We start from the raw sequence: 55,659 nt of genomic DNA, 5'->3' as shown, positions 1-55,659 counted from the left end.
GCTCGGCCCTCGCCGGGCTGGCCGGCGCCCTGCCCGTCTTCGCGTTCCCGGCGCCGTCGTTGTGGTGGTTCGCGTACGTCGCCCTCGTCCCGTGGCGCGTTCCGGCCGGCCGCATGAGGTCGACCTCCTCACGGAGGATCGCCTCATGGGTACGGCGGAGCGAGGGCCCGGGCTCGGCGCCGATGGCGTCGACGATCCGCCGACGGGCCGCCGCGTACAGTTCGAGTGCCTCCATCGGGCGTCCCGCCGAGGACAGGGCCAGCAACAGCTGCTCGATGATGGGCTCAGCGAACGGCTGCTCGGTCACGACCCTGCCGAACTCCTCGATCACGGTCAGCGGCCGGCCCAGCCGGAGCTCCGTCCCGGCCCATTCCGACAGCGCCTCGAGCCGACGGCGCTCGATCCATTCACGGACCCGGCCGAACCAGCCGCCGCGCAGGTCGGCCAGCGGAGTGCCCCGCCACAGTGAGAGCGCCTGCCGCTGCAGCCGGGCCCGCTCCTCGTCGTCGCCGACGCGCCGCGAGCGCGCCATCAGGATCTCGAAGCGGTGCAGGTCCACCAGGTCGGGTTCGACGTCGAGCAGGTAGCCGCCGCTCTGCCGGCGCAGCTCGATCTTCTCCCCGGAGCGCCGCTCCACCCCTTCGAGGATCCGGCGCAGCCGGGTCACGTAGGTGTACAGGACGTTCCGCACCTCGCTGGGCGGGGAGTCGTCCCAGACCCGGGCGACCAGAGCGTCGAGCATGACCGGGCGGCGCACATCGATAATGAGCGGAACGAGAACACTCCTTTGTTTCAGCGGGCCGATTCCGATCACTTCTCCCGAGACTTCCAGTTCGACCGGCCCGAGAATCCGAAATTCCACTTGATCCCCCCGTGGATCATTCGATCGATTGCAGAATCGAGTCCATTATTGGCCGAAACAGAACCGGAAGGATTAAGTCACCTACGGAAGTGACAGACGTCACAGAAAGGTTTCTTTCCTGTTATGGGAAGTTTATTATTGACATGAATTCGGCGATTTCTCGAAACATATAAAGAAAAGCCCAAGCAAAGGTAAAGAACGGGATCGGGAAAACGGGGTGCGCCCGGCCTCGGCCGTGCACACCCCGCGGTTTCGGACGACCGGCCTCACCCCCTGGCGTCGACCGGTACCAGCTCGACCGGCAGCGTCCAGGCATGGCCGGCCGCCGCCGTGCCGCCGTCGGCCAGCAGCGCCCATGGATCGGTGCCGTAGATCTCGTGGGCGGCCGCGCGCAACCATGAGTCGAAGGGCGTCTGCGAACCCAGCAGCCGCCGGCCGGCGGTGGCCGGATTCCGTGCCTCCAGGTAGTGGACCACGCACTCGGCACCGTCGTGCTGGAGCCAGAAGGACTCGCGTACGATCCCCGCGCGCCGCCGGGAGGCCTCGTATTCGGCCAGCCGGGGACCGGCGAGTTCGGCCTGCAGCTCGCGCCAGCGGTCGGCCTTGCCGGGCGCGATGGTCAGGATGTTCACCACGGGCGCCGCGACGGACCCCGCCGCCTCCAGGCGCCCGGTGCGGCCACCGCGGTGCAGCCGCCGCATACCGAGCTGGGCGAGCATGTTGGACTCGACCCCGATGCCCCAGCGCTCGGCGATCAGCCCGTCCGCCAGTCGCCACACGACGACACCGCGCGACTCCATCGGCCGTCCGGTCGGCGCCATGCCGAGGAAGTCGCCGAGATGGGTGCCGCGCCAGGTGTTGTGGATCACGACATAGTCGGCATGCGCGCTCATGTCCTCGATGGTGACGTGCAGATCGGGAAAACCCGCACGCAGCCCCGCGATGGTGTATTTGACGCCCGACCGGCCCTCGGGGGCGCCGGGCAGCGGCTGGTGGTCGATCATGTCCTCGCGGTAGATCTCGTCGACGACCGAGAAGACGCCCTTGTTGACGAACTCGTCGAACACCCTCCGGATGATCTTCTTGTTCCGCTCTGCCGCAGAATCGTCGGTCGGCATGCTGGTCCCTTCGTCAGATGAACGGCGACAAGTCTTGGCGGGGCGTGTGGGCCGTCTTCTTGAACGATCCTTGACGGCGCCGGAGCCGGGAGCCGGTTCGGTCACACACCGACCGACAGCACGAGCTTGCCCCTGGTGTGCCCCTCCCGGAGCAGTTGCTGTGCCTCGGCGGCCTGCTCCAGCGGGTACGTCCGCGCGACCTCCACCGCCAGCCGCTTCTCCTCGGCGAGGCGAGCGAGCGCGGCGAGATCCGCGGCGTCGGGACGGGCGAAGACGTAGGAACCGCCCAGCTCGGTCACCTTCGGCTCCACCAGCGAGACCAACCGGCCCGCGGGACGCAGCAGTTCCCGGGAGGCGCGCAGCGCCCGGCGGCCCACCGCGTCCAGTACGGCGTCCACCCCGTCGGGAGCGAGCTGCCGTACCCGCTCGGCCAGGGCGCTCCCGTAGGCCACGGGCTGCACCCCGAGCCCGCGCAGGAAGTCGTGGTTGTGCTCGCTCGCCGTGCCGATCACCCGGGCGCCGCGCCACCGGGCGAGCTGCACCGCGAAGAGTCCGACCCCGCCGGCGGCGGCATGCACGAGGACGGTCTCCCCCGCCCGCACCCGCAGCCGGTGCACCACGCTCTGGTACGCGGCCAGCCCGGCCAGCGGCAGGGCGGCAGCCTCCTCCCAGCTCAGGTCGGCCGGCTTGCGGGCCAGCGTGCGGACGGGCGCGACGACCAGCTCCGCGAAGGTGCCGGACCGTAGGACGTCCTGCCACACGTAGCCCATCACCTCGTCCCCGGGCGCGAACTCCGTCACCGAGACACCGACCCGCTCCACCGTCCCGGCGACGTCGAAGCCGCCGACGACGGGGAAGACCGCGTCCGCCAGCGAAGCGAGCAGTCCTTCCCTGGCCTTCCAGTCCAGCGGGTTCACCCCTGCCGCACGGGTGCGGACCAGCACACCGTGCGGCCCCAGTGTCGGGTCCGGCAATTCGTCGAACTCCAGGACCTCGGGACCGCCGAAACGGCGGTAATGGACGGCCTTCACCCTGTGCCTCCCCTGCGAACGTGCTCGCGTGCGACCCATACGAGTTCGCACTGTGGCCGAGGGAGGTTGGCCATCCCCTTGAAAGCTTCTTGACGGCACCCGGGGCCAGGCCCGTCAAGACCTATTCAAGCAGTCCGCCCAGAACCCGGGCGCAGCGTGTGAACGCGCAGAAAACCACTGCGGACCGGGAATTCGAGAAGGACGGACACATGAGTTTGCTCGCCATGTTCCCCGGCCAGGGCTCACAGCGCCCCGGTATGGCCCGGGACCTGGTGCGGCGCCATGGCGCCATCGCCGTGCCGCTGCTGGAGCGGGCCGGGCACACCCTCGGTCTCCCGCTGGCCGAGATCTGCACCACCGGCACCGCCGAGGAACTCGCCGCCACGGACATCACCCAGCCCGCCCTGGTCGCCACCTCCCTCGTGGTGTACGAGGTGCTCCGCCGGGAAGGCCGCTTCGCACCCGGCGCGGTGACGGGGCACAGCCTCGGCGAGTACACCGCGCTGGTCGCCGCCGGGGTGCTCGACCCGCTCGACGCGTTGCGGCTCGTGCGGGTCCGGGGCCGGCTCATGGCCGGCGTCTCGGAGCGGACCGCCGGCGGTATGGCGGCGGTCATCGGCCTGGCGGCGGCTCAGGTCGAGGCCGCGTGCCGGGACGCCTCCCGGCACGGCCTGGTCGAGGTCGCCAACTACAACGAGCGGGGCCAGACCGTCGTCTCCGGCGAGGCCCCGGCCGTCGCCGCGGTCTGTGAGCTGGCCCGTGCCCGTGGCGCGGAGCGCACCGTCCCGCTGCCGGTCGGCGCGCCGTTCCACTGCTCGCTCATGGCCGGCCTGGAGACCGAGTTCGGCGCCGAGCTGAGCCGGTACCGCTTCACCGATCCGCACACCCCGGTGCTGAGCTCCGTGACCGGGAAATGGATCCGCTCCGGCGAGCACGCCCGCGAGCTGCTGCGGCGCCAACTGGCCTCCCCGGTGCGCTGGGTGGACGTCCTGGCCACCGCGCGGGACGCCGGATTCGCCGACTTCGTGGAGGTCGGGCCGGGCCGCGTGCTGAGCGCGTTCGCCCGGCACACGGTCCCCGAGGCCACGGTCCGCAGCACCAACGACGTACGGCGCATCGCAGCCCTGATCGACGAGTCATCCCATCGAGAGAAGGACATCTCATGACCCTTGCCACCACCGAGCTGCTTCCCGTCGTCCAGGACGCGGTCGCCGACGCCCTGGGCATCGACGCCGCCGAGGTCCAGCCGGACGCCACCCTGCTGGGCGACCTGGGGGCCGAGTCGATCGACCTGCTCGACATCCTGTTCCGCATCGAGCGGGTCTCCAAGATCAAGATCACGGTCAACGACATCGGGGACCTGCTCCAGGGCGGCATCCCGGACGAGGAGTTCGGGGACGAGAACGAGGTCGTCAACGACACCGGCCTGACGCACCTGGAGAAGGTCCTGCCGCAGTTCGACCGCAGCCTGCTGACCGAACCGCTCACCGCCGACGGCGTGCTCGGACTGTTCACCGTCCAGAACCTCCTCGACCTGCTCACCGATCGGGCGGCCGCCGCAGATGCCGCCTGAGATCCTCGTCGGCACCGACCTCGTCGCCGTCGAACGTGTGCACCGGCTGGTCACCGAGCAACCGGAGGTGGCCGGCCGGGTGTTCACCGACCGCGAGCTGTCCTACTGCGCCTCGCGCCGCAGCCGCAGCTCCGAGCACCTCGCGGGCCGGTTCGCCGCCAAGGAGGCGGTGTTCAAGGCCCTGGGCGGGGCGCCCGCGATGGCCGACTGGACGGACGTCGAGGTGGTCAACCAGGCCAGCGGCAGGCCCGCGCTGCGGCTGCACGGCCGGGCGGCCTCGGTCGCCCGGCGCAGGCACCTGCGGCACGCCGAGGTCACCCTGTCGCACGCGGCCGGCCTGGCCATCGCGCATGTGCTGCTCGTCTGCGACCCCAGCCCCGGCACGGAGAAGAGCGAGAACGGTGGAACACATGTCCTTGGATGATCGCGCGGCGCTGGTCACCGGCGCCTCCCGAGGTATCGGCCGCGCGGTCGCGCTGGCCCTGGCGGCGCGGGGTGCCGCGGTGGCCGTCAACTACCGCTCGCGCAAGGAGGAGGCCGAGTCCGTCGTACGGGACATCGAGCGGGCCGGGGGGCGGGCGATCGCGCTGCACGCCGACGTCGGGGACCCGGTGGCCGCCCGCGGGCTCGTCGAGGACGCCACCGACGCCCTCGGTGGTCTGCACGTCCTGGTCAACAACGCCGGCATCACCCACAACGGCCTGATCTGGGACGTGCCGGGCGACGCCTGGCTGGACGTCATGCGCGTGAACTTCGGCGGCGCCTACCACTGCACGGCGGCCGTGGCCGGGCACTTCATGGCCCAGCGGGACGGGGCGATCGTCAACATCTCCTCCGTCATGGGCCTCAGTGGCTGGGTGGGCCAGTCCAACTACGCCGCGTCCAAGGGGGCGTTGAACGCGTTCACCCGGAGCACGGCGGTCGAGCTCGCCCGCTTCGGTGTGCGGGTGAACGCCGTGGCCGCCGGCATCGTGCCCACCGAACTCGTCGGCGACGTCCTCGCCAAGGACGGCGGCAGGGGCATCCGTCAGCAGGTGCCGATGCGCGCCTTCGCCACGACGGAGGACGTCGCCTCGGTCGTCGCCTTCCTGGCCGGTCCCGAGTCGTCGTACGTCACCGGCGAGGTGGTCCGCGTCGACGGCGGCCTCGCCGCGCAGCTGGGCATGGGCCGGCCGTAGCCGGGAGGAGGAAGAGGAGAAGACCATGCGATTCCATCTCATCGACCGCATCGAGTCCTGGGAACCGGACCGGCACATCACGGCCCGCAAGGTGACCTCGGTGACGGAGACGACCTGGCGGCCGGGCCCGGACGGCCCCGAACTGCCCTTCGGTCTCGCCCTGGAGGCGCTGTGCCAGGCCGGGAGCTGGCTGTTCCTGCTCAGCACCGGCCATCGGCGGCGCGCCGCGCTGCTGGGCGTCGACCAGGTCACCGAGTACGGCAGGGTGCGTCCCGGCGACACCCTGCGGATGTCCGCCGACGTGGTGGGCCGGCACGACGAAGCGGCCGTCCTCGACGGCACCGTGTCGGTCGACGGCGAGCCCGTCCTGCGGGCCGAGGGCATCATGTGCGCCCTGATCGACGCCGAACGGCTCGACGACCCCGCGGACACCGCGCGAATGGCCGAGGCCCTGCTTGGCGGGGGGCCGGTGTAGATGAAACGCGTGGTCATCACCGGCGCGGGAGCCGTCACCCCGCTCGGCAACGACGCCCCGTCGACCTGGCGGGCCCTGTGCGCGGGCCGTTCGGGGGTCGGCCCGTTCACCCTGTTCGACGCCTCCTCCTTCCCGGTGCGCATCGCCGCGCAGGTCCGCGACTTCGACGCCCGCAAGGCCATCCCGGCCGCCCTCGGGCCCGGCCGCCTCGGCCGCGCCGGCGGGTTCGGGGTGGCCGCGGCACTGGAGGCGCTGCGGGACGCCGGCGCCGGACCCGGCACCTACCCCGCCGACGCGTGCGGGGTGGCGATGGGCGCCAGTGTGGGCCGGCCGGACCTGCAGTTCCTGGTCGACATCGGAGTGCTGCGGCAGCGGACGGGCCGTCCGGACGCCTTCGTCCGGCAGCCACCGCGTCAGGTGCTGACGGACAACCAGAACCTGCCGCTGAGCGCCGTCGCCCAGGCGCTCGACGCGCGGGGCCCCGCCATCGGCACCAGCACCGCCTGCTCCGGCTCGGGGCACGCCGTCGGGGAGGCGTACCGCTGCATCCAGGAAGGGGACGCCGAGCTCATGGTGGCCGGCGGTCACGACTCGCTGACCTCCTGGTGCGACCTGCTCGGCTTCAGCCTGCTGGGCGCCATGACCAGTGAGTGGAACGACGATCCGCAGCGTGCCTCCCGTCCCTTCGACGCCGACCGCTCCGGATTCGTCGTGGGAGAGGGCGCAGTGGCCTTCGTCCTCGAGGAACGGGACCGCGCCCTGGCCCGCGGCGCCCGGGTGCTGGCGGAGCTCGTGGGCTACGGCTCCACGCTCAACGCCTGGCGCATCACCGACTCGCCGCCCGACGGATCGGGCGCCGTACAGGCCATGGAAGCGGCGATCGCCGAGTCCCGGCTGGATCCCACCGCCATCGACTACGTCGTGGCGCACGGCACCGGCACCCCGGGCAACGACCTCTCGGAGACCGTCGCGATCAAGAAGGTGTTCGGCGATCACGCGCACCGTCTGGTGATCAGTTCGCCGAAGTCCATGGCGGGCCATCTGACCGCGGCCGGCGCGGGGCTCAACCTGCTGGCCGCGATCGGCGCCATCCGGGAGTCCGTGGTCCCGCCCACCGTCAACCTCGACACGCCCGACCGGCGGCTCGACCTGGACTACGTCCCGCAACGGGCCCGGAACAGGCGGGTGTCGGCCGCGCTCGTCAACGCCTTCGCCTTCGGCGGCACCAACACCGGCCTGATCGTCGCAGAGCATCCGGAGGACACATGACCGACCTCACGACCGCCCCGCGGGCCGCGGTGTCCGACCGCGGCTTCGACCGGGTGCTGGAGTTCGAGCCCGGCAGTCACGCCGTGGCCGTACGCAACGTCCCCGGCACCCACGCGTGGTTCGCCACGCACTTCCCGCGCCGGCCGGTGCTCCCCGGCGTACTGCTGCTGGAGGACCTCGCGCAGCTCGCCGCCCTGGTCTGTGACGAGGGTTCGCGGAACTGGCGCCTGAGCGGCGTACGCACCATGCGGTTCCGGCACTTCGTCGGCCCCGGCGACCAGGTGGAGCTCACGGTCCGGGTGACCGGCGGCAGTGCCGACTCCCGCGAGGTACGGGCCGAGGCCCGCGTCGACGGGCGCACCGTCGCCACCGCGCGCCGACTGACCCTGACCCGTCGGGAGGCGCCGTGAACCGCCGGGTCGTCATCACCGGCATCGGCCTGCTGACCGCGCTGGGCGAGGGCGCCGCAGCGACCTGGGACGGGCTGCTCGCGGGGCGCAGCGGGATCGGCCCGTTGCGGGGCTACGACCCCGCTCCGCTGCGCACCCGGATCGGCGCGCAGATCGCGGACTTCAGGCCCGAGCGCTTCATCCACCGCCGGTCGCTGCGCATGCTCTGCCGGGGCGACCAGCTCGGCGTGGCCGGCGCGTCCCTGGCCCTCGACGACGCCGGACTCGGCGGCGAGAAGGAACTCGGCTACCGGACCGGCCTGTTCCTCGGCAGCGGCAAGGACATGCCCCGCATGGACGCCCTGGCCGACGGCCTCGTCTCCGTCGCCGGCCCCGACGGCGCCGTCGATCTGGACCGGCTGGGCCGGACGGCGTCCTCGGTGCTGGCGCCGCTGTTCTACGTCGAGGGGCTGCAGCCGGCCGCGCTGTTCCACGTCTCCAGCAGGCACGGCATCCGCGGGGCCAACGACTTCTTCGCCGGCACCGCGGACGCGGGCTCCTTCGCCATCGGCCGCGCCATGCGGGCGATCCGCAGGGGCGAGGCGGACGTGGCGGTGGCGGGCGGCTACGACGAGCCCACCTCCTGGTGGACGATGTCGAAGATGGACGGACTCGGTGTGCTCACCGGCCGCAACGAACGGGGCGAGCGCGCGTTCCGCCCCTTCGACCGGGAGCACGACGGCTCGGTCTTCGGTGAGGGCGCGGCACTGCTCGTCCTGGAGGAACGCGACCACGCACTCGCCCGTGGTGCCCGCGTCTACGCGGAGATCGACGGATTCGGCGCCGGCACCGACTGCGTACGGCCGCCCGGTTCGCACCCGCGCGGCCGTGGTCTCGCCCGGGCCGTCGGCCACGCCCTCAAGGACGCGGACCGGGAGCCGGTCACGGACTTCGTCGCCGCGCACGGCTGCGCGACCGTCCAGGGCGACACCAGTGAGATCGCCGCCCTGAAGGACGCCCTGGGCGACACCGCCAAGGCGGCCGCGATCACCAGTGTCAAACCGCAGACCGGCCACCTGGTGGGTGCCGCCGGGGCGTTGAACACCGCGGTGGCGGCGCTGGCGCTCCATCACGGCACCATCCCCGCGACCCTCAACCTCGAAGAACCGGCCCCGGGTTGCGACCTCGACTGCGTCCGCGGTACCCCGCGCGACGCCGCTCCCCGTACGGCACTCGCTCTCGCCCGCGGGCTGGAAGGCCAGGCCGTGGCCCTGTCCCTGCGCAGGTTCCCGGAAGGACGGACCGAATGAAGAAGACGAAGCGCGTGGTGGTCACCGCCATGGGCGCGGTGACCTCCCAGGGCGCCGGCGTCGAGGCCCTGTGGCACGGGGTCCGGGCCGGCAAGGTGGCGATCGACCGGGTCCGCGGCCTGTCGACGGAGGGGTGCGCCACCGACATCGGCGGCGAGGTCACCGCGCCGCTGCCGCCGACCGGCTACGACTATCTCGCCGACCTCGGCGCCCGCGAGCACGAGCGCGCGGTCGACCTGGCGCTGGCCGCCGCCCGCGAGGCGATGTCCGCGCACGGTCTGCCGGACCTGCCCGCCGAGCAGTGGGGCGTGGCGATCGGCAGCTGCAACGGTGGGACGCAGAGCGCGGAGCGGGTCCTGCGGCGGGCCGCCGCGCATGCGCTCACCCCGGACGACGCGCGGGAGTTGCTGCTGCTCTCGCCGCACACCATCGCCGAGATCCTGGCCTCCGCGTTCGGTCTGAAGGGCCCCGTGCTCTCGGTGAACACCGCCTGCGCCTCGGGTGCGCACGCCCTGGCGCACGCGGTGGAGGCGATCCGGGCGGGGCGGGCCCAGGCCTTCCTCGTAGGCGGCACCGACGCCTTCACCGAGACCGCCTACGCGGGCTTCTCCAGCCTGCAGTCGCTCTCCCGCCGCCCCGCCGCGCCGTACTCCCGGCACCGCGACGGCCTCTCGCTGGGCGAGGGCAGCGGCATGCTGGTGCTCGCCGAGGAGTCCGTGGCCCGTGCCGCGGGCGCGCCGGTGCTGGCCGAACTGCTCGGCTACGGCCTGTCCGCGGACGGTCACCACGCCACCGCGCCGCACCCGCGGGGCGAGGGCGCCGCCCGCGCCATCCGCAGCGCCCTGCGCACCTCGGGGCTGACGGTGGAGGACGTGCCGTACGTCAATGGGCACGGCACCGGCACCCCGAAGAACGACTCCGCCGAGAGCAACGCCGTGCGTGCCGCGCTCGGAGAGGCGGCCGAGAAGGTCGCGCTCAGCAGCGTGAAGTCGATGATCGGCCATCTGCTCGGCGCCGCCGGCGCGGTGGAGGCGATCGTGACGGTGTCCGCCCTGGAGGAGCAACTCGCCCCGCCCACGGCCGGGTTCACGGAGCCGGATCCGCGCTGCGGCCTCGACGCCGTACCGGGAAGCGCCCGGCCGATGGCCATGGACGTGGCGCTGTCGAACAACTTCGCCTTCGCCGGTGCCAACGCGACCGTCGCGTTCTCCCGTCCCGGTGCGCGTGCCGCGCTGCCCGCCACCCCGTGGGAGGAGCGGGTGGTGATCACCGGCATCGGCGTGCTCACCCCCTCGGGCGCCTCGCCGGAGGAGCTGTGGCGTGCCTTCCGCTCGGGTGCCCCCGCGGGCGTCCGGGAGAACGGGCTGCGGCTGGCCCGCCTGGACGCCGATCCGGGCGCCGCGATGGCACCGGGTGAGCGGCGCCGGGTCGACCGGCTCGGCCGGCTGGCCATCGTCTCCTGCCGCCGGGCGCTCGAGGACGCGCGCCTGACGCCGGACGAACGCGTCGGCGTCGTACTCGGCAGCGGCCTGGGCCCCATGCGCAGCACCGAGGACTTCCTGCGGCCCGTGCTGGAGGAGGGGGCGGCCGCGGGCAATCCCGCCATCTTCCCCAACACGGTCTACAACGCCGCCGCCGGCCAGATCGCCATGGTCCTCGGCGCCAAGGGCCCGACGTCCACCGCGGCCGCCGCACACGCGGCCGGCGCCTCCGCCCTGTCCATCGCGCACGACATGCTGCGTACCGGCACCGCGGACGCGGTGCTGTGCCCGGCCGTCGACGATCTGACGGACACCGCGGCCGAGGCGTACCGCAGGCTGCCACTGACCGGGGGACCCGCCGGACGGCACTACGGCCTCGCCGAGGGCGGTATCGCGCTCGTGCTGGAGCGGGAGTCCTCCGCGCGGGCCCGGGGGGCCGTCGTCCTCGGCGAGCTGCTGGGGCACGGCACGGCGTACGACGCCGCGGGCGCGGGCCGCTGGGACCCGCGGGGCGACGGGCTGTACCGGGCCATGCGCAAGGCGCTCGCGGATGCCGGCACCCGGCCGGAGGAGCTCACCGCCGTCTGGGCCAACGCCGCCGGGATCCCCGCCGTCGACCGCCCGGAGGAGCGGGCGCTGCGCCGGCTGGACGTGCGGGCCGAGGTGCTGGCGCCCAAGCGCGTGCTCGGCGAACCCGTCGGAGCGGGCGCCCATCTCAGCGTCGCCCTGGCCGTCGAGGGCCGGCGGCGCGGTGGCGCGGCCGGTCCCGTCCTGATCAACAGCTCGTCACTCGGCGGCACGCACATCGCCCTCGTCCTGCGTCCCGGAACGGAGTTCTGAGCCATGCCCAAGCATGTGTCCGTCGTCAGCACCGGAGCCGAGCTGCCGGGCGACCCCATCGACAACGCCACACTGGAACGGCTGTGCGGCCCGCTGCCCGAGGACGTCCTGGCCGGCATCGAGGTGCAGCGCCGGCACTGGATCGTGGATCCGGAGACCGGCACACACCGCACCGGCACCGCCGAGATGGCCACCGCCGCCGCGCGGCAGGCGCTGCGGCGGGCCGGGATGGCGGCCTCGGAGGTGGAGCTGCTGGTGACGTCGACCGCGAGCCCGGACCATCCGCTGCCCGTCGTCGGCACGTATGTGCAGGAGCGGCTGGGTCTCGAGCGCTGTGCCGTGGTCGAGGTGCGGGCGGGCTGTGTGGGTGCGGTCCAGGCCATGGACTACGCGCGCCGACTGCTGGCGGACGGAACCTACCGCACCGCCCTGGTGATCGGCGCGGAGTCCATCTCCCCGCTGCTGGCCGACGTGTACCTCGGCGGCGACCCGATGGCCGTCCGCATGCGGGACCGGCTGACCGTCTACACCTTCGGCGACGGCGCGGGGGCGGCGGTGCTCAGGGCCGGCGACGAGGCGCCGGAACCCGCCGCGCCGGCCTCCGTCTTCGCCACCCAGTGCCTGGGCGGGACACGCAGGCCGGGGATGCTGGTCGTGGGCGGTGGCACGGACGCGCCGCCGTCGGTCCAGCGGCAGCGCCGGCGGCTGATGGACATCCGCCTGGACATCACCGGTACCGCCGCCTTCGGGCCCCGGGTGTTCGTCGAGGGGCTGCGGGACATGCTGGACCGCTCCGGTCTGGCCCTCGACGAGATCGACGCCTGTGTGCTGCCGGAGGGCAATGCCGAGTACTTCAGCCGGGAGTTCGAGGAGGCGGGGCTGTCGGCGCAGGATCACGCGGCGCTGCAGAAATGTGTCGTGGAGAACCTCGCCGACGTCGGGGCCACCGGCTCCGCCGCCGTCCCGCTGGCCCTGGACGCGGGATGGACCGAGGGCCGTATCACTCCCGGGGACACCGTGCTGCTGCTCGCCATCGAGGCGAGCCGCTATCTCTACGCGGGTCTCACCCTGACGTGGGAGGCACCGACGCCCGCCCGGCCAGCGGATTAGGCAACGGCAGGTAGCGGGCGTCCGCGCCGTCGGCGCCGGTCCATCGCAGGAGGAGGTTGGTCTTGCCGGGGAGGGTGGGCGAGGTGAGGAGGCCGGCGGTCTCGGGGAGGTCGTGGCGGGCGAACGCGCGGCGTGCGGCGGGCCAGGGGTCGAGGCCGGGGTGGCGCTCGGCGAGGGCGCCGGCGACCTCGGTGAGGTGGTTGACGACCAGGCAGTACACCAGCCGCTCCCACCCGGCCGCCCGCTCCACGTCCGGCAGCAGCTTCACGCCCTCCGCGTCCCGGAACAGCGCCTGCACGGGCAGACCGTCGGCATCGACGGCGACGAGTGTGTTCTGCAGATGTGCTTCGAGTACGACACCGTGGTCGGCGAAGGCGGAAAGGGCCGGGGGTACGACCGCCCTCAGATACGCCTCCCACCACTCCGCCGGATCGTCGGCGCCGTCGAGCGGACTGCCGTCGAAGCCCTCCACCAGGCCCGCGGCCAACAGCGGGGTCGCGCCGGGCAGGAGATGGCCGTGCAGTCCGTCGCGGACGAGGACGGCGAGTTCCTCGAAGGCGAAGTCGGCGGTGCGGTAGCCGCGGTCGCTCAGCCAGGCCGCCGGACCCGCCGCGAAGGCATGGGCGACGGCCTCGTCCGTCCGGCGGAGTTTCAGCAGGTCGTGGCGCCACAGCCGCCGGATGTCGTTCGTGATGCGCACGTCCAGGCTGAACTTCAGGAACAGGTCGCGCTCAGGCGTGTACAGCGTGCGGATCGCGGCCGTCGGCCAGGCGTCGAAGTCGGTCGTGCCCAGGTGGACCAGACGGCCGTCCGCGAACGGCTCGGCGAGGTCGACGAGGTCGAGCTGCCAGGGGTGCGCGGGCAGCAGCCGGTAGCCGGGCGGTGCCTCCCCGAGCGCGTCCAGCGCCGAGGTGTCGCCCTCCTCCACGAGCGTGTCCTCGCGCACACCGAGCAGCGCCAGCGGGAAGCGGGCGTGCGCCTCGGGGGCGTACGGCAGCCAGGCGGCGACCGGACCGCCGCCGCGGGCCTTGGGAGCGGGGTGGTAGGGGTGGCCGGTGATGAGGGACTGCTCGGAGCGCAGGTACGGGTCCTCGGGCGCCGTCGACCGGGCGCGGGCGGCGAGGAGCGCGGCCACGGCGTCGCGGCTGTCGATCATCTCGGCGGGGAGTTCGTGGTTGGAGAGGCCCGTGTGGCGGCGGAGCTCCTCCGTGACGAGCTTGACGAGTTCGGTGTGGCCGATGTGCTGCCAGTGGCCGTCCGCCCGCACCTCGGGCTCGGCGGGCCGGCGTCCGCCGCGCACCCTGAGCAGCCGGTCGATGCCGGGCAGCCGGTACATGCCCTGCGCGACGGGCTCCGCGACCTCGCGCAACAGGCAGTTGAGCAGCGGCACGGCCGCGTACGCGTCGGCGCCGGCGGCGTCGTCACCGGCCGGCGGGGGGATGAGTTCCACGCGATCCATTCGTTCCCTGGGGTCCGTTCGGGCGGAGACGATCAGTATGTATGCCGTCGCCCCCTGTCCGTGACGCCCTACTCGTACCCGAGGAGCCCGCCCGTGCACCGTCCCCACCCCGCGGAGGCCGAGGTCGCCGACGAGCTGGCCGCCGTACGCCCCGGCCTCCTGTCACGGTACGCGGCCGAACTGCCGGGCGCGCGGGCGGCCGTACTGACCCGGCTGTGGCGGGCGCTCGCCCATGAGCCACTGCCGTGGATCACGGGCCGGGAGCCCGGCCGGGAGGGACTCGCCCTGCGGCTGCGGGACGGGCGCCGGCTGCACGGCCCGGCCGCGGACCCGTACGCGACCGCCGCGTACGTCACCGAGGTACGGCTCGGCGAGGTGGCGTACGACCATCCGGCGCGGCTGATGACGGACCTCGCCGTACCGCACGGCATCGACTTCGCGGCCGAACTGGGGCACAGCGTGGCCTCTCTGGCGCTCTCGCGGGCCGGGCGGACGGATCGCTCAGACGGTTCGGATCGCTCGGATCGCTCGGATCGCTCGAAACAGTGGCCCACGGTGGACTGGGAGTGGGAGCAGCGGGTGGTGGACGGGCATCCGTACCACCCCAACTGCCGTTCCCGGCCGGGGTTCTCGGTCGCCGAGCAGCTCGCGTACGGGCCCGAGCACCGGCAGGTGGTGAAGGTGGGGACCGTGCCGGTGCGGGCGGCGGAGTGTCTGGTGACGGGGGTGTGGCCGGATGAACTGCGGGACGGGGAGCGGCTGTTGCTGCCGGTGCATCCGTGGCAGGCGGCGCATGTACTCAAGCGGAGCTGCGAGGAAGGGTTCGCGGCGCACCCCTTGATGTCCCTGCGCACGCTGGCCGTGCCGGGCGGACCGCACGTCAAGACCGCGCTCAGCGCCCGGCTGACGTCGTCGGTGCGGGACATCTCGGTCTACTCGGTCGGCGTCTCGGCCACCTTGTCCTCCTTCGCGGAGTCGCTGGCGGCGCGCTCGGACGGCCTGTTGCACGTCACCCGCACACTGGGCGCGGCCACGGCCGGCTCCCCCGACCTGGCGGCCGTACTGCGGGAGTCGCCGCAGACGTACGCGGCGACGGACCGGGGCGAGCGGGTCGTGCCGGTGGCGGCGCTGGCCACCACCGCGCTGCCCGAATCCCCGTCCTGGCTGGCCGAGTTCACCCGTCTCACCCTCACCGTCGGCCTGCGCCTGTTGGAGCTGGGTGTGGCCCTGGAGGCGCACGGTCAGAACCTGCTGGTCGTCCTGGAGCAGACGGGTGCCCCGCTGCGGCTCGTCTACCGCGACCTCGCCGACATCCGCGTCAGCCCGGCACGGCTCGCCGGGCACGGCATCCCGGCCCCGGAGCTGACCGGACGGATCGTCACGGACGACGAAACCACCCTGCGCCGCAAACTGTTCGGCTCGCTGGTGGCGGGCGCCCTGGCCGGTACGGCGGGTTCGGCGACGGCGTTGGGGACGGCGCTGGAGACGGCCGTACGGGATCTGCCGCGCACTCCCGACCTCGTGGCGCTGCTCGAACAGCCGCTGCCCACGAAGGCGTTGACGTTGATGCGGATGTCGCCCGGGAGGCCCGGGGACCAGTGGGCCGAGCTGCCCAACCCCCTGTGCTGACCAGTGGTATGTGACATACCAGTGAAATTTTCAGTGGTATGTCACATACCACACCGCTCGTTTTGGATCACGGCGCACCTGATCAATAGGATCCGCCGATGATCAGAACACAACGGCTGGCGGCAGGAGTGTGCGCCCTGCTCGCCACCCTGGCGGCCGGGCTCGCCTTCCCGGCCGCGGCGGCCGCCGGCGAACCCACGAGTGGGGCGACCCCCAGGGTCGACCTCGTGCTCGACGTCAGCGGCTCCATGCGGACCCGGGACATCGACGGCGGCACCCGGATGGCGGCGGCGAAGCAGGCCTTCAACGAGGTGCTCGACGCGACGCCCGAGGACGTCCAGCTCGGCATCCGCACGCTCGGCGCCGACTACGCGGGCAATGACCGGCAGACGGGCTGCAAGGACACCGCGCAGCTCTACCCGGTCAGCACGCTGGACCGCACCGAGGCCAAGACGGCGGTGGCGACCCTCTCGCCGACCGGCTGGACGCCGATCGGCCCCGCGCTGCTGAAGGCGGCCGACGACCTGGCCGACGGGGACGGCTCCAAGCGGATCGTGCTGATCACCGACGGCGAGGACACCTGCGCCCCGCTCGACCCGTGCGAGGTGGCCCGCGAGATCGCCGCCAAGGGCATCGGAATGACCATCGACACCCTCGGCCTGGTCCCGAACACCAAGCTGAACAAGCAGCTCAGCTGTATCGCCGAGGCGACCGGCGGCACGTACACCTCGGTCGAGCACACCGACGAACTCACCGACAAGGTCAACCAGTTGGTGGACCGCGCGGCCGACCCGGTGGTGACGCCGGTGGCGACGGAGGGCGCGGCGCAGTGCAGCAGCGCACCGACCCTGAAGTCCGGCCTGTACACCGACCGCGAGGAGTTCGGGCAGCAGCGCTGGTACAAGGTGGACGTCAACCCCGGCCAGGAGCTGCGGACTTCGGTGAGCGTGTCGGCGGACCGGGCCGTGAACCCGTCGTACGGCGTGCTGCTGCGCGCGATCACCCTGCACGGCCGGGAGATCGTGCGCGGCGAGGCGGCGGGCAACGGCCGTACGGACGCGATCTCCACAGGCCTGCGGTACCCGAGGCCGGAGAGCGACGAGGACGACGCGACGGCCGAGACCGTGTGCCTCCAGGTCACCAACTCCTTCTCGGCGGCCTCGGGGGTGAAGACCACGCCCGGTATGCCGGTCGAGCTGACCGTGGACGTCGTCGACGCCCCGTCGAAGGCGAGCGACGTGGCCTCCTTCGGCCTCGGCCGCGGCTGGTGGCTGCTCGGTGTGCTGGTGCTGGTCGGCTTCCTGGCCGGTCTGATCTGGGGCTGGCTGTCACGCTGGCGGGTCGCGGTCTGGAGGACCAACTGATGCGGATCACACGAGTGTTGGGCGCGGCGGCGCTCATGCTGGGCCTGGCGGTCTCCCCGGCGGTCGCCGACTCCTCGCCGTCGCCCTCGGCGTCCTCGGACGACAGCTCGGCACCGACCACGGCGGGTACGTCCTTCCGTACGGCGGCCGAGATCGAGCAGGGCCGGCAGGCCACGGCGAGCGCGTCCACCGGCGACTACCTGTACTGGTCGTTCGCGGCGGACGCGGGCCAACGCCCCACCGTCAGGGCGACGGTGAAGCTGCCGTCCACGCACGCGGCCCAGTCCTGGCAGATCGATGTGTACGACGGTCTGCGCCGCCGCCAGTCCTGCCAGTACGGGGCGCAGACCCGCACGGTCGAACAGGGGGCCTCGTCCGTCGAGTTGGCCTGTGTGCTGCGCACGGTCCGCTCCTGGTCCGAGCCTTGGGCCAGTGATCCGCTGCCGGGCACCTACTACATCCGGCTGACGGCGCTGAACCTGACCACGGCCGACCTGGGCCAGCCGGTCGACGCCTCGGTCCGGGTCGACTCCAAGGACGTCGGCGGCTCGGCGGCGGTGGACGGTTCACTTGCCGAACCCCTGGTGCCGGGGATCGCCGTCACCTCCAAGTCCGAGGCGGCGGACGGGGATTCGTCGAAGGCCGCCGTACTGTCGAGCATCGAGCCCGACGGCGGCTGGGACTCCGGCTGGTGGTCGGACCGCTGGGTGTGGACCGCGGTGGGCGCGTTGCTGGCCGCGCTCGCGGGGATCGGCGGGCATGCGCTGACGCGTGGGTCGGGGCGGCCTTCGCGGGTGCCGCCGGGCGCCTGACGGTTCGACAGAAGGCCCGCGTCCAGCGGGCCTTCTTCCCTTTTCACGCCTCGCGCAGCGCCTTCGCGAGCGTGCCGTCGCCGGTCACCGTGACCCGCCCCTCCCGCACGGCCTCGGTCATGCTCAACTCCCCGCGGCTGATGGCCGTACAGGTGTCGGCGTCCAGGGCGAGGCGCGCCTCGGGTTCGCCGGGAGCGGGCCCGTAGCCGTACACGGGCCCCTCCTCGGCACCGACGCACAAGTGGAAGTCCCCCTCCTCCAGCCGCACTTCGACGAGTCCCTCCCCCGCGGAACCCTCCAGCGAGCGCAGCAGGGGCAGGGCGAACCAGTGGGCGCGCAGGGCGTCGGTCGGCCGCCGCTCGTCCAGCTCGCTCTGCCCCCACACGCTCAGCGCCTGCAGCACGGGCAGCAACTCCCGCCCCCGAGCGGTCAGTTCGTAGACGTACGCGGCGCCCGGCGGCGGCAGTCGACGCCTGCTGGTCAGCCCGTCCCGCTCCATGTCCTTCAGCCGTGAGGCGAGTACGTCGGTGCTCACGCCCGGCAGGTCCGCGTGCAGATCGGTGTAGCGGCGGGGGCCGGCCAGCAGCTCGCGGACGATCAGCAGGGTCCAGCGGTCGCCGACGAGGTCGAGGGCGCGGGCTGCGGAACAGTACTGGTCGTAGCTTCGGCGTCGTGACATGCGACGCAGTCTAGACAGGTTGTTGGACTTTCCAAGCTCCAACTTGGTAAAACCAAGCAACACACGAAACCGGAGGGGCGAGCGCGCATGGAGTTCCGGCAGTCGAACAAGCTCAGTGAGGTCTGTTACGAGATCCGCGGCCCGGTGATCGAGCACGCCAACGCGCTGGAGGAGGCGGGCCACAGCGTGCTGCGCCTGAACACCGGCAACCCGGCCCTCTTCGGCTTCGAGGCGCCGGAGGAGATCCTCCAGGACATGATCCGGATGCTCCCGCAGGCCCACGGCTACACGGACTCCCGCGGCATCCTCTCCGCCCGCCGCGCGGTCGCCCAGCGCTACCAGACCCTCGGCCTGGAGGTCGACGTCGACGACGTCTACCTCGGCAACGGCATCTCCGAGCTGATCTCGATGGCCGTACAGGCGTTGGTGGAGGACGGCGACGAGATCCTGATCCCGGCCCCCGACTTCCCGCTCTGGACGGCGGTGACAACGCTCGCCGGAGGCAAGGCGGTTCACTACCTCTGCGACGAAGAGGCCGACTGGTACCCGGACCTGGACGACATGGCGTCGAAGATCACGGACCGCACCAAGGCCGTGGTCATCATCAACCCGAACAACCCCACCGGCGCGGTCTACCCCAAGGAGATCATCGAGGGCATCCTCGACCTCGCCCGCCGGCACGGCCTGATGGTCTTCGCCGACGAGATCTACGACCAGATCCTCTACGACGACGCCGTGCACCACTCGGTGGCCGCGCTCGCCCCCGACCTGGTCGTCCTCACCTTCTGCGGGCTGTCGAAGACGTACCGGGTGGCCGGCTTCCGCTCCGGCTGGCTGGTGGTGACCGGCCCGAAGCAGCACGCGAAGAACTACCTGGAGGGCCTGACCATGCTGGCCTCCATGCGCCTGTGCGCCAACGCGCCCGCCCAGTACGCCATCCAGGCCGCACTCGGCGGCCGCCAGTCCATCAACGACCTCACCGCCCCGGGCGGACGCCTGTACGAGCAGCGCACCGTGGCCTGGGAGAAGCTCAACGAGATCCCGGGCGTGTCCTGCGTGAAGCCCAAGGGCTCGCTGTACGCCTTCCCGCGCCTCGACCCCAAGGTGCACAAGATCCACGACGACGAGAAGTTCGTCCTGGACCTGCTCCTGCGCGAGAAGATCCAGGTCGTCCAGGGCACCGGCTTCAACTGGCCGACCCCCGACCATTTCCGCATCCTGACCCTCCCGCACGCGGACGACCTGGAGGCCGCGATCGGGCGGATCGGGCGGTTCCTGAGCGGGTATCGGCAGTAGGCCCGCCTAGCCTGTGAGCCATGGGTGATCTCTTTCTCGTCCGGCACGGTGAGACCGAGTGGTCGCGGTCCGGGCGGCACACGGGGTGGACGGACGTTCCACTGACCGAGCGGGGGCGGGAGGAGGCGCGGCGGCTGGTGCCGTTGATCCGGTCGCATCGGATCGGGGCCGCGTTCGTCAGTCCGTTGCAGCGGGCGCGGGAGACGGCCGAGTTGATCGGGCTGCAGGACCTGCGGATCGACATGGACCTGCGGGAGTGGGACTACGGCGGCTACGAGGGCATCACGACCGTGGCGATCCAGCGCGAGCGGCCGGGCTGGTTCCTGTTCACGGACGGGGTGGCGCCCGGACCGCCGCAACACCCCGGGGAGACTCCCGAGCAGGTCGGGGAGCGTGCGGACCGGATCCTCGCCAAGGTGGACGCGGCGCTCGCCAACACCGAGGGCGCCGTGGTGCTCGTGGCGCACGGCCATTTCCTACGGGTCCTGACGGCACGGCGGCTCGGGCTGCCGGCGTCGGGCGGGGCACTGTTCCAGCTGGCGACGGGGACGTTGTGCCGGTTGGGGACGGAGCACGGGCGGTCCGTGATCGCCGGGTGGAACATTCGGCCGACGGCCTAGGGGGCCTGGGGGTGGTCCCGGGACGCCCTGGTGCCGCCCGGTTGTCAGAGCCTCGTCGTAGCCTTCGAAGCAGGTGGGAGCAGGGGCCCGACGCCGGGGAGGAGTACGCCGTGACACGACCGCCGACCGCCGCCCAGCGGCGTGTGATCGACGCCGCCGATCCCGTCACCGGGCGTCTGCGGGGGACGGAGGCGCAGCTCGCGGCGCTGGTGAAGTGGGGGTTCGCCTTCCGGCATCCGCGGCCGCCGCACGACCACTTTCTGACGCCGGCCGGGCATCGGATACGGGAGGGGGCGGAGGAGGCAGAGGGGGCGGTGACGCCGGGTGGGCCCGAGGTGTCGGCCGCGCCTGCCGTCGGCGGTGGGGTGTTCGCCGCGCGTGTCGGCGGCGAGGAGGAGGTGCCCGTGGCCGGGCCCGCCCGTGTCCGGGAGGTGCGCAGCGCCTGGCAGGGGCTGCTGGAGCTGCGCCGGATGACCAATCCGGACGGGGCGACGGACCGGCCCTGCGGATGGGAGCGGGCACATCTGGTGCAGGCTGCCGCGCTCGCGTTGGAGGCGGCGGAGCATCGGCCGGCGGGGGCGGATGCCGAGGCCGGTGGCTACCGGGTGCGGAGGACGCCGCAGCCGGAGGCCGTCGCCGTGTACGAGCCCGTGGCCGAGGCGCGGCAGGCCTGTGGGGTGACCTTGGAGCGTGCGGGCTGGCAGGTCGGCGAGTACTCGGAGCCGCGCACAGGAAGGCGGTATCTACTGGCATCGCCGCGTCGGACGTGATGAGCATGCCAAGATCGGGGGATCGTTGCATCCGGCACGAGAGTCCAGTACGAGAAGGGAACGCAGTGAGCGAGCCGTATTCCGTCCCGGTGACCGTCCGCGGATACGAGACCGACGCCCTGGGACACCTGAATCAGAGCGTGTATCTGCAGTACGCGGAACATGCCCGCTGGTCCATACTCCAGGCCGCCGGGGTGGGCCCCTCCGAACTGCTCGCCAAGGGGGTCGGGCCGGTGGTCCTGGAGACGACCATCCGCTATGCGCGGGAGCTGCGCGCGGGCGACGAGGTCGAGGTGACGTGTGCCTTCGAGTGGAGCGACGGCAAGACGTTCCGGGTCGCGCAGACGATCGCCAGGACCGACGGCACGGTCTCCGCGGAGGTGCTGTCGGTCGGGGGGCTGCTGGACCTCAAGGAGCGCAGGCTCGTGTCCGACCCGCAGAACTACTTCCGCGCGCTGACGAACGAGCCGGAGCTGTTCGGGCTCTGAGCTCCTTCAGGCGTCCCGCGTCCGCGCATGGACGTGCCCGTCGAGCGGGAAGGCCGGGGGCTTCGCGGGCAGCAGGGCGGTGAGTTCGTAGCGGCACTTGTGCGCGACCGCACAGGACGCCGTGTTGTCCACCTGGTGCAGGAGTTCGAGGCGGGCGAGGCCGTCGTCGGCGAAGGTGGCGAAGGCCCAGTCGGTCAGCGCCCGCAGAGCCCGGGGAGCCACTCCGCGGCCGCGGGCGCGCGCGACGGTCCAGTAGCCGACCGCGGCCGAAGGGGCGCCGGGAGCGGGGCGCTTGAGGACGACGTGGCCGACGGGGCGGTCGACGGTGAGGGAATCAATGGTGGAGCCGTCGGCGGCAGGGGCATCAGCAGTGAGCGCATCGGCGATGATGGCTCCGACGCCGGGGGCCTTCACTGATGGGCGTACTGCCCCGCTCGTACATCACGGGCCGCCTTCCGCGGGCGACGCCCTGACAGGCGATCCGCCGGGACTGAAATCGGATGCGTTCCACCCCGTCCACCTGGGATGCTCCACCCTCATGGCCGAAAGAACACGACGCGTCAGACCCAGCCGCTACATCTCCGTCGACATCGAGGCCGACGGTCCCATCCCCGGGCCGTACTCGATGCTGAGCCTCGGTGCCGCGGTCGCCGGGACACAGGACGCCGACGGCTTCGCCGCCGCCGACCCCGAGCGGCAGACCTTCTATCGGGAACTCCGACCGATCAGCGAGGAGTTCGTGCCCCAGGCGCTGGCGGTCAGCGGGCTCGACCGGGAGCGGCTGAAGACCGAGGGAGCCGAACCGGCCGTGGCGCTCGCCGAGTTCACCGAGTGGGTGAGGGACGTCTGTGCCGGCGCTCAGCCGGTGATGTGCGGCTACCCGGCCTCGTACGACTGGACCTTTCTGTACTGGTACCTGATCCGCTTCACCGGGGAGAGCCCGTTCGGGCACTCGGGCTGTCTGGACATGAAGACGCTGTACGCGACGAAGGCGGGGCTGCCGCTGCGGGCGGTGGCCAAGGGGACGATGCCACGTCACCTGCTGTCCAGGCGCCGCCACACGCACCATGCCCTCGACGACGCGGTCGAGCAGGCCGAGTTGCTGGCCAACCTCATGAACTGGCCGGGTCCTGACGGGTCGGCACCGGTACCTGGTTGAAGCCGTAGTACAGGGCGAGCAGACCGTGGGCGACCAGGGTGAGCGGGGCGGAGACGAAGGCGAGGCCGACCGTCACCGGGTAGCCCAGGGTGCCCAGCGCGAAGCGCACGCGGGTCGCCCTGGCCGCGGGCACGTCGACCCTGTCGTCGAAAAGGTGTCCGGTACGGGTGAGATGCCACCACAGGGCCTGGAAGGTGAGCGCCATCAGGACCATGACCAGGCTGTAGACGGCCGCCGCGACATGCGAGGCCGCGTCCTCGCGCAGGTACTCCGCGAGCATCGCGGTCGGCCACGGCACCGCGGCCACCACCATCAGGACCAGCAGGTTCAGGAACATCAGGGTGCGGTCGACACGGGCGACGTAGCTGAACAGCTGGTGATGGTTGATCCACATGATGCCGATGATCAGGAAGCTCACCACGTACGCGGCGTACGAGGGCCACTGGGCGCCCAACGCATGCCACAGGCCGCCGTGTTCGCCCACTTCGGGGACCTTGATCTCCAGGATGAGCAAGGTGATGGCGATGGCGAACACGCCGTCGCTGAAAGCCTCGACACGGCCCGACTCGTTCATGCCCCACTCCCCCGTCGCATCACAGTGACTTCCTATCGGCACCTCACGGCATTCCCAAGTCGCCGCGCCAGTCTTCATCGCGCCCGTGTGCGGGCGATGGGGCAGGCGGCGGCCCACAGCGACGTCAGCCGGGTCGAGACGGCCCGGCGAGTCCTCCTCGACGCGGCCCTCTCGACCTCGACACCGTTCAAGTGGAAGGCGTACGGGGACAGTTACGAGATCGGCTGACCTCCGGGGCTCAGTGGACGGCGGCGATCTGGTCGCCGGACTCCATCGGGTGGGTCACGTCCTGCGCCTCGCGGCCCTTGCCGAGGTGGTTGAAGACCAGGTTCAGGACGACCGCCGCGACACACCCCGTCGAGATGCCCGAGTCCAGGACGATCCTCGCCGTCTCCGGGAAGGCGTGGTAGAAGTCCGGCGCGGTGATCGGGATGATGCCGACGGCCAGCGAGACGGCGACGATCAGGACGTTGTTGTCCTTGTCCAGGCCCGCCTTGACCAGGGTCTGGATGCCGCTCGCCGCGACCGAGCCGAACAGGACGACGCCCGCGCCGCCGAGCACCGGGCGGGGTACGACGGCGATGAGCGAGGCGGCCATCGGGCACAGGCCCATCAGGACCAGGAAGCCGCCGCCGGTCGCGACGACGTAGCGGCTGCGGATGCGGGTCATGGCGACCAGTCCGATGTTCTGGGCGAAGGCGCTGCACATGAAGCCGTTGAAGAGCGGGCTGAGCGCCGAGCCGAGGGTGTCGGCGCGCAGGCCGGCGGCGATGGTCCTCTCGTCGGCCGGGCGCTCGACGATCTCGCCCAACGCCAGCATGTCCGCGGTCGATTCGGTCATCGAGACCACCATCACCACGCAGAGGGAGAGGATCGCGGCGAGGTGGAACTGGGGTGCGCCGAAGTGGAACGGGGTCGGGAAGCCGACCACGGCGGCGTCCGCCACGGGCGCGAAGTCCGTGACGCCGAACGGGATGGCCACCAGCGTCCCGATGATCAGGCCCAGCAGCACGGCGATCTGCTTGACGAAGCCGCGTGTGAAGCGGCGAAGGAGCAGCACGATCACGAGAGTCGCGGCGGCCAGGCCGAGGTACGTCGTCGAACCGTAGTCGTCCGCCGCCGGGTTGGGACCCTGCGCCCAGCCGAAGGCGACCGGCAGCAGGGACACACCTATGAGCGTGATGACCGTGCCGGTCACCACCGGCGGGAAGAAGCGGACCGCCTTGCTGAAGAACGGGGCGGCCACGAAGCCGAGAAGGCCGGCCACCATCACCGCGCCGAAGATGATCGGCAGCGCGTCGGACTTGTCCTTGGTGGAGGCGACCACCGCGGTCATGGGGGCGACACCGGCGAAGGTGACGCCGTTGACGAAGGGAAGGCGGGCGCCGATCTTCCAGATGCCGAGCGTCTGGAGGAAGGTGGCGAGGCCGGCCGTGAAGAGGCAGGCGCCGGTGAGGAAGGTCAGTTCGGTGGCGGAGAGGCCGATGGACGCCCCGACGATCAGCGGCGGGGCGACGACTCCCGCGTACATGGCGGCCACGTGCTGCAGGCCCGTGGTGGCCATCTTCAGTGCGGGCAGTTTCTCGTCGACGGGATGGGCTGTCACGGCGGCTCCTCCGGACGGGTGACACGTCGGCTCTGACGTGGGTTTCTTGGAGGTGGTGCACGGTCGTGCGGGACCGGAGGCCCTTACTGAGGCCAGGACGGTGACCGTCCGGGGCGCACGCGTCCACGCGCGCCCCGGAGACGGCCGCCATGGACCCGGCTCGGGCCCATGACCACCGGTCGAGGGCCGTCCCCCTCGACCGGAGATCTCCAAATGGTCAGCCCTGCGCGGCGATGCGCGCCAGGCGCTGTGCCTCCGCCCGCGTGGAGCGCGCGATCGCGTCCTCGTCGACGGTCGACAGGCGGCCCGCCTCGACGATCTGACGGCCGTTCACGAAGGAGGCCGTGACCGGGGCCGCCGCGCCGAAGACCAGCGCGGTCACCGGGTCGGCGATGGAGGCGTGGGCGAGGGTGTCCAGCTTCCACAGCACCAGGTCGGCCAGCTTGCCGGGCTCCAGTGAGCCGATCTCGGCGGCACGGCCGAGCACTTGGGCGCCGCCGTACGTGCCCAGGCGCAGCGCCTGACGGGCGTTCAGGGCCGCCTCGCGGTGGGCGCCGAGCCGGTTGATGAGCAGGGCGTTGCGCAGCTCGGTGTGGAGTTCGCCGGACTCGTTGGACGCCGTGCCGTCGACACCGAGGCCGACCGGGACGCCGGCCGCCAGCATGTCGGGGACGCGGGCGATACCCGCCGCGAGACGGGCGTTGGACGAAGGACAGTGGGCGACACCGGTCTTCGTACGGGCGAAGGCGGCGATGTCGGAGTCGTTCATGTGGACGCAGTGCGCCATCCACACGTCCTCGCCGAGCCAGCCGGTGGACTCGAAGTAGTCGGTCGGACCCATGCCGAACAGCTCCTTGCAGAACTGCTCCTCCTCGACGGTCTCCGAGCCGTGGGTGTGCAGCCGCACCCCGAGTCGGCGGGCCAACTCCGCGCCCTCACGCAGGAGTTCGGTGGAGACGGAGAAGGGCGAGCAGGGGGCCACGGCCACCTGGGTCATGGCGTCGAAGGAGGCGTCGTGGTGCTCGTCGACGGTCGCCTCGGTCGCGGCGAGGGCGCCTTCGAGGGTCTCGACGGCGAAGTCCGGGGGCAGGCCGCCGTCCTTCTCGCTGCGGTCCATGGAGCCGCGGGCGAGGGTGAAGCGGACACCCATTTCGCGGGCGGCGCGGATGATGGCGCCGGACAGGTCGCCGGAGTCCTTCGGGAAGACGTAGTGGTGGTCCATCGCGGTGGTGACACCACCGCGGGCCATCATCGCGAGGGAGCCCTGCGCGGCCGAGTACACCATCGGCTCGTCGATGCGCGCCCAGGTCGGGTACAGCGCGACGAGCCAGTCGAAGAGGTTGTGGTCCGTGGCCAGGCCCCGGGTGATCCACTGGTAGTAGTGGTGATGGGTGTTGACCAGGCCGGGGGTCACCAGGTGGCCTGAGGCATCGACACGGCGTACGACGTTCTCCAGGCCCTCGGGGGCCTTGCCCGCGCCGAGCGACTCGATCCGGTTGTCGGCGATGACGACGTAACCGCTCGCGTATTCGGTGTCGTTGGCGTCGACGGTCGCGATCGAACAGTTCTCGATGACGGTGCGCTGGGCTGCTGCCATGATTCGTCCTTTTCGCTCAGTGGACTGTGTGGAGTGGGCACGGCAGGACCCCGGGATTTGAGTGCCGCGGCCCGCACAGGCGGGCCGCGGGTGCCGCAACGGGAGTTGATCAGAGGTTGGTGAGGTCCACCGGGATCCTCGGCTCGCAGCCGTCCCGCAGGATGGTCGCCTCGATCAGGCCGTAGGGGCGGTCGGCGGCGAAGTACACCTCGTTGTCGTTCTTCAGCCCGAAGGGCTCCAGGTCGACCAGGAAGTGGTGCTTGTTCGGCAGCGAGAAGCGGACCTCGTCGATCTCGCTGTGGTTCTCGATGATCCGCGAACCCATCTGGTACAGGGTCTGCTGGAGCGAGAGCGAGTACGTCTCGGCGAAGGCCTGGAGCATGTGCTTCTTCACCTGCTGGTAGGAGTCCTCCCAGTGGGGCATCCGCTGCTCGTCGTCGGTCCAGTTGAACCGCCAGCGGGCCGAGACCTGGGTGGCCAGAATGCGGTCGTAGGCCTCCGGGAGCGTCGTGTACTTGTCCTTGACGTAGCCCCAGAACTCGGAGTTCGTCGAGTTCATCACGACGAGGTCCTTGAGGCCGGAGACGACCTCCCACGACGAACCGTCGTACGTGATCTGCGTGAGCCGGGTCTCCTGGCCCTTGCGCACGAACGAGTGCTTGGCCTCGTCCGCGCCGATGAGCCGGGAGTCGGCGTCGGACGCCTCGATCCGCTCCCAGGCGTACTCCTCGATGCGGATCCGGGCGGTCTTGATCGGCTCCTGCGAGGTCACGAAGTGCCGCGCCAGGTGGATGCCGAACTGCTCGGCCGACTCGATGCCGTGCTCCTTGGCGAACGCGTACACCGTGTTCTTGGTGGTGTCGGTCGGCAGCACGTTGGTGTTGGAGCCGGAGTAGTGGACCTCGTCCATGTCGCCGGAGAGCGCGACCGAGACGTTCAGGTCCTTGATGTGGTGGGTGGTGCCGTCCCGCGTGATCTTCACGACTCGGTTCTCGGCCTTGCCGTACTGGTTCTGTCCCAGGATCACAGGGTGGGCAGGGCGGGAATTGAGTGTCATTTAGCTAGCTCCCTCGGTATACGGAGTAGCCGAACGGGTTGAGCAGCAGCGGCACGTGGTAGTGCTCCCCGGGGTTGACGGCGAAGGTGATCGCCACCTCGGGGAAGAACACGGCACCGCTGTCCCGATTCGCGGGGGCGTCCTGCTGCGCATCGGCTTGCTTCTTCTCGGAATACGGCTCCACCGCGAAGTCGAGCCGTACGTGTGTGGTGCCCTCCGGCAGGGCCGGCAGGTCCTTGCACCGCCCGTCCGCGTCGGTCGCGGAGCCGCCGAGCGTCTGCCATGCGGCATCCCGGCCGCTTCGGGCGGAGAGCTCGACGGCGACGCCCTCGGCGGGGCGGCCGACGCTGGTGTCCAGGATGTGCGTGGACACGGAAGCGGTGGTGCTCGTACTCATGGTCAGGCGTCCTCTTCGACGAGTCGGGCCAGTCGGATGCGGTTGATCTTGCCCAGCTCGGTGCGGACGATCTCTCGCTCCCGCTCCGGCGAGTTCCCGATCCGCTCCTTGACCGCGTCGCGCATCTGCTCGCCGGTCCGGCCGGTGGCGCAGATGAGGAAGACATGGCCGAACCTGTCCTGGTAGGCCAGGTTCAGTTCGAGCATCTCCGCCCTGAGCTCCTCGGAGGCGCCGGCCATGCCGCGCTGCTCCCGCGCTGAGGTCGGGTCGCCCGGCTTGGGTCGGCCGATCGGCGGGTGCCCGGCCATCGCCTCCGCGAGGTCCGCCGCGGTCAGCTCGGCCATGGCGGCATCGCTGGTCGCGTAGAGATCGTCAACGGTGGCGTACGGGCGGGCGGCGAGCAGCCGCTTCGCCCATGCCGTGGCGGCGCACGCGTCGTGGAGGGCGCCGAGGGCCGCGTGCTCCTCCAGAACGTTGAACCGGGCCAGGCCCGGGGGCGTGGAAGTCGACGTCACGGGTGCCTCCGTGGCCGCGAAGGGCCTTCGTGCTGAACGGGCTGCCGTCAGCTAACGCCTCGACGCCACATCACGTCAACACTTTGTTGAAAATTCGGGGTAACAAACCCGCGGCGCTCAGCTGTCCTTCTCGCGGTTGAGGTAGTTGTAGACCGTGAAGCGGCTGACGCCGAGGGCGCTCGCCACGGTCTCCACGCCGTGCCGTACGGAGAAGGCGCCGCGCGCCTCGAGTATCCGTACGACCTTCTGCTTGGCCTTGCGGTCCAGCTCGGCCAGCGGCTTGCCCTGCTTGCGCTCCATGGCGGCCAGGATGTGGTCGAGGGAGTCCGCGAGCTGGGGCAGGCGTACGGCGACCGCGTCGACGCCCTCCCAGGAGAGCACGACATCGTCGGGGCCGGCCTCGTCGGGCGGGAGCATCTCGCCGCCCATGGCGTCGACCAGCGGCTTCACGGCAGTGATGAAGGGCTCGTCGCCGGTGCCGGTCACTCGGCGCCCTCCCCGATCACGTTGACCTGCAGCGAGATCCGGGTGGCGCCGGCCTCCAGGGTCTTGCGCAGCAGGGCGTCCACGGCGGTCAGGACCGCGTCGGCGCCGCCCTCCGCCGTGTTGCCGAACGGACCGACGTCCACCGCGTCCAGCTCGGCCGCCTCGACGACCTCGCGGGCGACCAGCGCGTGCGCGGGTGCCTCGTCGAGGTTGAAGGGCTCGGTCGTGAACTCCACTCTCAGTCGCACTGCGCCACCAGAACACCTCTCTGACCTGCACTTTTACCCAGATCACCCAGCATGAGGGCACATCAGGGCACAACACGGAGGCACCGACCGACTGCTCACAGCCACGATGCACCGCAGGCCGATCAATTTCACGACGACGGAGCCGGTTCGCCCGTCACGAGGCGACCATAACCGACCAGCGCATGCCTCCGCGCTCAACAAGGAGATCCGCCGCCGCACCGACGACGTCGGGTCGGTGCCGTCGGGGGACCACCCCTGCATCCTGCAGGTGACCGCGCACCGTCTCCGGTTCGGTCATGGGCCGCCGGCCTGCCAGGACATGGCCTCAGCGTTCGGGCCGGACCCGGTGCCGGCCTGGGTGGAGGCACGGCGGTCGAAGGTGGAACGCCTGGTCACGCGCAGCCGGCCGGCCGAGCCCGCGCCGGGCCGGCTCACGCTCGCGAAGGCTGTGGCCGGGCCAGGCGGCGGGTGCGCAACAGGTGGATGTTCTCCAGCTCCGGAAGCAGTTGCTTGCCCGAGAGCGCGAGTTCGACTGTCGTCACCCGCTCCCTGTGAGACCCCCGGGATCATGGGCCCGGGGGTTCTTTGTTGTCGGTCAACGGCACTTGTGGGCGTGGCACTTGGGGCGGGTCGTCGGAGCGCCCGGCGTGGGTGCGGTCGTGGTGGTCGTCTTCTTGCCGGTCTTGCCGCCCCGCTTGCCGGGGGACGCGGACGCGGAGGGCGTGGGAGCGCCGGGCTCGTCGGTGCCGTGGCCGAGGGTGGCGGGCGTGGGGAAGGGGGCGTCGGGCAGGCCGGCGAGGGCGTCGCGCATGTACTGGGTCCAGATGTCGGTGGGGATGTCACCGCCGAACACCTTCTGCAGACCACCGACGCCCACCAGGGATTGCAGCTCCGGGTGGTTCGCGTCCTCCCGGAAGAGGACGACGGAGGTGGCGAGCTGCGGGGTGTAGCCGATGAACCAGGCCGACCGGTAGTCGTCGGTGGTTCCGGTCTTGCCTGCAGCGGTCCTGCCGAGAGCCTGGGCCTTGGTGCCGGTGCCCCGGGCGATGACGCCCCGGAGCACGTCGGTCACGTTGTCGGCGAACGGCGCGGGCAGGGCCCGCACGGGGGTGGGGGCGGTGAAGCCGGACAGTGCCGAGCCGTTGTGGGTCACCTTGGTCACCGAGTACGGGGCGGCCTGCATTCCGGAGGCGGCGAAGGTCCCGTAGACACTCGCCATCCGTATGGCACTCGGTGTCGAGGTGCCGATGTAGAAGCCGGCGCTGGGGGCGGCGAGGCTGTCCGGGCGCAGGCCGAGGGTTTCGGCCGTCCTCGCCACGTTCCCGTAGCCGACGTCCTCTCCCAGCTGCACGTACGGCGTGTTGACCGACTCCTCCATCGCCTTGCGCAGGGAGATGTAGCCCCAGCGCTGGTCGGTGTCGTTGTGCTGGTGGAGGAGGCCGGTGGGGTCCTTGGGGTCGGCGACGTAGTTGCCCTGCTGGTCCTTGATCCGGATGCCGTCGTCCCCGTCGAACTTGCTGGCCGGGGTGATCGACTCCGGGGACCTGCCGGGTTGCAGCACGGCTCCGTGCTGCAGTGCGGCGGCGAGGACGACGGGTTTGAAGGTCGAGCCCACCGGGACGCCGGAGGTGTCGGCGTTGTCCGAGTAGTGGGCGTGGTCGAAGCCGGGGCCTCCGTAGACGGCGAGGATCCGGCCGGTCGTGGGTTCCACCGAGGCGGCTCCGACCTGGACGTCCCGGTCGACCGACCGGTGGGCCGGGTCGAGGCGTTGCCCCCGCACCTTGGCGACGGCTCTGGCCAGTTCCGCCGTCTTCTTCCGGTCGAAGGTGGTGTGGATCTGGTAGCCACCCCGGCTCAGGCTGCTGTCGGTGATCGTCGGGTCGTGTGCCTCGATGTACGACCTGGCGAGTTGGACCAGGTAACCGGTCTCGCCCGTGAGCCCCGCACCGGGGGTCCACTTCCTGGGAGCGGGGAATCCGGCGGCCGCGTACCGTGCCCGCTGCCCGGGCGTGAGTCTGCCGGTCTTCACCATCCGGTCGAGCACCCAGGACCATCGGGCTTCCGCCCGCGCCCTGGCCGCGGGGTCGGAGTCCACGTGCTGGAAGAGACTCGGCTCGTTGACCGCCGCGGCGAGGAAGGCTCCCTGGCTCACGTCGAGCTTCTCCACCGGGAGGTTGTAGTACATGCGGGCCGCGGCCTGGATGCCGTTGGCCTGACGGCCGAAGAAGCAGGTGTTCAGATATCCCTGGAGGATCCGGTCCTTGGACATGACGGCGCCGATCTTGGTGGAGATCAGCAGTTCCTTGAACTTGCGTGAGACCGTCTGCGACTGATCCAGGTAGGTGTTCTTGACGAACTGCTGGGTGATCGTCGATCCGGACTGGACGGAGCCGCCCTCGGCCATGTGGACGACGGCGCGGGCGATTCCCTGGGGGTCGATACCCGGGTCGGTGTAGAACGAGGCGTTCTCCGCGGCGATGAAGTCCCCCTGCACATCGGCGGGTACCTGCGAGAGCGACACGTTCTGCCGGTTGACGCTGCCGTCGGTCGCCAGGACCGTGCCGTTGGACCAGTAGTAGACGTTGTTCTGCAGCAGTGCCGTGGGATTGGGGTCGGGGATGGTGACCGTGGCGTAGGCATAGCCGACGGCCGCTGCCGTGCCGCCGAAGAAGAGCAGGAAGAGCGCGAGCAGTTGGCGCACCGACGGCAGCCAGCGGCGCAGGCCCGCCCTGCCTCGGCGCGGGTAGTCGAGCCAACGTTTCTTCTGCGGCGCCCTTCGACGTGAGGGCCGGCCGCCCATGCCACGGTCACCCCCGGCACGCGTGCCGCTGTCGTTGCGCTGCGGCGGTCGGCGCCGGCGTCCGCTCATGGGCTCTGCTCACTCTCCTCTCAGCTCGGTGGGGATCACTACCGCTCGGTCGGCTCAGTACAACTGCCCTGTCTCGTACGGCGACGGCTGCTGGTGGGGGTCGTACGGCACCCACTGCGGCAGTCCGGCGTCCTGCGGAGGGAGGTAGTCGCCGGGCGCCTCCGCGGCCACCGGGGCCACCGCGCCCACCGGGGCCCGCAGGCTGCCGTACCGCTCCATGCGCTGCCACCGCAGCCGTGAGCCCGACACGGCGGTGAAGACGGACTGGATCACCACCAGGTACATCAGCTGCCGGTGGACGAACTGCTGCAGCGGCAGGCTCCACAGCGGGCCCGGGCGTTCTCCGTCCAGGCGGAACGCGTACAGGCCCATCAGGAGCTGCAGGAGCAGGTAGGCGAGCCACAACCCGATGATCCGGACCGGGTCGAGGAAGACCAGCCCGTACAGGGCGAAGACGTCCACGACGGGTGCGAGCAGGGGCAGCAGTACCTGGAAGAGCAGCAGATAGCCCAGGCCCCGACGGCCCAGTTTTCCTCCCGCATCGCGCTGCACCAGCGCGCCGCGGTGCTTCCACATCGCCTGCAGGGTGCCGTAGCACCAGCGGTACCGCTGCCGCCACAGGGCACTCAGTGACGCGGGCGCCTCGGTCCAGGCCACCGCGCCCTCCTCGTACACCACGCGCCAGCCGTCGCGGCACAGCGCCATGGTGAGGTCGGTGTCCTCGGCGAGGGTGGTGTCACTGACGCCGCCGAGGTCGAGCAGAGCCCGGCGGCGGAACGCGCCGACCGCTCCGGGGACGGTCGGCATGCATTCGGCGAGGTCGAACAGGCGGCGGTCGAGGTTGAAGCCGACCACATACTCGATGTGCTGCCAACGGCCAAGGAGACCACCACGGTTGACGACCTTGGCGTTGCCCGAGACGGCGCCCACGCGGGGGTCGGCGAAGGGCTGCACGATCGTGCGGACGGTGTCGGATTCGAAGACCGTGTCGCCGTCGACCAGGACCACCAGGTCGCAACTGGCGGCGGCGAGACCGGCGTTGAGCGCGGCGGGCTTGCCCGCGTTCGGCTGCCGGATCACCCGCACCGGCAGGTGGAGCGACTCCACCAGGTCGGCGGTCCCGTCGGTGGAACCGTCGTCCACCACGATGATCTCCACCGGATGGTCCGAGGCGAGCAGTGAGCGTACGGCCGCCTCGATGCCGGCGCTCTCGTTGTACGCGGGGACGACGACACTTACCGGCTCGGTCACCGGCGGCCCCCAGGAATGGCCGCGGCGCCTCTTGCGCAGGCGTCGGTGCCGCCGGGCGGCGATCAGTACGACGGCAGCGCGCAGCACACTGATCGCTCCGGCCGCGTACATCAGCACGCCCAGCAGCCACACGATCCAGTCGCCGCCCCGCAGCACCTTGATCAGGGCCAGCCCCTGCAGATGGTCGCCGAGCCCGGCGGGCTGGACGGGCGCGGCCATGCCGACCGCGTCGCCGACCGTCGCGAACCGGAATTCCTTCGCCTTGAGCCGTGGGACCAGAGCGCTCAGCGCGGCGACGGTCTGTGACCGGTCGCCGCCGCCGTCGTGCATCAGCACGATCTGCCCGGCGTGGCCATGCGGTGTCGCATCGGCGAGGATGCGGTCCGCACCGGGGCGCCGCCAGTCCTCGGCGTCCTGGGTGGAGAGCACCGTGACATAGCCCGCCGCGTCGGCCTGTCTGAGGACGGACCAGTCGGCGTCGTCCAACGCGTCGTTCCTCGAGGAGAACGGCGGCCTCAGCAGTGCGGTGGTGACGCCCGCGGCGCCGGCCACCGCCAACTGCGTCTCGCGCAGCTCCAGAGAACGCTGCCACGGGGCGAGACGGGCCAGGTCGGGATGGGTGAAGGTGTGGATGCCGATCTGGTTGCCGTCGGCGATGATCCGGCGGACCAGCTCCGGGTGGTCGACGACCTCGGTGCCGACGACGAAGAAGGTCGCGTGCACATGGTTGCGGCGCAGCACGTCCAGGATCCGTGGCGTCCAGACGGGATCGGGCCCGTCGTCGAAGGTGAGCGCGACGGTGCGGGCCTTCACGCGGGCGGTGTGCGCGGAGGTGGCGGCGTTCGCGATCACCGGGCCGCCCTGGGCCACCCCGCTGGGTACCGCGTCGCTCCGGCCACGGGCGCCGGTCACGTCGTCCGATGCGATCCCGAACATGTGATGGGTGTAACCCTGCAGCAGGAGGGCCGTCGCCAGGGTCACCGCCAGCACGCTCAGCAGCAGCCAGTGGGTGCGGGGCGTGATCCGGCGGGTACGGCTGTGACGGTGAGCTGGAGCGTTGCGGCGTCGGCGATCGGTCACGTCAGGGCCTTGCGTCACTTCACGGGGTGGTGGGACGAGCCGAGGGCGCGCCCCTTGGAGGTGGGGGTGGCGGCCTGGTTCGGCTTGGTGGTCCGGGTGGGCGTCGCGGTGGGCCCGGACGTGGCCGCAGGGGCGGTGGAAACCGCCGACCGCCGGGGGACGCCGGGGGTCTGCCGCAGCGCGGGGCCGGCCTTCTTCCGCGCAGTGGTGGGGCTCGTGCTCTCTCCGGAGTGCCCGGAGTCGGGTGCGGTCGCCCGGGGCGCGGTCGGGTGCGGGGAGTCCGGCTGCGGGACGAACGGAGAGCTGATGCTGGGGCCGCCCAGCATCGTGCTGATCAGCAGGGCGACGTAGCCGCCGGCGGGGATCGCCAGCAGCCGGGCGGCGCGGAGCACACGGCGCTGGCGTCGCCCCGAGGAGTCTACGAAGACGGGCCGCACCGACTGTCCTGCGTGCGTGTCCGATTCCGGAACGGGGTGGCCGGCCGTGTCGAACCGCGGGAGCGGCACGGTGAGGACATCGCCATGGGCAGAGTCCCATGCCGTCGTGGCCGGGTCCGGTCCGGCGGCGTGAGGATGCGTGCCGGCGGCACAGGGATGCGTTCCAGTGGCGTACTCGTAGCCGTAGGCATACTGCCCGGCGCCGCCGTACGGATCCTCGCCGTACGACCCGCCGTCTTCGTCCGTCCACTGCACGAGTCGTGCTCCCTGTCCCCGGCCGACCGACGCGGCCGTCCGCATGGAAAGAGCGAACGCGGCCGGAAGTGTTACACCTCCGCCCGGTGTGTGGGGGCGGCCGAAACCCCATGGGTGAGGGGGGTTTCGGCCGCCCCGTCCCTCTCCGTGCCGCTCACGGGGGGAGACCTGAGCGGCACGGAGAGGGGTCAGGGGAGTGGTCGATCGCGATGCCTGCATACGGCCGGGCGGTCATCCTTGGCCCGTCCGGCGCGGGCTCGGTACTCATGGAGCGCACGGCCGGCGCGAAACGTCACCCGGCCGGGAGGTGCCCGCCGCACACCGCCGTCCCGGCACCGCCGGACGTGGGGCGCCGACGAGCTGTGAAGGATGCGCTGTGCGTTGTGACACTTCTGTGAGGACGCGCGCTGGTCACCATGGGGGCGTCGATGCGACCGGAGCACGGCGGACGGCATGGACGAGCCATGAAACCCGCTGCGAACGAGGAAAGTCTTGGGCCAGGTACGGCAACCCCGCCGCGTGCAGGCGTACGACAGGGAACTGGGCGCGGCAGTCGCGCGGGCCCAGGATGGTGACGAGACCGCTTTCGCGGTCGCCTACCGGATCGTGCAGCCGGGCCTGCTCGGCTACCTGCACGGTCTCGTCGGCAACGACGCAGAGGACGTGGCGTCCGACGCCTGGCTGGTGATAGCCCGCGACCTCGGACGTTTCAAGGGCGACGGGGCCGGGTTCCGCGGCTGGACGGTGACGATCGCCCGGCACCGGGCACTGGATCATCTGCGCCGGCAGCGGGTACGGCCCCGGGCGGGCGGGACCGAACAGGACGTACTGGACCTGCCCGGCCCGCACAGCACCCATGAACAGGCCCTGGAGTCGCTCTCCACCGAACAGGCCCTGGAACTGGTCCGCGGGCTGCCGCGGGACCAGGCCGAGGCCGTACTCCTGCGGGTCGTCGTCGGCCTGGACGGCCCCGCCTCCGCACGTGTCCTCGGCAAGCGCCCGGGAGCGGTGCGCACTGCCGCACACCGGGGCCTGAAACGCCTCGCCCGCCAGTTGGGCGTCGACAGCGAGGCGAAAGAGGGTGTGACGGATGAGGCCGCCCGGACGCTGGGGGGAGTCGGTACGACAACGGCGGCGACAGCAGGCCGACAGACGGGCACCAGGGCTCGGCACGCGGAACGGATCGACCCTGTCGGACAGGAGCGGAAGCGGACATGGGTGAACGGCTGAGCGGCAACGGAGTCCCGGGCCGTCGACGTCTGCACCCCCGCGACGCCGTGTCCGGCCCGTGGGACGTGCGTGACCCCGCCGCGCTGGAAACGGTGCTGGCCCTCGCCCTGCGCGGAGGCGCTCTCGACCCCGAGGCCGAGAAGCAAGCCCTGGCCGCCTTCCGGACCGCGCACGGCGCGGGCGCGCACCGTGCGCGTACCCGGCACCGGGACGACTGGCGGCTGCCCGCGGAGCGGCGGGTCGGGCGCCCTGTGAAGATGACGTTCGGCGTGGTGTTCGCCGGCTTCGCCCTGGGCGGTGTCGCGGTCGCGGCCATCGGTTCCGCCGGCTCGTCCACGGACGGTGCCGGTACCGGCCGGGGGACCCCACACTCGTCGACGCTCGCCCCGGGCAGGCCGGGCGATGAAGCCCCCTCGGCGTCCTCCGGCGGCCCAGGACCGGCGGACGGCTCCGGCCCCGCCCAGGACACCGAAGCCCACTGCCGCGCCTACGAACAGGTCGAGGAGCGAGGTCAGGCGCTCGACGCGAGGGCCTGGCGGCAACTCGTCGTCTCCGCCGGCGGGAAGGACAAGGTCGCCGCGTACTGTTCGGAGCAGCTCGCACGGGCGACGGCCGCGCCGGGCACGCCGTCCGGCACGGGCAGAGCCGGCGAGGCCACCGCAACGGCCGGCAACGGCGCGGCGGGGAACACCGGCGCCCCCGCCAACGGCGCTTCAGGCAACCCCGGCGGCCCGGACGACACCGCCGGGAACGGCAAGGCAAGCGGCGGCCAGGGCAGCGGGAAGCACCATTAGCCCCCATTGGCCCCGGACCCGTCGGCCCGGCCGTACGCCGTCCGGGGTGTGCCGAGAGCTTGGGGCACGCGTTTTCGGGCAGGTCTCGCCGTCACGACCTCCCCTTCCGCAGGAAGCCCCGCAGCCGCCGCTCCGGCCAGGTGTTGATCACGTCGTCCTTGGTGAGCCAGCCGCGCTGGGCGGTGCCGATGCCGTAGCGCATGTGGGCCAGGTGCGGTACGGCGTGGGCGTCGCTGTCGACGGCGAACTTCACGCCGTGCCGCCGGGCCCGCAGGATGTCCTCGTCGCGCAGGTCGAGGCGGTCGGGGTGGGCGTTGATCTCCAGCGCGGTGCCGGTGCGGGCGCAGGCGGCGAAGATCGCGTCCAGGTCGGCGTCGATGCCGGGCCGCTTGCCGATGATGCGGGTGGTGGGGTGGCCGATGATGTCGACGTACGGGTTCTCGCAGGCCCGCACGATGCGCCGGGTCAGTGCCCGGCGGTCCTGGTGGAAGTGCGAGTGCACGGAGGCCACGCAGAGGTCGAACCCGGCGAGGAACTCCTCCGGCCAGTCCACCTCGCCGTCGGGGCCGATGTTCAGCTCGGTGCCGTGCAGCAGCCGCAGGCCGCCGCGCCTGCCGCGGGTGGCGTAGGTGCCGTCGAGTTCGCGTACGCGCTCGCGCTGGGCGAGCATCCGCTCGTCCGTCATGCGCTGCATGGCCATGTCCGGCGCATGGTCGGTGACCGCGTAGTAGGCGTAGCCGCGCGCGGCGGCCGCCTCGGCCATCTCCTCCAGCGGGGCGAGCCCGTCGGTGAGGTCGGTGTGGGTGTGCAGATCGCCGCGCAGGTCGGCCTCGGTCACCAGGTCGGGCAGTTCGTCGCGCAGCCCGGCCTCGATCTCCCCGCGGTCCTCGCGGAGCGTGGGCGGGATCCACGGCAGCCCGAGCCGGGCGTACACCTCCTCCTCCGTCTCGGAGACGATCTTCTCGCCGCTCTCGACGTCGAAGAGCCCGTACTCGGAGAGCTTGAGCTTGTGGTGCACGGCCCGCTCGCGGGTGCGGATGTTGTGGGCCTTCGAGCCGGTGAAGTACTGCAGCGCCGCGCCCCAGGAGTCCGGCGGTACGACGCGCAGGTCGACGTTGAGGCCCTTGCTGGTGCGCACCGACGTCTTCTTCTCGCCCTGTCCGATGACCTCGGTGACGTACGGCAGCCCGGTGAACGCCCGCATGATCGGTGCCGACTTCTCGGCCGCGGCGAGGATGTCGATGTCGCCGATCGTCTCCCGGACCCGGCGCAGCGATCCGGCATACGCGCACCGCAGGCAGCCCTTGACCGCGGACAGCGCGGTGACGATGTCGTCGGCGAGTTCCATGGCGACGTCGAGCTGGACGCGTCCGCCGGCCGACTGCAGGAGCTCGATGCCGTGGAGGATGTTCTCCTCGGTCTTCGGCCCGAAGCCCTTCAGGTCGCGCAGCCCTTCCTCGTGGATGGCGTCGGCGAGTTCGTCGACCGAGGAGATGCCGAGCTCCTCGTACACGGTCAGGGCCTTCTTGGGGCCGAGCGTGGGGATGGCCGTGAGGCGCCGAACCCCGGCGGGGATCTTCGCGCGCAGTTCCTCCACGGCGGACACGCTGCCGTTGTCGAAGTACTCGAGGACCTTCTGGGCGATCGACTTCCCGACGTTCGGGATCTGCTGGAGGCCCTTGAGGTCGAGCGTGGAGACGTCGGCGTGGTGGCCGCCGACCGACCGGGCAGCCTTCTCGTAGACGCGTGCCTTGAACGCGTCTCCTCCGGTGATCGAGATCAGGTCCGCGTACTCCTGGAGCAGCGCGGCGACCTCGTCGTTGGACCGGGCCACGCCTTCAGGGTAGGGCCTGTCCGGCGGATCAGGTCGGCTGCAAGAAACAGCACGACCCCGCGACGCCGACATGATCCGCCGGCCAGGCCCTCAGCACACCGACGGACGTGCCGCCCGTCCCCGTAGAGCAGTCGAGAGCAGCTCACAGGGAGGGGATCGGGACGTGGCAGGGCAGAGGGTCAGACGCGTCAGGGGTACGGCGGTCGCGGCGGCGGCGATGGCGGCGCTCACGGCGTCGCAGGCACCGGGGGCGGCCGAGGCGCGGGCCACCGTGGCGACTCGGGAGACCGCGGAGCACGGGCCGAGCGTGTCCGGTGACACTCCGTACCGCACGGATCTTCCACCGCTCACGCGCAGGCACAAGGGCACGGACGCGGGAACGGGCACGGCGTCGGTGACCGGCGGCGCGGTGCCCGCCACCGTCTTCGCCGCCTACCGGAACGCCGAGACCGAGCTCGCGCGCAGCGAACCCGGCTGCGGACTGCGCTGGCAGCTGCTGGCCGCGATCGGCCAGGTGGAGTCGGGGCAGGCGGGCGGCGGCCGGGTGACCTCGGACGGTACGACGGTGACGCCGATCCTGGGTCCACGGCTGGACGGCGGCGCCTTCGCCGTCGTACGGGACACGGACGGTGGGGCCTACGACGGGGACGCGGTGTACGACCGCGCGGTCGGGCCGATGCAGTTCATCCCGTCGACCTGGGCACGCTGGGGCACCGACGGCAACGGCGACGGGCGGGCCGACCCGGACAACGTCTTCGACGCGGCGCTCGCCGCCGGGCGGTATCTGTGCGCGGGTGGACGAGATCTGTCCGACCCCGCCGGGCTGGACCAGGCGGTTCTCGGCTACAACCACTCGGCGGCGTATCTGCGGACGGTCAGCGCCTGGTACGCGTATTTCCTGGAGGGGCATCGGGTGGTGCCGGACGGCTCCGGCTCCGTGACGCCGGCCGCGCGGTCCTCGGAGCATCCGACGCCGTCGCGGCCGAAATCCACGCCGGAGCCGAAACCGACCCCGACGCACCGCCCCAGTACCTCCCCGTCGCCCACGCCGGCCTCTGCGACGCCCGCCAACTCCCCTACGGCGCCCGGGAAAACGTCGCAGCCCCTCGCCCCCACACCCGTCCCGACCATCGACCTCCCCGTCGGTGACCTGCTGCCCAGCACCGGCCTGTGACCAGTAACAGCGCGGACTCGATGGCCTCCACCCCCTCCACAACCGCGGCTACCCGGCGGTAATGTCGCCACCCGCCGGACCGGGACAAGACCGGCGGGTGAGCGCGAAGGGGCCCTCATGGCGACGGACATGCCTGCGGAGATACGGGCAGACGAGCGTTGGCAGCGGATGTGGAGCCACCGCGAGCAGCTGCTCAAGGTGGCTCGGCGCCGGTCGATGAGCCTCGAGGACGCCGAGGACGCGGTGCACGAGGCGATGCTGCGCGCGGCGGAGCGCCCGGATCTGGACGACGAGCGGCTCGGTGCCTGGCTGACGACGGTCACGATGCGGCTGTGTGTGGACCGGTACCGGCAGGTCAACCGCGAGGCCGAGGTGCACAGCAGGCCCACGCTCGTCGCGCCGGGGCCCGTGCCTGTCGAGGAGGCCGTGTGCGACCGGGCCGAGGCCAAGTGGCTGGCCGTGCGCAGCGGGGAGCTGCCGGCCCGGCAGGCGGAGGCGCTGCGGCTGAAGTCTCAGGACCTGGACGTGAGCCAGGTCGCCGTGCGGATGGGGTTGAGCTACCGCACGGTCGAGTCGCTCCTGGCCCGGGCCCGGCGGACCCTGCGGAACTCGCTGGCCGCGACGCTCGGCTTCGCCCTGTTCCTGTTCGGACGGGGGCGCCTCAAGGCCGGCGGCAAGGCGCAGGCGGTGGCGGTCGCGTCGACCGCGGCGACGCTCGCGGTGGCCGGGTTCGTGCTGCCGTACGCGCTGGACATGGGCGGCAGCGGGCCGACGGCACCGCGGCCGTCCGTGGCCCCTGGCACGGGCGCCCTGCGGACCGACGCCACCGGCACGACCCGCGCCCGGCAGTCGCCCGAGCCCTCGTCCACGACGGCCACTCCCCGAGCGGCCGGGGCGCCCGGCGACGGGGCTCCGGTGGTGCCGCTGTCCGTGCCGCCCCTGCCGGAGGTGTCGGTGTCCGCGCCGGAGGTCCCGAAGGTGCCCGGGGTGTCAGGGGTCCCCACGCTGCCGAAGGTGACGGATCTGCCCGACCTGTCGGCCGTCCCGACCGAGTCGGCCGTCCCCGCCGTGCCGTCCGTCTCGCTCCCCACCCCCACCTTGAGCGCGCTCCCCTCGGTCCCGTAACCCGCTCGAAAAAAATCCGCTTCCCCCGCGACGGACGCCCCGCCCCTCCCCGTAGAGCAGGTGTCGGAGCTGCTCCACGGGCCGAGAGGTGGACCGGATGGGTGTCGAGATCTGTGTGGAAGGGCTGACCAAGTCCTTCGGTCACCAGGTCATCTGGCAGGACGTGTCGCTGACGCTGCCCGCCGGGGAGGTCTCGGTCATGCTCGGCCCCTCGGGCACGGGCAAGTCGGTGTTCCTCAAGACGCTCGTCGGGCTGCTGAAGCCGGACCGGGGCTCCGTGAAGATCGCCGGCCGGGACATCACCCGGCTGCGCGAGCACGAGCTCTACGAGGTGCGGAAGCTGTTCGGCGTGCTGTTCCAGGACGGCGCCCTGTTCGGCTCGATGAACCTGTACGACAACATCGCCTTCCCGCTGCGCGAGCACACCCGCAGGTCCGAGAGCGAGATCCGGCGCATCGTGCTGGAGAAGATGGACATGGTCGGGCTGATCGGCTCGGAGGGGAAGCTGCCCGGCGAGATCTCCGGCGGTATGCGGAAGCGGGCCGGGCTGGCGCGCGCCCTGGTGCTGGACCCCGAGATCATCCTCTTCGACGAACCCGACTCCGGTCTCGACCCGGTCCGCGTCGCCTATCTCAACCAGCTCATCGTCGACCTCAACGCCCAGATCGACGCGACCTTCCTGATCGTCACGCACGACATCGCCTCGGCCCGCCAGGTCCCGGACAACATCGGCCTGTTGTTCCGCCGCGAGCTGGTCATGTTCGGGCCGCGCGAGGAGCTGCTGACCAGTGACGAGCCGGTCGTGCGGCAGTTCCTGAACGGCCGGATGCAGGGCCCGATCGGCATGGCGGAGGAGAAGGACGCCGCGCAGGTCGAGCAGGAACTGGCCGCGCTCGGCGACGGCGAGCGCACACGGACCCCCGGCAGCCGGGCTCTGACTCCCCGCCTGCTGCCGGGCCCCGGCATCCTCCGCCCGCCCCGCTGGGAGGCGATCGCGCAGCGGGAGGCGGAGCTGCGGCACCGGAAGGTGGTGGCGGACGCATGAGCCTGTCGCCCACCGGGGCGCTGCGGCACACCGGGAACCTGTTCGCGATGGCGCTGGACGTCGTCCGGACCATGCCCCGACGGCCGTTCCAGGCAAGGGAGTTCATCCAGCAGGCCTGGTTCATCGCGAGTGTGACCATCCTGCCGACGGCTCTCGTGTCCATCCCCTTCGGCGCGGTCATCGCGCTGCAGATCGGCAGCCTGACCCGCCAGCTCGGCGCACAGTCGTTCTCCGGGGCCGCCTCGGTGCTGGCGGTGCTGCGGGAGGCCTCGCCGATCGTGACCGCACTGCTGATCGCGGGTGCGGGCGGGACGGCGATCTGCGCGGACCTCGGGGCGCGGAAGATCCGTGAGGAGATCGACGCGATGCAGGTGCTGGGCATCGATCCCATCCACCGGCTGGTCGTGCCGCGGGTGCTGGCGTCGATGGTGGTGGCGGTGCTGCTCAACGGCCTGGTGTCGGTGGTCGGGGTGGCCGGCGGCTACTTCTTCAACGTCGTTCTGCAGAACGGCACTCCGGGCGCCTATCTGGCCTCCTTCACCACGCTCGCCCAGCTCTCCGACCTGTGGGCGGCCGAGATCAAGGCGCTGGTGTTCGGGGCGATCGCGGCGATCGTCGCCTCGTACAAGGGACTTACCGCGAAGGGCGGGCCGAAGGGTGTGGGCGACGCGGTGAACCAGTCGGTGGTGATCACCTTCATGTTGCTGTTCGTGACGAACTTCGTGATGACCGCGGTGTACTTCCAGGTCGTCCCGCAGAGGGGCTGAGGCATGGCGCTGTTGAACCGCCTGGAGCAGTTGGGCGTCCAACTCTCCTTCTACGGACGCTCGTTGGCGTGGACGGGCCGCACCGTGCGCCGCTACAAGAAGGAGATCCTGCGGCTGCTCGCCGAGGTGAGCTTCGGCCGCGGGGCGCTCGCGGTGGTGGGCGGCACTGTGGGTGTCATCGCCTTCCTGTCCTTCTTCACCGGCACGGAGGTGGGCCTGCAGGGCTACGCCGCGCTCAACCAGCTCGGCACGTCCAACTTCGTGGCGTTCCTGTCGGCGTACTTCAACACCCGCGAGATCGCTCCCCTCGTCGCGGGGCTGGCGCTCTCGGCAACGGTCGGCGCGGGCTTCACCGCCCAGCTCGGCGCGATGCGCATCAGCGAGGAGACGGACGCCCTGGAGGTCATGGGCGTGCCCTCGCTGCCGTTCCTGGTGACCACCCGGATGATCGCCGGGTTCGTCGCCGTGATCCCGCTGTACGTGGTCGGGCTCCTGTCCTCGTACCTCGCCGCCCGCACGATCACCACCGGCTACTACGGGCAGTCGGCGGGCACCTACGACCACTACTTCTCCCAGTACCTGCCGCCGGTCGACGTGCTGTGGTCCTTCGGGAAGGTGCTGGTCTTCGCCGTCCTGATCATCCTCGTGCACTGCTTCTACGGCTATTACGCGAGCGGCGGCCCGGCGGGCGTCGGCGTCGCGGTGGGCCGTGCCGTGCGGACCTCGATCGTGGCCATCAACGTCCTTGACTTCTTCCTGTCGTTGGCGATCTGGGGCGCCAACACGACCGTGCGGATCGCGGGGTGAACGGTATGAGGGTGCTGAGACTGCGGTTGTACGGCGTCGTGTTCCTCGCCGTGCTCGCACTGCTGCTGTCGCTGTCCGTCGCCGTGTACCGGCAGGCGTTCACACCGGTCGTACGGATCAAGCTGGAGGCCGACAGCCTCGGCAACCAGCTCGACCCGCGGGCCGACGTCAAGCTGCGCGGGCTGCTGGTCGGCGAGGTGCGCGACGTGCACGCCGACGGGAGGAAGGCGACGCTCGACATCGCGCTCAAGCCGCAGTACGTCGAGTACATCCCGTCCGACGTGCACGCGCGCCTGCTGCCCAAGACGCTCTTCGGCGAGAAGTACGTCGATCTGGTCGTACCGGCCCGTTCCTCCGCCCGGCCCATCCGCGCCGGCGACGTCATCACCCAGGACCGCACCCGCGTCGGCATCGAGCTCCAGCAGCTGATGAACGACCTGCTGCCGCTGCTGCGGACCGTGCAGCCCGGCAAGCTCAACGCCACCCTCTCCGCGTTCGCCACCGCCCTCGAAGGCCGCGGCGACCGGATCGGCGACAACCTCACGCGCGTGGAGGCCTATCTGCACCGCCTCAATCCCCATCTGCCCTCCCTCACCGAGGACTTCGCCCGCCTGGCCGACGTCGCCGAGATCTACGGCGACGCGGCACCCGACCTCATGAACATCCTGCGCAACACCGTCACCACCAGCCGCACACTGGTCGAACAGCGGGACGATCTCGCCTCCGCGCTCACCACGACCGCGACCGCCGCCGGCACCGCGAACGACTTCCTCGACGCCGACGGCGACCGGCTGATCACCCTCGGCCGCGTCTCCCGCCCCACCCTCGAACTCTTCGCCCGCTACTCCCCCGAGTACCCCTGCCTCCTCGCCGGCCTGGTCCACGAGGAGCAGGCCTCCGAGCAGGCGTTCCGAGGCGGCACGATGCACATCACGCTCGAAGTCGTACGGCAGCAGGGGGCGTACGAGCCCGGCGAGGAGCCGCGCTTCGGCGACCGGTCGGGGCCCGACTGCCGCGATCTGCCGAACCCTTCGGTCCCCGCACCCGGCGTCCACCTCAACGACGGCTCGAAGAAGGGAAGTTCATCGGGACCGCTCGGCGTCTCCGCCACCCGGGCCGAGCAGAACGCCGTCGGCTCGCTCGTGTCGCCGGTGATGGGCGTGCCCGCCGACGAGGTGCCGCCGGTGGCGACGCTGCTGTTCGGGCCGATGGCGCGCGGGACGGCGGTGAGCGTCGCATGACCAGCACCGGAGCTCGGAGCACGGCTGCCCCGCTGATCAAGTTCAGCCTCTTCGCGCTGGTGACGATCGCGGCGACGGCCCTGCTCGCCGCGACCATCGTCAACGTCTCCTTCACCCCCCAGCACACGTACCGAGCCGTCTTCAGCGATGTCACGGGCCTGGAGAAGGGCGACGACATCCGCGTCGCCGGGGTGCGGGTCGGGGAGGTCGAGGGCATCCGGATCAAGGACCGGACGCTGGCGGAGATCAGCTTCAGCGTCGGCGCGGACCGGCCGCTGCTCACCAGTACGCACGCGGTCATCCGTTACCGGAACCTGGTCGGGCAGCGGTACGTCGCCCTGACCGAGGGCGCGGGCGACGGCACGCGGCTGAGGCCCGGCGCCACCATCCCGCTGAAACGCACCCAGCCCGCCCTCGACCTCAACGCGCTGCTGAACGGCTTCAAACCGCTGTTCGCCGCGCTCAGCCCGCAGGACGTCAACCAGCTCGCCACCGAGATCATCAAGACGTTGCAGGGCGAGGGAGGCACGGTCAACAGCCTTCTGGCGCACACCGCTTCGCTCACCACGACGCTGGCCGACCGCGACAAGCTGATCGGCTCGGTGATCGACAACCTCAACACCGTGCTGGGGACCCTGGACAAGCGCGGCTCCCGTTTCTCCGGCCTGCTGGGGCAGCTGCGCCGGGTGATCTCGGGGCTGTCCGCCGACCGCAAGCCCATCGGCGAGTCGCTGGTGAACATCGGCGACCTGACGGACGCCACCTCGGGGCTGCTGACGGACGCACGGCCGCCGCTCAAGGACGACATCGCCGGGCTGAGCGACCTCACCGGAACGCTGAACGACAACGACAAGACCGTGGAGGGCGTCCTGAAGCGGCTGCCGAACAAGCTCAACGCGCTGACGGGGACCGCGTCCTACGGCTCGTGGTTCAACTTCTACCTGTGCGACTTCGACGGCCGGATCGTGCTGCCGAAGACGAAGCAGGTGCTCACTCCCGACCTGCATGTGGCGAGGGCGAGGTGCGGATCGTGACGCGCAGGCAGCGCCCGGAACCCCTGATGAAGGTGCGCATCGACCCGCCGAAGCTGCCGACGATACGGCTGCCCCGGCGAGCGCCCCGCCCCAACAAGCCGCAGCCGATGATGAAGGTCCGCATCGACCCGCCCAGGCTGCCGACGACACGGCTGCCCCGGCGAGCGCCCCGCCCCGCCAAGCCGCAGCCGCAGCCGCAGCCGCAGCCGATGATGAAGGTCCGCATCGACCCGCCCAGGCTGCCCCGCATACGCATCCGGCGCCCCCGTCTGATCCCCTTCCGTGAGCGCAACCCCGTCGTCATCGGCGCCGTCGGCCTCACCGTCCTCGCTCTGCTGACGGTGGCCGCGTTCAACGCCGACAGCCTCCCCTTCATCGGCGACGGAAGGACGTACAGCGCTGCCTTCTCGGAAGCCGGCGGCCTCAAGCCCGGCGACGAGGTGCGGATCGCCGGTGTGAAGGTCGGCAAGGTCGAGGACGTCGACCTGGACGGCGACCACGTCAAGGTCACCTTCAAGATCAAGGGCGATCCGAGGTTCGGGACGGAGACCGGCGCGTCGATCCGGGTCAAGACGATCCTCGGCGCGAAGTACCTCGCCCTGCAGCCCAGGGGGCCCGGGCAGTTGAGGACGGGCAGCGAGATCCCGCTCGGACGCACGGTGTCGGCGTACGACGTGATGCAGGCGTTCAGCGACCTCACCACCACGTCGGAGAAGGTCGACACGGACCGGCTGGCGAAGGCCCTGGACACCATCTCCACCACCTTCCAGGACTCCCCCGCCGAGGTACGCGCGTCCATCAAGGGCCTGTCGCGGATCTCCCGGACGGTGGCCTCGCGCGACAAGGCCCTCGGCGAGCTCCTCGACCACGCGAACGGCGTCACGGGCGTACTCGCGAGCCGGTCCAAGGACTTCACTGCCCTGGTCGAGGACGGCGACCAGCTGTTCAAGGAGATCAGCAGGCGGCGCGAGGCGATCCACAAGCTGCTGAAGACCTCCGCCGCGCTCGGCATCGAGCTCTCCGGCCTGGTCGACGACAACGACAAGGAGATCGGGCCCGCGCTCAAGGGCCTGAACCGAGTGGTGCAGATGCTCGAACGCAACCAGTCAAGCCTCGACCGCAGCGTCAGGCTGCTCGCGCCCTATGTGCGCCTCTTCACCAACGTCCTCGGCAACGGCCGCTGGTTCGACTCCTACGTCCAGAACCTGGTCGCCGCTCCGGTGGCGCCACGGACGGGAGGCGCGCAGTGAGGAGGCAGTCGAAGAGGCGCCTGGCCCTGGTCACCGCACTGGCCGTCGTCGCCGCGCTCACCTACGTGCTGTGGCCGCGGCCCGAGAAGGTCCACGTCACGGCGTACTTCCCGCGCACGGTCGGCATCTACCCCGGCTCGGACGTCCGTGTCCTCGGCGTACGGATCGGCGCGGTCAGGAAGATCACGCCGGAGGGCGACCGGGTGCGGGTGGAGCTGGAGTTCGACGAAGGGCGCAAGGTCCCCGCCGGCGCCGAGGCCGCGATCATCAACTCCTCGGTGGTCAGCGACCGTTATGTGCAGCTGCTGCCGGTGTACCGCAAGGGGCCGGTGCTGCGCAGCGGCGCCGTCATCCCCGAGTCGCGCACCGCCGTGCCCGTCGAACTGGACCGGATCTTCGACAGCCTGCACACCACGGCCGAGGCACTCGGCCCCAAGGGCGCCAACAAGGACGGCTCCCTGTCGCGGCTGCTCGGGGTCGGCGCCGACAATCTCGACGGACAGGGCGAGAACCTCAACCAGACCGTGCAGGACCTCTCGCAGGCCGTCACCACGCTGTCCGACGGGCGCAAGGACCTGTTCGGCACGGTGCGGAACCTGCAGGTGTTCACGGCGGCGCTCGCGGCGGACGACAAGAGCGTGCGGTCGTTCAACACCGACCTCGCCAAGGTCGCCGAGCAGCTGTCGGGCGAGCGCCAGGACCTCGCGGACGCGCTGACGAACCTGGGGACGGCGCTCGGCGACGTGTCCGCGTTCGTGAGGAGGAACAAGAAGTCGCTCACCTCGGACGTGCAGGGCCTCAGCAAGGTGACCAAGGTGCTCGTCACCCAACGGGCCGCGCTGGACGAGTTGTTGCAGGTCGCACCGGTCGGCCTGTCGAACCTCAACAACACCTACAACCCGTCCTCCGGCACCCTCGACACCCGCAACAACGCCCAGCAGGCCCAGGACCCGGCCTCGCTGCTGTGCTCGGTCCTGAGGACGACGGGCGACGAGGGCGGCAAGAACCCCGACTGCAAGGAACTGAGGAAACTCTTCGACTCCCTGCCGAAGCTGCCGCAGAGCACCGCGGTGACGGGCACGGTCGACCGGACGCTCGGCGGGATCCTGGGGGCGAACGCATGAGCGTACGGAGGAAGGCCGGGGTGGCCGCCTGGGCGGCGGTCGGCTCGCTGCTGCTGTCCGGCTGCGAGTTCAACGGCTGGTACGACGTCCAGCTGCCCGGCGGTGCCGCCGCCGACGGGCACGCGTACCACGTCACCGTCGAGTTCCGGGACGTCCTCGACCTGGTGCCGCAGTCGGCGGTGAAGGTCGACGACGTCACCGTGGGCGCGGTCGAGAAGGTGGAGCTGGACGGCTGGCACGCGCGGGTGCGGCTGCGGGTCGCCGACTCGGTGAAGCTGCCCGCCAACGCGGTCGCCGAGCTGCGGCAGACCAGCCTGCTCGGCGAGAAGTACGTGGCGCTCTCCCCGCCGACCGGCACCGCGTCGGTGGGCCGGCTCCGCGACGGCGACCGCATCCCGCTGTCCCGCAGCGGCCGCAACCCCGAGGTCGAGGAGGTCCTGTCCGCACTGTCCGCCCTGCTCAACGGCGGCGGAGTGGCCCAGCTCAAGACGATCACCGTGGAGCTGAACAAGGCCCTGGACGGCCGGGAGAACCGGGTCAGATCGCTGCTCAAGGAGCTGAACACCTTCCTCGGCGGCCTGGACGACCAGCGGGACGACATCGTCCACGCGATCAAGGCCGTCGACCGGCTCGCGAAGCGGCTCGGCCAGGAGAAGAAGACCATCGCCACGGCCCTCGACACGATGCCGCCCGCGCTGAAGGTCCTCGCCGACGAGCGGGGCAAGCTGACGAAGATGCTCACATCCCTGTCGAACCTCGGCAGGACGGGCACCAAGGTGGTCACGGCCTCGCACGACGACACGGTCGCGAACCTCAGGAAGCTGCGGCCGATCCTGCAACAGCTGAACAAGGCGGGCAACGACCTGCCCAACTCCCTTGAGCTGCTGACGACTTACCCGTTCCCGCGCAACGCCGTCGACGCGATCAAGGGCGACTACGTCAACCTCCACCTGACGGCCGACCTCGACCTGGCGGACCTCTACGGGAACGTGGCGGGCGGCAACTCCGGCCAGGACAAGGGCGGTTCACCGACGCCCGGCACCCCGAGCACACCCGCCCTCCCCGACCTGCCGAGCGTCCCGACACCGACCGCCCTGCCGAGCACGCCCGGTGTGCCGGGCGTGCCGAGTGTGCCGTCCCCCTCGGCCTCCTCGGGCGACGGCGACCCGCTGTGCCCGCCCGTGTGCACGAGCGCCTACACCACGAACACGCGCGTGCCCGCGGGGATCGACCTCGCCCTCGCCGAACTGATGCTGAAGGGGGTCCAGCCGTGATCACTCGTACGGTCAAGGCCCAACTGCTCGCCTTCGCCACGGTCACCGCCGTCGGGGTGTCGTACGTCGGCGCCGAGTACACCGGCCTGGTGGACGAGGTCCTGGACCGCGGCTACACCGTGCGGGCCGACTTCGCCGACTCCGGGGGCATCTTCCCCGGCGCGGAGGTCACCTACCGCGGGGTGCCGGTGGGCCGGGTCGGCGCACTGCGGCTGACGGGCGCCGGCGGCGTCTCCGTGGCCCTCGACATCCACGACGGGACGCCGCGGATCCCCGCGGACACCCTCGCCGTGGTCGCCGACCGGTCGGCGGTGGGCGAGCAGTACGTCGACCTGCAGCCGCGCGCCTCCCACGGCCCGTACCTCCTCGACGGCAGCGCCATCCCGCGCGGCAACACCCGGGTGCCGCTGCCCACGACGGACCTCGTGCTCAGCCTGGACCGGCTGGTGAACTCGGTCGGCAAGGACGATCTCCGGGTCACCGTCGACGAGTTGGGCAAGGCCTTCTCCGGCACCGGCCCGAATCTCAGCCGGCTGGTGGACTCGGGCAACGCGCTCGTGGAGTCGGCGTCCGAGTCGCTGCCCCAGACGATCTCGCTGATCGAGGACTCGCGAAAGGTCCTCGGGACGCAGGCCGACCAGGGCTCGTCCATCAAGTCGTTCGCACACGATCTGGCCCTGCTCACCGCACAGTTGAAGTCGAGCGACGGGGACCTGCGCAAGGTGATCGGCAACGCGACACCGGCCGCGCAGGAGGTCAACTCGCTGCTGAGGTCGACCGGTCCGCGCCTCTCGGTGCTGCTGGCCAACCTGATCAGCGGCGGCCAGGTCACGCTGGCGCACCTGCCCGGCGTGGAGCAGGCCCTCGTCACCTTCCCGGCACTGGTCGCGGGCAGCTACACGGTCGTCCCCGGAGACGGCACCACCCACTTCGGACTGGTGGTCAACGCCGACGACCCGCCGCCCTGCACCCAGGGGTACGGCACCACAAGGCGCGACCCCTCGGACACCGGCACGCGCGCCGCGAACACCGACGCGCGCTGCACGGCGCCGCGCGGCAGCAAGACGTCGGTGCGGGGCGCCCAGAACGCCCCCGGCGCGAGGGCCGCGTCCGGCGGCGCGAACCAGGCGGCGTACATCACGCCGTACGACCCGGAGACCGGTACCGCCACCGGCCCGGACGGAAGGCCCGTCGAGATCGGCTCGACGGGCGGCCAGCAGACGGTGTTCGGAAAGGAGTCGTGGCAATGGCTGCTCGTTGGACCGATGGCCTGAACGGGAGGGCGCTCACGATCGGCCTCGTGGTGGCGACCGTCCTGACCACCACGGTCGCCCTCTGGCTGAGCGTCCGCCTCTACGACCGGCACGAGGCGGAGCAGCGGCGCCAGGAGATCCTGGGCGCGGCCCGCCAGTCGGCGCTGAACTTCACCTCGCTCGACTACCGGCACTACGACCGGGACAGCGCGAACGTCCTCAAGGGCGCCACCGGCGACTTCAAGAAGCAGTTCGCCGCCCAGACGGACGACCTGACCAAGCTCGTCGCCGAGAACAGGTCCGTGTCCGAGGGCCAGGTGCTCGACGCCGGCATCGTCCGGTCCGAGGCGCACTCGGCCCGCGTCCTGGTGGTCGCCGACAGCAAGGTGACCAACACCGCCGCGCCCAAGGGGGAGACGCGCACCTATCGGCTGCAGCTCGACCTGGTGTACCGGGACGGCCGCTGGCTGACGTCCGACGTCGAGTTCGTGGGCTGACCCGCACCACCAGTGAGGAGTACGACCATGGCGAACCCGGCCCGAAGCCGAACGATGAACGCGGCCGCGCGCGCGGCGGCCAAGCGGGTGGAGCACCTGAACCGGCCCGAGGAACGGCACGCCGGGCGCACCCTGACGATCGACCCTCCGGCCACGGACGGTGGGGAAGACCCGCCGGAGCCCTCTGCGAAGTCGCCGGAGTCCCCGGCGGACGAGGCGCCCTCACGCCGCTCCCGCCAGTGGTTGCTCACCGTGGTGCTGGGCGCCCTCCTGGTCGTCGGTCTGGTCGCGGTCGCGGTGCTCGGTTGGCGGTACGGGCAGGAACGGCGCACGGAGAGCGCCCGGGCCGAGGCCCTCACGGCCGCGCGGAAAGCGGCACCGGTCGTGCTGTCGTACGACTACCGGCATCTGGACAGCGACTTCGCCCGCGCCCGCACCCACCTGACCGGGCACTTCCGGGACCAGTACGGCAGGACCACGAGCACCGTCGTCGGCCCGACCGCCCTGAAGTACCACGGGGTGGTGAAGGCGACTGTTCCGGCGGCCTCCGTCGTCTCGGCCTCGCCGGACAAGGTCACGGTCCTGCTCTTCGTCAACCAGGTCACGCAGAGCACTCAGGTGTCCGGCTCCCGCCTGGATCTGAACCGGGTGCGGATGACGATGACCAGCACGTCGGAGGGCTGGAAGGTGAGCGCCGTGGACGCACTCTGATCAGTCCCTTCGTCCCGCCCCCGCGCACTCGGCGCGGGGGCGTTTTTTGTGCGGGCGCTCTTGACAGCCTTCCCCCGACACAGGCAGTCTTCCGTTAAGCAGAAATCAACTTCCGCAATACGGAATCTCCAGAGTGCCACGGAAGGGAGCGCCGACCCCCATGGGATTTGCAGACCAGCGCTTCAACGTCAACCTGTCGATCCTCTTCACGGAACTCCCGCTCCTGGAGCGCCCCGCGGCCGCCGCCGCGGCGGGCTTCCCCGCGGTCGAGCTGTGGTGGCCCTGGGTCGACTCCCCCACCCCCGAGCAGCCCGAGCTCGACGCCCTGAGGCAGGCGATCGCGGACGCGGGCGTCCAGCTCACGGGCCTGAACTTCTACGCCGGCCGGCTGCCCGGCCCCGACCGCGGCGCCCTGTCGATCCCGGGCGAGGAGTCGGAGAGGTTCCGCGCCAACATCGACGTGGCCGCCGACTTCGCCCAGTCCCTGGGCTGCAAGGCGCTCAACGCCCTGTACGGCAACCGCGTCGAGGGCCTCGACCCGGCCGAGCAGGACGCACTGGCCCTGCAGAACCTGGTCCTGGCCGCCCGCGCGGCCGACCGCATCGGTGCGGTCCTTCTGATCGAGGCCCTGAACAAGCCCGAGTCACCCCTGTACCCGCTGGTGTCGGCCCCGGCCGCCGTCGGGATCGTCGACAAGGTGAACCAGGCCACGGGCCTCGGCAATGCCCGCTTCCTGATGGACCTCTACCACTTGTCCATGAACGGCGAGGACCTCGCGTCGGTGGTCGAGCAGTACGCGGCGAGGACCGGCCACGTCCAGATCGCCGACAACCCGGGCCGCGGAGCACCGGGCACAGGCTCACTGCCCCTTGAGGACCTCCTCGACCGGCTGAAGAAGGCGGGTTACGACGGCTGGGTCGGTCTCGAGTACAAGCCGGGCGACCGTCCGAGCGCCGAGGCCTTCGACTGGCTGCCCCGCTGACCCCGTACCGAAAGGCATTCCCGATGAGCAGCACCCTTCCCAAGATCGCCTGGATCGGCCTCGGCATCATGGGCTCCCCCATGTCCGAGAACCTCATCAAGGCGGGTTACGACGTCACCGGCTTCACCCTGGAGCAGGACAAGCTGGACCGCCTGGCCGCCGCCGGCGGCACCGTGGCCGGTTCGATCGCCGAGGCCGTGCGGGACGCCGATGTGATCGTCACGATGGTGCCGGCGTCCCCGCAGGTCGAGGCCGTCTCCTACGGCCCCGACGGCATCCTGGAGAACGCCGGGTCCGGCGCCCTGCTGATCGACATGTCGTCCATCACCCCGCAGACCTCCGTCGACCTGGCGAAGGCCGCCCGGGGCAAGGGCATCCGCGTCCTGGACGCGCCCGTGTCCGGCGGTGAGGCCGGGGCCGTCGAGGCCGTGCTGTCCATCATGGTCGGCGGCGAGCAGGCCGACTTCGACATCGCGAAGCCGATCTTCGAGGCACTGGGCAGGACCATCGTGCTGTGCGGTCCGCACGGATCGGGTCAGACCGTGAAGGCCGCCAACCAGCTGATCGTCGCCGTGAACATCCAGGCGTGCGCCGAGGCCGTGGTCTTCCTGGAGAAGTCCGGCGTGGACCTCAGGGCCGCGCTCGACGTCCTCAACGGCGGCCTCGCGGGATCGACCGTGCTGACGCGCAAGAAGGACAACTTCCTCCACCGCGACTTCAAGCCGGGCTTCCGCGTCGACCTGCACCACAAGGACATGGGCATCGTCACCGACGCCGCCCGCAACGTCGGCGCCGCCCTTCCGGTCGGCGCCGTGGTCGCCCAGCTGGTCGCCAGCCTGCGTACGCAGGGAGACGGCGGCCTGGACCACTCGGCGCTGCTGCGGGCCGTGGAGCGGCTCTCCGGCGCCCAGCTCTGATCCAGGCCACACAAGCCTCCGGGCGGCGGCGCCGCTGACATCTGTCCTGTCGCGCCCAGGCGGCGCCGCCGCCCGGAAACCATTTCCTCCCCGCGCACGAGGAGGAGGTCCGCGCCCTGCGCGAGGACTGACCCACAGGCGGCCCGCGACGACCGGACGGCCCGGATGAGGGGTGGCCGGTCGGACGTGTGCGGGCAGGCCGGAGGCCGCGGCGGCGTGCGAGCCAGTGCGGTGGTGAAGGTCCGGGTGCTTCTTCTTCGACCTGAGGGAAGAGGCACCGCGGTTCCGTCGCCGCCGCCGCGGTCCCGGCAACAACCTCATACCTCACCGGCCGTGAGGCGCCGGATGCGGACGGTCCCGCATCCGGCGCCTCACGGCGTTCACAAGCGTGCGCAGGGGCGCGTGGGGGTGCGGACCGGCGCGGCCCGCAGGACGCTGAACGCATGGCACATCCAACGGAACATCCGCACATCGTGGTGCACTCGCCGGCCCTGGACGGCTCCCGGCGGGTCACGGAGGGCGAGGAGACGCTGGGGATCGCCACGCACGTCGACGACGTGGGCGAGATCCTGCGACTGGCCGACCTGTACGTCACCGACGTCGAGGGAAGCGACCTCATCGAGTGGCAGGGAGGCGGTCCCGACGAGTGGCCGGGGCTCTCGGAACACCACGGGGAGACATGACTACGCGCGTACACCTGGGGACGTAGGACGTCTACGCAAACCTCAAATCCTGCTCTGAACACGGTTCAAGAGGCTTCAACCGACCCTGGGTGCGGGCACATTCTCGTCACGCGAGGCCCGCCGACACGGGGGCGGCGGGCCTCGCGACGGGGGAACGGGGGACGGCTCCTGGGAGCCGGGCACGCCAAAGGGGCGGTCCAACCTGGTGGTTGGACCGCCCCTCGGTTGTCGGCCCTATCAGACCTTCAGCGTCCTGATCGACGTCGGCGCGTGTCCCGGCTCGGTCGCGATCTCCTCGAACTCGACCACGTTGCCGATGTCGTTGGTGGTCGACATGGAGATGTTGGTGACCCGCTCCAGGATCGCCTCCACGACGACCGGGACCCGGTACTCCTGCGCGAGCTTCTTCGCCTGCTCCAGGGCCGCTCCCAGCTCGGCCGGGTCCGTCACCCGGATCGCCTTGCAGCCCAGGCCCTCCGCGACCTTGACGTGGTCGACGCCGTAGACGCCCAGCTCGGGCGAGTTGATGTTCTCGAACTCCAGCCCGGGCGGTGGTTGTCCCGGGGTAAGGGTGTAGGCCGTGCGATAGGTAAATCCGTCGTACTTGTGGCTGAGACCTGATGCCGAGCCGAT

The 55,659-nt window shown here is 71.3% G+C and carries 55 protein-coding genes and 2 pseudogenes; 37 read left to right on the top strand and 20 right to left on the bottom strand.

Annotation, left to right across the window (positions count from 1 at the left end):
* Positions 1–193: 193 nt before the first annotated feature.
* The 3 genes and pseudogenes from ACWC09_RS38535 to ACWC09_RS38525 form a co-directional block, all read right to left on the bottom strand.
* Positions 194–532 (bottom strand): annotated as a pseudogene (locus ACWC09_RS38535) (AfsR/SARP family transcriptional regulator); the annotation flags it as partial.
* 596 nt (positions 533–1,128) lie between these two features.
* Positions 1,129–1,980: an ester cyclase gene (locus ACWC09_RS38530; protein ID WP_450855700.1), complete on the bottom strand. Its 852-nt coding sequence runs from the start codon at positions 1,978–1,980 to the stop codon at positions 1,129–1,131.
* Positions 1,981–2,081: 101 nt separating this feature from the next.
* Positions 2,082–3,011: an NADP-dependent oxidoreductase gene (locus tag ACWC09_RS38525; RefSeq protein ID WP_450855699.1), complete on the bottom strand. Its 930-nt coding sequence runs from the start codon at positions 3,009–3,011 to the stop codon at positions 2,082–2,084.
* A gap of 209 nt (positions 3,012–3,220) precedes the next feature.
* Here ACWC09_RS38525 and fabD point away from each other — a divergent pair, with 209 nt between their 5' ends.
* The 10 genes from fabD to ACWC09_RS38475 are packed head-to-tail and all read left to right on the top strand — an operon-like array spanning position 3,221 to position 12,636.
* Positions 3,221–4,177 (top strand): ACP S-malonyltransferase, encoded by a 957-nt coding sequence (fabD, locus tag ACWC09_RS38520; RefSeq protein ID WP_450855698.1) that lies wholly within the window; start codon positions 3,221–3,223, stop codon positions 4,175–4,177.
* Positions 4,174–4,584 carry an acyl carrier protein gene (locus tag ACWC09_RS38515; protein WP_450855697.1) on the top strand — a complete coding sequence of 137 codons (411 nt, stop codon included), beginning with the start codon at positions 4,174–4,176 and terminating at the stop codon, positions 4,582–4,584. The genes fabD and ACWC09_RS38515 overlap by 4 nt, the downstream gene beginning before the upstream one ends.
* Positions 4,574–5,008, top strand: coding sequence for a holo-ACP synthase (acpS, locus tag ACWC09_RS38510; RefSeq protein ID WP_450855696.1), 435 nt, complete (start codon positions 4,574–4,576; stop codon positions 5,006–5,008). Before ACWC09_RS38515 ends, acpS begins: the two co-directional genes overlap by 11 nt.
* Positions 4,995–5,762 (top strand): SDR family NAD(P)-dependent oxidoreductase, encoded by a 768-nt coding sequence (locus ACWC09_RS38505; protein WP_450855695.1) that lies wholly within the window; start codon positions 4,995–4,997, stop codon positions 5,760–5,762. Before acpS ends, ACWC09_RS38505 begins: the two co-directional genes overlap by 14 nt.
* Positions 5,763–5,787: 25 nt before the next feature.
* Positions 5,788–6,237 carry a 3-hydroxylacyl-ACP dehydratase gene (locus ACWC09_RS38500; RefSeq protein ID WP_450855694.1) on the top strand — a complete coding sequence of 150 codons (450 nt, stop codon included), beginning with the start codon at positions 5,788–5,790 and terminating at the stop codon, positions 6,235–6,237.
* The gene (locus ACWC09_RS38495) at positions 6,238–7,506 is read left to right on the top strand and encodes a beta-ketoacyl-[acyl-carrier-protein] synthase family protein (protein ID WP_450855693.1); all 1,269 of its coding nucleotides are present in this window, start codon (positions 6,238–6,240) and stop codon (positions 7,504–7,506) included.
* On the top strand, positions 7,503–7,916 hold the full coding sequence (locus ACWC09_RS38490; RefSeq protein ID WP_450855692.1) for a 3-hydroxyacyl-ACP dehydratase FabZ family protein: 414 nt from the start codon (positions 7,503–7,505) through the stop codon (positions 7,914–7,916). Before ACWC09_RS38495 ends, ACWC09_RS38490 begins: the two co-directional genes overlap by 4 nt.
* Positions 7,913–9,205: a beta-ketoacyl-[acyl-carrier-protein] synthase family protein gene (locus ACWC09_RS38485; protein WP_450855691.1), complete on the top strand. Its 1,293-nt coding sequence runs from the start codon at positions 7,913–7,915 to the stop codon at positions 9,203–9,205. Before ACWC09_RS38490 ends, ACWC09_RS38485 begins: the two co-directional genes overlap by 4 nt.
* Positions 9,202–11,526 carry a beta-ketoacyl synthase N-terminal-like domain-containing protein gene (locus tag ACWC09_RS38480; protein ID WP_450855690.1) on the top strand — a complete coding sequence of 775 codons (2,325 nt, stop codon included), beginning with the start codon at positions 9,202–9,204 and terminating at the stop codon, positions 11,524–11,526. The genes ACWC09_RS38485 and ACWC09_RS38480 overlap by 4 nt, the downstream gene beginning before the upstream one ends.
* A 3-nt stretch (positions 11,527–11,529) precedes the next feature.
* A complete protein-coding gene (locus ACWC09_RS38475; protein ID WP_450855689.1) occupies positions 11,530–12,636 on the top strand; it encodes a 3-oxoacyl-ACP synthase III family protein in 1,107 nt (368 codons plus the stop codon).
* Here ACWC09_RS38475 and ACWC09_RS38470 read toward each other — a convergent pair.
* Positions 12,590–14,095 carry an IucA/IucC family protein gene (locus tag ACWC09_RS38470; RefSeq protein ID WP_450855688.1) on the bottom strand — a complete coding sequence of 502 codons (1,506 nt, stop codon included), beginning with the start codon at positions 14,093–14,095 and terminating at the stop codon, positions 12,590–12,592. The two genes, ACWC09_RS38475 and ACWC09_RS38470, sit on opposite strands and share 47 nt — an antisense overlap.
* A 93-nt stretch (positions 14,096–14,188) precedes the next feature.
* Between ACWC09_RS38470 and ACWC09_RS38465 the strand changes: the two genes are divergently transcribed.
* From ACWC09_RS38465 to ACWC09_RS38455, 3 genes are all read left to right on the top strand, one after another.
* Positions 14,189–15,724: an IucA/IucC family protein gene (locus tag ACWC09_RS38465; protein WP_450855687.1), complete on the top strand. Its 1,536-nt coding sequence runs from the start codon at positions 14,189–14,191 to the stop codon at positions 15,722–15,724.
* Between the two features lie 98 nt (positions 15,725–15,822).
* A complete protein-coding gene (locus ACWC09_RS38460; RefSeq protein WP_450855686.1) occupies positions 15,823–17,088 on the top strand; it encodes a VWA domain-containing protein in 1,266 nt (421 codons plus the stop codon).
* Positions 17,088–17,900, top strand: a complete 813-nt coding sequence (locus tag ACWC09_RS38455) for a hypothetical protein (protein ID WP_450855685.1) — start codon at positions 17,088–17,090, stop codon at positions 17,898–17,900. The genes ACWC09_RS38460 and ACWC09_RS38455 overlap by 1 nt, the downstream gene beginning before the upstream one ends.
* 43 nt (positions 17,901–17,943) lie before the next feature.
* Here the strand turns inward: ACWC09_RS38455 and ACWC09_RS38450 are convergent, their stop codons facing one another.
* Positions 17,944–18,579 (bottom strand): winged helix-turn-helix transcriptional regulator, encoded by a 636-nt coding sequence (locus ACWC09_RS38450; RefSeq protein WP_450855684.1) that lies wholly within the window; start codon positions 18,577–18,579, stop codon positions 17,944–17,946.
* Positions 18,580–18,666: 87 nt separating this feature from the next.
* Here ACWC09_RS38450 and ACWC09_RS38445 point away from each other — a divergent pair, with 87 nt between their 5' ends.
* The 4 genes from ACWC09_RS38445 (at position 18,667) to ACWC09_RS38430 (ending at position 21,753) form a co-directional block, all read left to right on the top strand.
* Complete coding sequence (locus ACWC09_RS38445) at positions 18,667–19,875, top strand: pyridoxal phosphate-dependent aminotransferase (protein WP_450855683.1); 1,209 nt, start codon at positions 18,667–18,669, stop codon at positions 19,873–19,875.
* 20 nt (positions 19,876–19,895) lie between these two features.
* A complete protein-coding gene (locus ACWC09_RS38440) occupies positions 19,896–20,495 on the top strand; it encodes a histidine phosphatase family protein (protein ID WP_450855682.1) in 600 nt (199 codons plus the stop codon).
* Positions 20,496–20,605: 110 nt separating this feature from the next.
* Positions 20,606–21,265, top strand: coding sequence for a hypothetical protein (locus ACWC09_RS38435; protein WP_450855681.1), 660 nt, complete (start codon positions 20,606–20,608; stop codon positions 21,263–21,265).
* Positions 21,266–21,330: 65 nt separating this feature from the next.
* Positions 21,331–21,753 (top strand): acyl-CoA thioesterase, encoded by a 423-nt coding sequence (locus ACWC09_RS38430; protein WP_450855680.1) that lies wholly within the window; start codon positions 21,331–21,333, stop codon positions 21,751–21,753.
* Between the two features lie 6 nt (positions 21,754–21,759).
* Here the strand turns inward: ACWC09_RS38430 and ACWC09_RS38425 are convergent.
* Positions 21,760–22,071, bottom strand: a pseudogene (locus ACWC09_RS38425) (GNAT family N-acetyltransferase); the annotation flags it as partial.
* A gap of 220 nt (positions 22,072–22,291) precedes the next feature.
* Between ACWC09_RS38425 and ACWC09_RS38420 the strand changes: the two are divergent.
* Positions 22,292–22,912: a 3'-5' exonuclease gene (locus tag ACWC09_RS38420; protein WP_450855679.1), complete on the top strand. Its 621-nt coding sequence runs from the start codon at positions 22,292–22,294 to the stop codon at positions 22,910–22,912.
* Here the strand turns inward: ACWC09_RS38420 and ACWC09_RS38415 are convergent.
* A complete protein-coding gene (locus tag ACWC09_RS38415) occupies positions 22,866–23,486 on the bottom strand; it encodes a TMEM175 family protein (RefSeq protein WP_450855678.1) in 621 nt (206 codons plus the stop codon). The two genes, ACWC09_RS38420 and ACWC09_RS38415, sit on opposite strands and share 47 nt — an antisense overlap.
* Positions 23,487–23,573: 87 nt before the next feature.
* Here ACWC09_RS38415 and ACWC09_RS38410 point away from each other — a divergent pair, with 87 nt between their 5' ends.
* Positions 23,574–23,714, top strand: a complete 141-nt coding sequence (locus ACWC09_RS38410) for a hypothetical protein (protein WP_450855677.1) — start codon at positions 23,574–23,576, stop codon at positions 23,712–23,714.
* 10 nt (positions 23,715–23,724) lie between these two features.
* On the opposite strand, the gene ACWC09_RS38405 is transcribed toward ACWC09_RS38410, so the two are convergent.
* From ACWC09_RS38405 to ACWC09_RS38355, 11 genes are all read right to left on the bottom strand, one after another.
* Positions 23,725–25,092: a nucleobase:cation symporter-2 family protein gene (locus ACWC09_RS38405; RefSeq protein ID WP_450855676.1), complete on the bottom strand. Its 1,368-nt coding sequence runs from the start codon at positions 25,090–25,092 to the stop codon at positions 23,725–23,727.
* 217 nt (positions 25,093–25,309) lie between these two features.
* Positions 25,310–26,689, bottom strand: coding sequence for an 8-oxoguanine deaminase (locus tag ACWC09_RS38400; protein ID WP_450855675.1), 1,380 nt, complete (start codon positions 26,687–26,689; stop codon positions 25,310–25,312).
* 109 nt (positions 26,690–26,798) lie between these two features.
* Positions 26,799–27,746, bottom strand: coding sequence for a factor-independent urate hydroxylase (pucL, locus tag ACWC09_RS38395; protein WP_450855674.1), 948 nt, complete (start codon positions 27,744–27,746; stop codon positions 26,799–26,801).
* A gap of 4 nt (positions 27,747–27,750) precedes the next feature.
* Positions 27,751–28,143 (bottom strand): hydroxyisourate hydrolase, encoded by a 393-nt coding sequence (uraH, locus tag ACWC09_RS38390; RefSeq protein ID WP_450855673.1) that lies wholly within the window; start codon positions 28,141–28,143, stop codon positions 27,751–27,753.
* A 2-nt stretch (positions 28,144–28,145) separates the two neighbouring features.
* Entirely contained in the window at positions 28,146–28,658 is a 513-nt protein-coding gene (gene uraD / locus ACWC09_RS38385; RefSeq protein ID WP_450855672.1) for a 2-oxo-4-hydroxy-4-carboxy-5-ureidoimidazoline decarboxylase, read from the bottom strand.
* Positions 28,659–28,775: 117 nt separating this feature from the next.
* On the bottom strand, positions 28,776–29,144 hold the full coding sequence (locus ACWC09_RS38380) for a helix-turn-helix domain-containing protein (RefSeq protein ID WP_450855671.1): 369 nt from the start codon (positions 29,142–29,144) through the stop codon (positions 28,776–28,778).
* Positions 29,141–29,392, bottom strand: a complete 252-nt coding sequence (locus ACWC09_RS38375; RefSeq protein ID WP_450855670.1) for a hypothetical protein — start codon at positions 29,390–29,392, stop codon at positions 29,141–29,143. The genes ACWC09_RS38380 and ACWC09_RS38375 overlap by 4 nt, the downstream gene beginning before the upstream one ends.
* 294 nt (positions 29,393–29,686) lie before the next feature.
* Positions 29,687–29,827, bottom strand: a complete 141-nt coding sequence (locus ACWC09_RS38370) for a hypothetical protein (protein ID WP_450855669.1) — start codon at positions 29,825–29,827, stop codon at positions 29,687–29,689.
* A gap of 160 nt (positions 29,828–29,987) precedes the next feature.
* On the bottom strand, positions 29,988–32,261 hold the full coding sequence (locus ACWC09_RS38365; protein ID WP_450855668.1) for a transglycosylase domain-containing protein: 2,274 nt from the start codon (positions 32,259–32,261) through the stop codon (positions 29,988–29,990).
* A 54-nt stretch (positions 32,262–32,315) separates the two neighbouring features.
* Positions 32,316–34,592: a bifunctional polysaccharide deacetylase/glycosyltransferase family 2 protein gene (locus ACWC09_RS38360; RefSeq protein ID WP_450855667.1), complete on the bottom strand. Its 2,277-nt coding sequence runs from the start codon at positions 34,590–34,592 to the stop codon at positions 32,316–32,318.
* A 14-nt stretch (positions 34,593–34,606) separates the two neighbouring features.
* Positions 34,607–35,284, bottom strand: coding sequence for a hypothetical protein (locus ACWC09_RS38355; RefSeq protein ID WP_450855666.1), 678 nt, complete (start codon positions 35,282–35,284; stop codon positions 34,607–34,609).
* 492 nt (positions 35,285–35,776) lie between these two features.
* On the opposite strand from ACWC09_RS38355, the gene ACWC09_RS38350 reads away from it, so the two are divergent.
* Both ACWC09_RS38350 and ACWC09_RS38345 read left to right on the top strand, forming a co-directional pair.
* Positions 35,777–36,514: an RNA polymerase sigma factor gene (locus ACWC09_RS38350; protein ID WP_450855665.1), complete on the top strand. Its 738-nt coding sequence runs from the start codon at positions 35,777–35,779 to the stop codon at positions 36,512–36,514.
* On the top strand, positions 36,499–37,308 hold the full coding sequence (locus ACWC09_RS38345; RefSeq protein WP_450855664.1) for a hypothetical protein: 810 nt from the start codon (positions 36,499–36,501) through the stop codon (positions 37,306–37,308). The genes ACWC09_RS38350 and ACWC09_RS38345 overlap by 16 nt, the downstream gene beginning before the upstream one ends.
* A gap of 91 nt (positions 37,309–37,399) precedes the next feature.
* On the opposite strand, the gene polX is transcribed toward ACWC09_RS38345, so the two are convergent.
* Positions 37,400–39,142, bottom strand: a complete 1,743-nt coding sequence (gene polX, locus ACWC09_RS38340) for a DNA polymerase/3'-5' exonuclease PolX (protein WP_450855663.1) — start codon at positions 39,140–39,142, stop codon at positions 37,400–37,402.
* Positions 39,143–39,305: 163 nt separating this feature from the next.
* On the opposite strand from polX, the gene ACWC09_RS38335 reads away from it, so the two are divergent.
* The 16 genes from ACWC09_RS38335 (at position 39,306) to ACWC09_RS38260 (ending at position 55,026) form a co-directional block, all read left to right on the top strand.
* Complete coding sequence (locus tag ACWC09_RS38335) at positions 39,306–40,316, top strand: lytic murein transglycosylase (protein ID WP_450855662.1); 1,011 nt, start codon at positions 39,306–39,308, stop codon at positions 40,314–40,316.
* Between the two features lie 117 nt (positions 40,317–40,433).
* Positions 40,434–41,441 (top strand): sigma-70 family RNA polymerase sigma factor, encoded by a 1,008-nt coding sequence (locus ACWC09_RS38330; RefSeq protein ID WP_450855661.1) that lies wholly within the window; start codon positions 40,434–40,436, stop codon positions 41,439–41,441.
* 97 nt (positions 41,442–41,538) lie between these two features.
* Entirely contained in the window at positions 41,539–42,486 is a 948-nt protein-coding gene (locus tag ACWC09_RS38325) for an ABC transporter ATP-binding protein (protein ID WP_450855660.1), read from the top strand.
* Positions 42,483–43,253 (top strand): MlaE family ABC transporter permease, encoded by a 771-nt coding sequence (locus tag ACWC09_RS38320; protein ID WP_450855659.1) that lies wholly within the window; start codon positions 42,483–42,485, stop codon positions 43,251–43,253. Before ACWC09_RS38325 ends, ACWC09_RS38320 begins: the two co-directional genes overlap by 4 nt.
* Before the next feature lie 3 nt (positions 43,254–43,256).
* Positions 43,257–44,060, top strand: a complete 804-nt coding sequence (locus ACWC09_RS38315; protein ID WP_450855658.1) for an MlaE family ABC transporter permease — start codon at positions 43,257–43,259, stop codon at positions 44,058–44,060.
* A 5-nt stretch (positions 44,061–44,065) separates the two neighbouring features.
* Positions 44,066–45,301, top strand: a complete 1,236-nt coding sequence (locus ACWC09_RS38310) for an MCE family protein (protein ID WP_450855657.1) — start codon at positions 44,066–44,068, stop codon at positions 45,299–45,301.
* Positions 45,298–46,335: an MCE family protein gene (locus ACWC09_RS38305; protein WP_450855656.1), complete on the top strand. Its 1,038-nt coding sequence runs from the start codon at positions 45,298–45,300 to the stop codon at positions 46,333–46,335. Before ACWC09_RS38310 ends, ACWC09_RS38305 begins: the two co-directional genes overlap by 4 nt.
* Before the next feature lie 269 nt (positions 46,336–46,604).
* On the top strand, positions 46,605–47,585 hold the full coding sequence (locus tag ACWC09_RS38300; protein WP_450855701.1) for an MCE family protein: 981 nt from the start codon (positions 46,605–46,607) through the stop codon (positions 47,583–47,585).
* The gene (locus tag ACWC09_RS38295; RefSeq protein WP_450855655.1) at positions 47,582–48,709 is read left to right on the top strand and encodes an MCE family protein; all 1,128 of its coding nucleotides are present in this window, start codon (positions 47,582–47,584) and stop codon (positions 48,707–48,709) included. Before ACWC09_RS38300 ends, ACWC09_RS38295 begins: the two co-directional genes overlap by 4 nt.
* Entirely contained in the window at positions 48,706–49,983 is a 1,278-nt protein-coding gene (locus ACWC09_RS38290) for an MCE family protein (RefSeq protein WP_450855654.1), read from the top strand. Before ACWC09_RS38295 ends, ACWC09_RS38290 begins: the two co-directional genes overlap by 4 nt.
* Positions 49,980–51,257 carry an MCE family protein gene (locus ACWC09_RS38285; protein ID WP_450855653.1) on the top strand — a complete coding sequence of 426 codons (1,278 nt, stop codon included), beginning with the start codon at positions 49,980–49,982 and terminating at the stop codon, positions 51,255–51,257. Before ACWC09_RS38290 ends, ACWC09_RS38285 begins: the two co-directional genes overlap by 4 nt.
* Positions 51,230–51,733 (top strand): hypothetical protein, encoded by a 504-nt coding sequence (locus tag ACWC09_RS38280; protein ID WP_450855652.1) that lies wholly within the window; start codon positions 51,230–51,232, stop codon positions 51,731–51,733. Before ACWC09_RS38285 ends, ACWC09_RS38280 begins: the two co-directional genes overlap by 28 nt.
* Before the next feature lie 27 nt (positions 51,734–51,760).
* Entirely contained in the window at positions 51,761–52,444 is a 684-nt protein-coding gene (locus ACWC09_RS38275; protein ID WP_450855651.1) for a hypothetical protein, read from the top strand.
* A 160-nt stretch (positions 52,445–52,604) separates the two neighbouring features.
* Positions 52,605–53,426: a TIM barrel protein gene (locus ACWC09_RS38270; RefSeq protein WP_450855650.1), complete on the top strand. Its 822-nt coding sequence runs from the start codon at positions 52,605–52,607 to the stop codon at positions 53,424–53,426.
* Positions 53,427–53,449: 23 nt separating this feature from the next.
* A complete protein-coding gene (locus tag ACWC09_RS38265; RefSeq protein ID WP_450855649.1) occupies positions 53,450–54,343 on the top strand; it encodes a 2-hydroxy-3-oxopropionate reductase in 894 nt (297 codons plus the stop codon).
* A gap of 443 nt (positions 54,344–54,786) precedes the next feature.
* A complete protein-coding gene (locus ACWC09_RS38260; RefSeq protein WP_450855648.1) occupies positions 54,787–55,026 on the top strand; it encodes a hypothetical protein in 240 nt (79 codons plus the stop codon).
* 237 nt (positions 55,027–55,263) lie between these two features.
* On the opposite strand, the gene ACWC09_RS38255 is transcribed toward ACWC09_RS38260, so the two are convergent.
* A partial coding sequence (locus ACWC09_RS38255) for a thiamine pyrophosphate-dependent enzyme (RefSeq protein WP_450855647.1) occupies positions 55,264–55,659 on the bottom strand: 396 nt, incomplete at its 5' end.

This window comes from Streptomyces sp. NPDC001617 (assembly GCF_053596855.1).
The sequence above is the reverse complement of the archived record's forward strand: the minus strand, read 5'-3'. Positions and strand labels throughout refer to the sequence as shown.

Excerpts from the sequence above, each read along its gene's own strand:
- ACWC09_RS38530 (WP_450855700.1), bottom strand. The coding sequence starts at position 1,980 with ATGCCGACCGACGATTCTGCGGCAGAGCGGAACAAGAAGATCATCCGG.
- fabD (WP_450855698.1), top strand. The coding sequence starts at position 3,221 with ATGAGTTTGCTCGCCATGTTCCCCGGCCAGGGCTCACAGCGCCCCGGT.
- ACWC09_RS38515 (WP_450855697.1), top strand. The coding sequence starts at position 4,174 with ATGACCCTTGCCACCACCGAGCTGCTTCCCGTCGTCCAGGACGCGGTC.
- acpS (WP_450855696.1), top strand. The coding sequence starts at position 4,574 with ATGCCGCCTGAGATCCTCGTCGGCACCGACCTCGTCGCCGTCGAACGT.
- ACWC09_RS38505 (WP_450855695.1), top strand. The coding sequence starts at position 4,995 with ATGTCCTTGGATGATCGCGCGGCGCTGGTCACCGGCGCCTCCCGAGGT.
- ACWC09_RS38500 (WP_450855694.1), top strand. The coding sequence starts at position 5,788 with ATGCGATTCCATCTCATCGACCGCATCGAGTCCTGGGAACCGGACCGG.
- ACWC09_RS38495 (WP_450855693.1), top strand. The coding sequence starts at position 6,238 with ATGAAACGCGTGGTCATCACCGGCGCGGGAGCCGTCACCCCGCTCGGC.
- ACWC09_RS38490 (WP_450855692.1), top strand. The coding sequence starts at position 7,503 with ATGACCGACCTCACGACCGCCCCGCGGGCCGCGGTGTCCGACCGCGGC.
- ACWC09_RS38480 (WP_450855690.1), top strand. The coding sequence starts at position 9,202 with ATGAAGAAGACGAAGCGCGTGGTGGTCACCGCCATGGGCGCGGTGACC.
- ACWC09_RS38475 (WP_450855689.1), top strand. The coding sequence starts at position 11,530 with ATGCCCAAGCATGTGTCCGTCGTCAGCACCGGAGCCGAGCTGCCGGGC.
- ACWC09_RS38470 (WP_450855688.1), bottom strand. The coding sequence starts at position 14,095 with ATGGATCGCGTGGAACTCATCCCCCCGCCGGCCGGTGACGACGCCGCC.
- ACWC09_RS38460 (WP_450855686.1), top strand. The coding sequence starts at position 15,823 with ATGATCAGAACACAACGGCTGGCGGCAGGAGTGTGCGCCCTGCTCGCC.
- ACWC09_RS38455 (WP_450855685.1), top strand. The coding sequence starts at position 17,088 with ATGCGGATCACACGAGTGTTGGGCGCGGCGGCGCTCATGCTGGGCCTG.
- ACWC09_RS38450 (WP_450855684.1), bottom strand. The coding sequence starts at position 18,579 with ATGTCACGACGCCGAAGCTACGACCAGTACTGTTCCGCAGCCCGCGCC.
- ACWC09_RS38445 (WP_450855683.1), top strand. The coding sequence starts at position 18,667 with ATGGAGTTCCGGCAGTCGAACAAGCTCAGTGAGGTCTGTTACGAGATC.
- ACWC09_RS38440 (WP_450855682.1), top strand. The coding sequence starts at position 19,896 with ATGGGTGATCTCTTTCTCGTCCGGCACGGTGAGACCGAGTGGTCGCGG.
- ACWC09_RS38420 (WP_450855679.1), top strand. The coding sequence starts at position 22,292 with ATGGCCGAAAGAACACGACGCGTCAGACCCAGCCGCTACATCTCCGTC.
- ACWC09_RS38415 (WP_450855678.1), bottom strand. The coding sequence starts at position 23,486 with ATGAACGAGTCGGGCCGTGTCGAGGCTTTCAGCGACGGCGTGTTCGCC.
- ACWC09_RS38400 (WP_450855675.1), bottom strand. The coding sequence starts at position 26,689 with ATGGCAGCAGCCCAGCGCACCGTCATCGAGAACTGTTCGATCGCGACC.
- pucL (WP_450855674.1), bottom strand. The coding sequence starts at position 27,746 with ATGACACTCAATTCCCGCCCTGCCCACCCTGTGATCCTGGGACAGAAC.
- uraH (WP_450855673.1), bottom strand. The coding sequence starts at position 28,143 with ATGAGTACGAGCACCACCGCTTCCGTGTCCACGCACATCCTGGACACC.
- ACWC09_RS38365 (WP_450855668.1), bottom strand. The coding sequence starts at position 32,261 with ATGAGCGGACGCCGGCGCCGACCGCCGCAGCGCAACGACAGCGGCACG.
- ACWC09_RS38345 (WP_450855664.1), top strand. The coding sequence starts at position 36,499 with ATGGGTGAACGGCTGAGCGGCAACGGAGTCCCGGGCCGTCGACGTCTG.
- ACWC09_RS38330 (WP_450855661.1), top strand. The coding sequence starts at position 40,434 with ATGGCGACGGACATGCCTGCGGAGATACGGGCAGACGAGCGTTGGCAG.
- ACWC09_RS38325 (WP_450855660.1), top strand. The coding sequence starts at position 41,539 with ATGGGTGTCGAGATCTGTGTGGAAGGGCTGACCAAGTCCTTCGGTCAC.
- ACWC09_RS38320 (WP_450855659.1), top strand. The coding sequence starts at position 42,483 with ATGAGCCTGTCGCCCACCGGGGCGCTGCGGCACACCGGGAACCTGTTC.
- ACWC09_RS38315 (WP_450855658.1), top strand. The coding sequence starts at position 43,257 with ATGGCGCTGTTGAACCGCCTGGAGCAGTTGGGCGTCCAACTCTCCTTC.
- ACWC09_RS38310 (WP_450855657.1), top strand. The coding sequence starts at position 44,066 with ATGAGGGTGCTGAGACTGCGGTTGTACGGCGTCGTGTTCCTCGCCGTG.
- ACWC09_RS38305 (WP_450855656.1), top strand. The coding sequence starts at position 45,298 with ATGACCAGCACCGGAGCTCGGAGCACGGCTGCCCCGCTGATCAAGTTC.
- ACWC09_RS38290 (WP_450855654.1), top strand. The coding sequence starts at position 48,706 with ATGAGCGTACGGAGGAAGGCCGGGGTGGCCGCCTGGGCGGCGGTCGGC.
- ACWC09_RS38280 (WP_450855652.1), top strand. The coding sequence starts at position 51,230 with ATGGCTGCTCGTTGGACCGATGGCCTGAACGGGAGGGCGCTCACGATC.
- ACWC09_RS38275 (WP_450855651.1), top strand. The coding sequence starts at position 51,761 with ATGGCGAACCCGGCCCGAAGCCGAACGATGAACGCGGCCGCGCGCGCG.
- ACWC09_RS38270 (WP_450855650.1), top strand. The coding sequence starts at position 52,605 with ATGGGATTTGCAGACCAGCGCTTCAACGTCAACCTGTCGATCCTCTTC.
- ACWC09_RS38265 (WP_450855649.1), top strand. The coding sequence starts at position 53,450 with ATGAGCAGCACCCTTCCCAAGATCGCCTGGATCGGCCTCGGCATCATG.
- ACWC09_RS38260 (WP_450855648.1), top strand. The coding sequence starts at position 54,787 with ATGGCACATCCAACGGAACATCCGCACATCGTGGTGCACTCGCCGGCC.